The organism is Variovorax paradoxus, assembly GCA_016806145.1.
GTDB lineage: Bacteria > Pseudomonadota > Gammaproteobacteria > Burkholderiales > Burkholderiaceae_C > Variovorax.
Genome location: CP063166.1, coordinates 2,886,995 through 2,942,399 on the forward strand (window position 1 = coordinate 2,886,995; position 55,405 = coordinate 2,942,399).

At 68.7% G+C, this 55,405-nt stretch carries 54 protein-coding genes and 2 pseudogenes (2 of these 56 cut by a window edge); 31 read left to right on the plus strand and 25 right to left on the minus strand.

Features of this window, described 5'->3' with window-relative positions; all coding sequences use genetic code 11:
- From INQ48_13340 to INQ48_13375, 8 genes and pseudogenes are all read left to right on the plus strand, one after another.
- On the plus strand, window positions 1–89 hold the 3' end of the coding sequence (locus INQ48_13340; GenBank protein QRF60131.1) for a phospholipase D family protein. It extends 1,498 nt beyond the left edge of the window; only the last 89 of its 1,587 coding nucleotides appear in the window; its start codon lies beyond the left edge, outside the window; it ends in the stop codon at window positions 87–89.
- A 10-nt stretch (window positions 90–99) separates the two neighbouring features.
- Window positions 100–894, plus strand: a complete 795-nt coding sequence (locus tag INQ48_13345) for a sterol desaturase family protein (protein ID QRF60132.1) — start codon at window positions 100–102, stop codon at window positions 892–894.
- Window positions 878–1,801 (plus strand): annotated as a pseudogene (locus INQ48_13350) (fatty acid desaturase). Before INQ48_13345 ends, INQ48_13350 begins: the two are co-directional and overlap by 17 nt.
- Before the next feature lie 3 nt (window positions 1,802–1,804).
- Window positions 1,805–3,721, plus strand: a complete 1,917-nt coding sequence (locus INQ48_13355; GenBank protein ID QRF60133.1) for an iron-containing redox enzyme family protein — start codon at window positions 1,805–1,807, stop codon at window positions 3,719–3,721.
- The gene (locus INQ48_13360; protein ID QRF60134.1) at window positions 3,708–4,643 is read left to right on the plus strand and encodes a hypothetical protein; all 936 of its coding nucleotides are present in this window, start codon (window positions 3,708–3,710) and stop codon (window positions 4,641–4,643) included. Before INQ48_13355 ends, INQ48_13360 begins: the two co-directional genes overlap by 14 nt.
- 17 nt (window positions 4,644–4,660) lie before the next feature.
- Window positions 4,661–5,032 carry a hypothetical protein gene (locus INQ48_13365; GenBank protein QRF60135.1) on the plus strand — a complete coding sequence of 124 codons (372 nt, stop codon included), beginning with the start codon at window positions 4,661–4,663 and terminating at the stop codon, window positions 5,030–5,032.
- On the plus strand, window positions 5,019–5,279 hold the full coding sequence (locus INQ48_13370; GenBank protein ID QRF60136.1) for a hypothetical protein: 261 nt from the start codon (window positions 5,019–5,021) through the stop codon (window positions 5,277–5,279). Before INQ48_13365 ends, INQ48_13370 begins: the two co-directional genes overlap by 14 nt.
- 256 nt (window positions 5,280–5,535) lie before the next feature.
- The gene (locus INQ48_13375) at window positions 5,536–6,123 is read left to right on the plus strand and encodes a hypothetical protein (protein QRF60137.1); all 588 of its coding nucleotides are present in this window, start codon (window positions 5,536–5,538) and stop codon (window positions 6,121–6,123) included.
- 10 nt (window positions 6,124–6,133) lie between these two features.
- Here INQ48_13375 and INQ48_13380 read toward each other — a convergent pair whose 3' ends face one another.
- On the minus strand, window positions 6,134–6,988 hold the full coding sequence (locus INQ48_13380) for a metal-dependent hydrolase (protein ID QRF60138.1): 855 nt from the start codon (window positions 6,986–6,988) through the stop codon (window positions 6,134–6,136).
- Window positions 6,989–7,118: 130 nt separating this feature from the next.
- Between INQ48_13380 and INQ48_13385 the strand changes: the two genes are divergently transcribed.
- Window positions 7,119–7,745, plus strand: a complete 627-nt coding sequence (locus INQ48_13385; GenBank protein QRF60139.1) for a TetR/AcrR family transcriptional regulator — start codon at window positions 7,119–7,121, stop codon at window positions 7,743–7,745.
- Here INQ48_13385 and INQ48_13390 read toward each other — a convergent pair.
- From INQ48_13390 to INQ48_13410, 5 genes are all read right to left on the minus strand, one after another.
- A complete protein-coding gene (locus INQ48_13390) occupies window positions 7,742–8,890 on the minus strand; it encodes an ABC transporter permease (protein ID QRF60140.1) in 1,149 nt (382 codons plus the stop codon). The two genes, INQ48_13385 and INQ48_13390, sit on opposite strands and share 4 nt — an antisense overlap.
- The gene (locus tag INQ48_13395) at window positions 8,890–10,074 is read right to left on the minus strand and encodes an ABC transporter permease (protein QRF60141.1); all 1,185 of its coding nucleotides are present in this window, start codon (window positions 10,072–10,074) and stop codon (window positions 8,890–8,892) included. Before INQ48_13395 ends, INQ48_13390 begins: the two co-directional genes overlap by 1 nt.
- A 3-nt stretch (window positions 10,075–10,077) precedes the next feature.
- Complete coding sequence (locus tag INQ48_13400) at window positions 10,078–11,064, minus strand: efflux RND transporter periplasmic adaptor subunit (protein QRF60142.1); 987 nt, start codon at window positions 11,062–11,064, stop codon at window positions 10,078–10,080.
- The gene (locus INQ48_13405; GenBank protein ID QRF60143.1) at window positions 11,065–12,504 is read right to left on the minus strand and encodes a TolC family protein; all 1,440 of its coding nucleotides are present in this window, start codon (window positions 12,502–12,504) and stop codon (window positions 11,065–11,067) included.
- A 172-nt stretch (window positions 12,505–12,676) separates the two neighbouring features.
- Window positions 12,677–15,181, minus strand: a complete 2,505-nt coding sequence (locus INQ48_13410) for a sodium-translocating pyrophosphatase (GenBank protein QRF60144.1) — start codon at window positions 15,179–15,181, stop codon at window positions 12,677–12,679.
- Between the two features lie 264 nt (window positions 15,182–15,445).
- Between INQ48_13410 and ppa the strand changes: the two genes are divergently transcribed.
- Entirely contained in the window at window positions 15,446–15,973 is a 528-nt protein-coding gene (gene ppa, locus INQ48_13415; GenBank protein QRF60145.1) for an inorganic diphosphatase, read from the plus strand.
- Window positions 15,974–16,003: 30 nt separating this feature from the next.
- Here the strand turns inward: ppa and INQ48_13420 are convergent, their stop codons facing one another.
- The 3 genes from INQ48_13420 to INQ48_13430 all read right to left on the minus strand — a co-directional run bounded on the left by INQ48_13420 (window position 16,004) and on the right by INQ48_13430 (window position 18,796).
- On the minus strand, window positions 16,004–16,672 hold the full coding sequence (locus tag INQ48_13420; protein ID QRF60146.1) for a DUF1311 domain-containing protein: 669 nt from the start codon (window positions 16,670–16,672) through the stop codon (window positions 16,004–16,006).
- 121 nt (window positions 16,673–16,793) lie between these two features.
- A complete protein-coding gene (locus INQ48_13425; GenBank protein ID QRF60147.1) occupies window positions 16,794–17,546 on the minus strand; it encodes a hypothetical protein in 753 nt (250 codons plus the stop codon).
- Window positions 17,547–17,629: 83 nt separating this feature from the next.
- Complete coding sequence (locus INQ48_13430) at window positions 17,630–18,796, minus strand: N-acetyltransferase (GenBank protein ID QRF60148.1); 1,167 nt, start codon at window positions 18,794–18,796, stop codon at window positions 17,630–17,632.
- Window positions 18,797–18,815: 19 nt separating this feature from the next.
- Here INQ48_13430 and INQ48_13435 point away from each other — a divergent pair, with 19 nt between their 5' ends.
- Both INQ48_13435 and INQ48_13440 read left to right on the plus strand, forming a co-directional pair.
- On the plus strand, window positions 18,816–20,507 hold the full coding sequence (locus tag INQ48_13435) for an NAD+ synthase (GenBank protein QRF60149.1): 1,692 nt from the start codon (window positions 18,816–18,818) through the stop codon (window positions 20,505–20,507).
- A complete protein-coding gene (locus tag INQ48_13440; protein QRF60150.1) occupies window positions 20,504–20,842 on the plus strand; it encodes a P-II family nitrogen regulator in 339 nt (112 codons plus the stop codon). Before INQ48_13435 ends, INQ48_13440 begins: the two co-directional genes overlap by 4 nt.
- A 47-nt stretch (window positions 20,843–20,889) precedes the next feature.
- Here the strand turns inward: INQ48_13440 and INQ48_13445 are convergent, their stop codons facing one another.
- The 6 genes from INQ48_13445 to INQ48_13470 form a co-directional block, all read right to left on the minus strand.
- Window positions 20,890–21,480: a TIGR00730 family Rossman fold protein gene (locus tag INQ48_13445; protein ID QRF60151.1), complete on the minus strand. Its 591-nt coding sequence runs from the start codon at window positions 21,478–21,480 to the stop codon at window positions 20,890–20,892.
- 31 nt (window positions 21,481–21,511) lie between these two features.
- On the minus strand, window positions 21,512–21,919 hold the full coding sequence (locus tag INQ48_13450; GenBank protein ID QRF60152.1) for a diacylglycerol kinase: 408 nt from the start codon (window positions 21,917–21,919) through the stop codon (window positions 21,512–21,514).
- Complete coding sequence (locus INQ48_13455; protein ID QRF60153.1) at window positions 21,916–22,485, minus strand: RDD family protein; 570 nt, start codon at window positions 22,483–22,485, stop codon at window positions 21,916–21,918. The genes INQ48_13450 and INQ48_13455 overlap by 4 nt, the downstream gene beginning before the upstream one ends.
- A 12-nt stretch (window positions 22,486–22,497) precedes the next feature.
- Complete coding sequence (locus tag INQ48_13460) at window positions 22,498–23,439, minus strand: DUF3106 domain-containing protein (protein QRF60154.1); 942 nt, start codon at window positions 23,437–23,439, stop codon at window positions 22,498–22,500.
- A gap of 103 nt (window positions 23,440–23,542) precedes the next feature.
- Window positions 23,543–23,968 carry a DUF3619 family protein gene (locus tag INQ48_13465; protein ID QRF60155.1) on the minus strand — a complete coding sequence of 142 codons (426 nt, stop codon included), beginning with the start codon at window positions 23,966–23,968 and terminating at the stop codon, window positions 23,543–23,545.
- Window positions 23,965–24,531, minus strand: coding sequence for an RNA polymerase sigma factor (locus INQ48_13470; protein QRF60156.1), 567 nt, complete (start codon window positions 24,529–24,531; stop codon window positions 23,965–23,967). Before INQ48_13470 ends, INQ48_13465 begins: the two co-directional genes overlap by 4 nt.
- Window positions 24,532–24,827: 296 nt before the next feature.
- Between INQ48_13470 and INQ48_13475 the strand changes: the two genes are divergently transcribed.
- The 7 genes from INQ48_13475 to INQ48_13505 all read left to right on the plus strand — a co-directional run bounded on the left by INQ48_13475 (window position 24,828) and on the right by INQ48_13505 (window position 34,226).
- On the plus strand, window positions 24,828–26,612 hold the full coding sequence (locus INQ48_13475) for an acetolactate synthase 3 catalytic subunit (protein QRF60157.1): 1,785 nt from the start codon (window positions 24,828–24,830) through the stop codon (window positions 26,610–26,612).
- 141 nt (window positions 26,613–26,753) lie between these two features.
- Window positions 26,754–27,245, plus strand: coding sequence for an acetolactate synthase small subunit (ilvN, locus tag INQ48_13480; protein ID QRF60158.1), 492 nt, complete (start codon window positions 26,754–26,756; stop codon window positions 27,243–27,245).
- A 146-nt stretch (window positions 27,246–27,391) separates the two neighbouring features.
- On the plus strand, window positions 27,392–28,408 hold the full coding sequence (ilvC, locus tag INQ48_13485) for a ketol-acid reductoisomerase (GenBank protein QRF60159.1): 1,017 nt from the start codon (window positions 27,392–27,394) through the stop codon (window positions 28,406–28,408).
- 181 nt (window positions 28,409–28,589) lie between these two features.
- The gene (gene pssA / locus INQ48_13490; protein ID QRF60160.1) at window positions 28,590–29,414 is read left to right on the plus strand and encodes a CDP-diacylglycerol--serine O-phosphatidyltransferase; all 825 of its coding nucleotides are present in this window, start codon (window positions 28,590–28,592) and stop codon (window positions 29,412–29,414) included.
- Window positions 29,415–29,638: 224 nt separating this feature from the next.
- Window positions 29,639–31,345, plus strand: a complete 1,707-nt coding sequence (leuA, locus tag INQ48_13495; GenBank protein ID QRF60161.1) for a 2-isopropylmalate synthase — start codon at window positions 29,639–29,641, stop codon at window positions 31,343–31,345.
- 49 nt (window positions 31,346–31,394) lie between these two features.
- Window positions 31,395–32,933, plus strand: coding sequence for a 2-isopropylmalate synthase (locus INQ48_13500; GenBank protein ID QRF60162.1), 1,539 nt, complete (start codon window positions 31,395–31,397; stop codon window positions 32,931–32,933).
- 117 nt (window positions 32,934–33,050) lie between these two features.
- Window positions 33,051–34,226, plus strand: a complete 1,176-nt coding sequence (locus INQ48_13505; protein ID QRF60163.1) for a serine hydrolase — start codon at window positions 33,051–33,053, stop codon at window positions 34,224–34,226.
- A 173-nt stretch (window positions 34,227–34,399) separates the two neighbouring features.
- On the opposite strand, the pseudogene INQ48_13510 reads toward INQ48_13505, so the two are convergent.
- The 3 genes and pseudogenes from INQ48_13510 to INQ48_13520 form a co-directional block, all read right to left on the minus strand.
- A pseudogene (locus INQ48_13510) lies at window positions 34,400–35,170 on the minus strand (IclR family transcriptional regulator).
- A gap of 30 nt (window positions 35,171–35,200) precedes the next feature.
- Window positions 35,201–35,950, minus strand: a complete 750-nt coding sequence (locus tag INQ48_13515; protein ID QRF60164.1) for an arginyltransferase — start codon at window positions 35,948–35,950, stop codon at window positions 35,201–35,203.
- Window positions 35,947–36,702 (minus strand): leucyl/phenylalanyl-tRNA--protein transferase, encoded by a 756-nt coding sequence (locus tag INQ48_13520; GenBank protein ID QRF60165.1) that lies wholly within the window; start codon window positions 36,700–36,702, stop codon window positions 35,947–35,949. The genes INQ48_13515 and INQ48_13520 overlap by 4 nt, the downstream gene beginning before the upstream one ends.
- Before the next feature lie 236 nt (window positions 36,703–36,938).
- On the opposite strand from INQ48_13520, the gene INQ48_13525 reads away from it, so the two are divergent.
- The 3 genes from INQ48_13525 to INQ48_13535 are packed head-to-tail and all read left to right on the plus strand — an operon-like array spanning window position 36,939 to window position 40,696.
- Window positions 36,939–39,269 carry a xanthine dehydrogenase family protein molybdopterin-binding subunit gene (locus INQ48_13525; protein QRF60166.1) on the plus strand — a complete coding sequence of 777 codons (2,331 nt, stop codon included), beginning with the start codon at window positions 36,939–36,941 and terminating at the stop codon, window positions 39,267–39,269.
- Window positions 39,270–39,306: 37 nt separating this feature from the next.
- On the plus strand, window positions 39,307–40,218 hold the full coding sequence (locus INQ48_13530) for a helix-turn-helix transcriptional regulator (GenBank protein QRF60167.1): 912 nt from the start codon (window positions 39,307–39,309) through the stop codon (window positions 40,216–40,218).
- Between the two features lie 49 nt (window positions 40,219–40,267).
- Window positions 40,268–40,696 carry an SRPBCC family protein gene (locus INQ48_13535; GenBank protein ID QRF60168.1) on the plus strand — a complete coding sequence of 143 codons (429 nt, stop codon included), beginning with the start codon at window positions 40,268–40,270 and terminating at the stop codon, window positions 40,694–40,696.
- Here the strand turns inward: INQ48_13535 and pobA are convergent.
- Entirely contained in the window at window positions 40,666–41,847 is a 1,182-nt protein-coding gene (gene pobA, locus INQ48_13540) for a 4-hydroxybenzoate 3-monooxygenase (protein ID QRF60169.1), read from the minus strand. The two genes, INQ48_13535 and pobA, sit on opposite strands and share 31 nt — an antisense overlap.
- Window positions 41,848–41,977: 130 nt before the next feature.
- Between pobA and INQ48_13545 the strand changes: the two genes are divergently transcribed.
- The 5 genes from INQ48_13545 (at window position 41,978) to INQ48_13565 (ending at window position 46,910) form a co-directional block, all read left to right on the plus strand.
- A complete protein-coding gene (locus INQ48_13545; GenBank protein ID QRF60170.1) occupies window positions 41,978–42,748 on the plus strand; it encodes a helix-turn-helix domain-containing protein in 771 nt (256 codons plus the stop codon).
- A 55-nt stretch (window positions 42,749–42,803) separates the two neighbouring features.
- A complete protein-coding gene (locus INQ48_13550) occupies window positions 42,804–43,463 on the plus strand; it encodes a response regulator (protein QRF60171.1) in 660 nt (219 codons plus the stop codon).
- A gap of 23 nt (window positions 43,464–43,486) precedes the next feature.
- Window positions 43,487–44,830, plus strand: a complete 1,344-nt coding sequence (locus tag INQ48_13555; protein QRF60722.1) for a HAMP domain-containing protein — start codon at window positions 43,487–43,489, stop codon at window positions 44,828–44,830.
- A gap of 210 nt (window positions 44,831–45,040) precedes the next feature.
- A complete protein-coding gene (locus INQ48_13560; GenBank protein QRF60172.1) occupies window positions 45,041–46,519 on the plus strand; it encodes a DegQ family serine endoprotease in 1,479 nt (492 codons plus the stop codon).
- Window positions 46,520–46,661: 142 nt separating this feature from the next.
- The gene (locus INQ48_13565; protein ID QRF60723.1) at window positions 46,662–46,910 is read left to right on the plus strand and encodes a hypothetical protein; all 249 of its coding nucleotides are present in this window, start codon (window positions 46,662–46,664) and stop codon (window positions 46,908–46,910) included.
- Window positions 46,911–46,925: 15 nt separating this feature from the next.
- Here INQ48_13565 and INQ48_13570 read toward each other — a convergent pair whose 3' ends face one another.
- The 3 genes from INQ48_13570 to INQ48_13580 all read right to left on the minus strand — a co-directional run bounded on the left by INQ48_13570 (window position 46,926) and on the right by INQ48_13580 (window position 50,636).
- Window positions 46,926–48,881, minus strand: coding sequence for a histidine kinase (locus INQ48_13570; GenBank protein ID QRF60173.1), 1,956 nt, complete (start codon window positions 48,879–48,881; stop codon window positions 46,926–46,928).
- Window positions 48,823–49,575 (minus strand): response regulator transcription factor, encoded by a 753-nt coding sequence (locus INQ48_13575; GenBank protein QRF60174.1) that lies wholly within the window; start codon window positions 49,573–49,575, stop codon window positions 48,823–48,825. Before INQ48_13575 ends, INQ48_13570 begins: the two co-directional genes overlap by 59 nt.
- 98 nt (window positions 49,576–49,673) lie before the next feature.
- Window positions 49,674–50,636 carry a YafY family transcriptional regulator gene (locus INQ48_13580; GenBank protein ID QRF60175.1) on the minus strand — a complete coding sequence of 321 codons (963 nt, stop codon included), beginning with the start codon at window positions 50,634–50,636 and terminating at the stop codon, window positions 49,674–49,676.
- 95 nt (window positions 50,637–50,731) lie between these two features.
- Between INQ48_13580 and INQ48_13585 the strand changes: the two genes are divergently transcribed.
- Window positions 50,732–51,136: a GFA family protein gene (locus INQ48_13585; GenBank protein ID QRF60176.1), complete on the plus strand. Its 405-nt coding sequence runs from the start codon at window positions 50,732–50,734 to the stop codon at window positions 51,134–51,136.
- A gap of 74 nt (window positions 51,137–51,210) precedes the next feature.
- Here INQ48_13585 and INQ48_13590 read toward each other — a convergent pair whose 3' ends face one another.
- Window positions 51,211–52,101, minus strand: coding sequence for a peptidoglycan-binding protein (locus INQ48_13590; protein ID QRF60177.1), 891 nt, complete (start codon window positions 52,099–52,101; stop codon window positions 51,211–51,213).
- Between the two features lie 562 nt (window positions 52,102–52,663).
- On the opposite strand from INQ48_13590, the gene INQ48_13595 reads away from it, so the two are divergent.
- On the plus strand, window positions 52,664–52,900 hold the full coding sequence (locus INQ48_13595) for a hypothetical protein (GenBank protein ID QRF60178.1): 237 nt from the start codon (window positions 52,664–52,666) through the stop codon (window positions 52,898–52,900).
- A gap of 137 nt (window positions 52,901–53,037) precedes the next feature.
- Here the strand turns inward: INQ48_13595 and INQ48_13600 are convergent, their stop codons facing one another.
- Both INQ48_13600 and INQ48_13605 read right to left on the minus strand, forming a co-directional pair.
- Window positions 53,038–53,262 (minus strand): hypothetical protein, encoded by a 225-nt coding sequence (locus tag INQ48_13600; GenBank protein QRF60179.1) that lies wholly within the window; start codon window positions 53,260–53,262, stop codon window positions 53,038–53,040.
- 57 nt (window positions 53,263–53,319) lie between these two features.
- Entirely contained in the window at window positions 53,320–53,589 is a 270-nt protein-coding gene (locus tag INQ48_13605; protein ID QRF60180.1) for a hypothetical protein, read from the minus strand.
- Window positions 53,590–53,961: 372 nt separating this feature from the next.
- On the opposite strand from INQ48_13605, the gene INQ48_13610 reads away from it, so the two are divergent.
- Both INQ48_13610 and INQ48_13615 read left to right on the plus strand, forming a co-directional pair.
- Window positions 53,962–54,963: a hypothetical protein gene (locus INQ48_13610; GenBank protein QRF60181.1), complete on the plus strand. Its 1,002-nt coding sequence runs from the start codon at window positions 53,962–53,964 to the stop codon at window positions 54,961–54,963.
- A gap of 361 nt (window positions 54,964–55,324) precedes the next feature.
- Window positions 55,325–55,405, plus strand: the start of a protein-coding gene (locus tag INQ48_13615; GenBank protein QRF60182.1) for a hypothetical protein. It continues 168 nt past the right edge of the window; only the first 81 of its 249 coding nucleotides appear in the window; its start codon is at window positions 55,325–55,327; its stop codon lies off the right edge, out of view.

A 55,405-nucleotide genomic window follows, 5' to 3' on the forward strand; every position in this document is an offset into this window, starting at 1 on the left:
TGATCCTGACCGCCGAGCCCGAGTCGGATTTCTTCCAGCGCTTCTACAACATGCTGATCGCCCCGATCGTGCCCGAGATGCTGCTGTAGCCTCGGGGGGATGGCGCAGACCTTCACGTCCCTTTCCGCCCCGCAGGTGATGCTGTGGGGGCTGCTGTTCTTCGGCGGCATCTACCTCGGCTTCGGCGCGCTCAACACCCTGCTGACGAAGCGCGTGCTGCCGGCGCTGGGCATTGGGCGGGTGCTCGATCCGCGGCCGCTGCAGCCCGGGCAATTGCGGCGCGAGCTCACGCAGTCGGGCATCTCGGTGCTGATCTTCGGGCTCGGCATGGTGTTTCCCTGGGCGCTGCTGCAGCTGGGCTGGGCGCGGCTCGATCCCGATGCTGGCTGGCGCCAGGTCGTGGCCGAGATCGTGGTGCTCGCGCTGTGGAACGAAGTGCATTTCTGGCTCAACCACCGGCTGCTGCACACGCGCTGGCTGCGGCGCTTCCACGGGCCGCATCACCGCTCCTTCGTGACCACGCCCTGGGCCACCTACAGCTTCCATCCGCTGGAGGCCGCGATGCTCGGCAACGTGATCCTGCTGCCGATGGTGCTGCACGACTTCAGCTTCTGGTCGCTGGCCTCGGTGCCGGTGTTCAGCCTGTTCTTCAACAGCGTCGGGCATTCGAACTACGACTTCTTCCCGCGCGTGTCGTACAGCCACTGGTTCGCGGCCAGCCGCCGCCATCACCTGCACCACGCCTGCCACAACGGCAACTACGGCTTCCAGTTCACCTTCATGGACCGGCTCTTCGGCACCCGCATCGCGGCCGACGCGGCCGAGCCGCTGTTCCGGGGCTTTCGCGACAGGCAGCGCGGCCGTGCGGCCACGCACGATGGCAGGCCGGCCTGAGATGCCGCGGCTGCGTCACTGGCGCGACTGGCAGAGCCTGCTCTACCTGGCGGCCTTGCCGGCACTGGCCGCATGGCAATGGGTGCACGGCTTCAGCCCCTGGCTCTATGCGCCGATGCTGTTCCTCACGCTCGGCGTCGGCGTGATCCACCACAACCACGTGCACCTGCGCATGTGGCGCGGCCGGCGCATGAACCGGCTGACCGACTCCTGGATCACGCTGCTGCAGGGCCATCCGACCTTCGTGTTCTGGCCGGCGCACGTGGCGAACCACCACCGCCATCGCCATGGGCCGAAGGACGTGGCGCGCACCTACCGCTTCGGCGGCGACAGCAACCACCTGCGCGGCTACCTGCTGCATCCGTTCCAGGCGGTGTGGGTGCTGTTCCCGCTGTTCATCGCGTGGCTGGGTCGGCTGCATCGCCATCGGCGCGGGGCCTGGCGCTACTGCATGGCGCAGTAGGCGCTGTGGCTCGCGAGCTGGGCCGCGCTGCTCGCGCTCGACTGGCGCAAGGCGCTGGTGTTCGTGATCCTGCCGCAGCTGCACGGCCTGCACTGGCTGCTGGCCACCAACTACCTGCAGCATGCGCATGCCGACGGCCGCCGGCCCGAACGAGGGGCGCGCGGCGATACCCCGGGTACCCCGCTGAACTACGCGCGCAATTTCGAGGGCTGGGTCAATCCGCTGCTGTTCAACATCGGGCTCCACACGGCGCACCACGAGAACCCGCATGCCCATTGGTCCGAGCTCACGCATCTGCATCGCACGCACTACCGTGCGCGGGTCGATCCGTCGCTCAACGAGGGCGGGCTGGTGCCGTACATGGCGCGCGTGTTCGTGCTCGGCGCGCTCTGGCCGCGATGGCGCAGCCGACTGCTGATGCCGGGCGATTCCTTCACTTCCTGACACATGCCAGTTCCCTTCCAACGCGTCTACCTCGAAAGCGCCGGCTATTTCATGCCGGGCGACCCCGTGCCCAACGAGCGCATGGACGACTTCATCGCGCCGCTCAACCGGATGTCCGAGCGCATCAAGCGCCGCATCCTGGCCGAGAACGGCATCCAGACACGGCACTACGCGATCGATGCCGAAGGCGCGACGCGCCACACCAATGCGCAGATGGCGGCCGGCGCGATCCGCGACTGCCTGCAACGCGGCGGCGCCGAGCTGTCGCGCGTGTCGCTGCTGGCCAGCGGCTCCTCGGGCGGCGACACGCTGATGCCCGGCTTCGCCAACATGATCCAGGGCGAGCTCGCGGCAGCGCCGATGGAAACGCTCGCGGTGCACGGCATCTGCGCGGCCGGCGTGTCGGCGATCCAGGCCGCGGCGCAGGGCATCGAGCTGGGCGCGCACCGCTCGGCGCTCGCGGTGGCCAGCGAGATGCCCTCGCGGCTGTTCAAGCGCTCGCGCTTCGCCGCGCGCGGCTATGAGACCGACTTCGACTCGCACTTCCTGCGCTGGATGCTGTCGGACGGCGCCGGGGCGCTGCTGCTGTCCGACGGTGCGCCCGCGCTGGCCGGTTCGCCGGGCCTGCGGCTGCGCCTGAAATGGGTGCACCAGCGCTCGTTCTCGGGTGACTACCCGGTCTGCATGCAGCTGGGCCTGACCGAGGACCGCGCGCGCGGCCACCTCGACTTCGCTTCCTGGTCCGAGGCCGAGGCGGCCGGCGCGCTGTCGCTGCGCCAGGACATCCGGCTGCTGCCGCACCTGTTCGACATCGGCATCCACGAGTACGCGGGGCTGGTGCGCGACGGCTGGGTCGATCCGAAGCGCGTCGACCATTTCCTCTGCCACTACTCGTCGGAGAAGTTCATCCCGGTGGTCGAGGACCTGATGGCCAAGGCCGAGCTGTCGATCCCGCGCGAGCGCTGGTGGAGCAATCTCGCGTGGCGCGGCAACACCGGGGCGGCTTCCATCCTGGTGATGCTGGCCGAGTTCCTCCATACCCGCGCGCTGAAGCCCGGCGAGCAGGTCTTCTGCTACGTGCCGGAGTCGGGGCGCTTCATGGCGGCCTACATGCTGTTCGAGGTCGAGGCGGTGGAGGCGCCGCCCGTGATGGCCGCACCGCGCGCCACCGTGGCCACCGCCGACGACGAGCTCGTGATCGCGCCGCCGCACGATCCGGCCGCCGCGCCCGAGGGCCTGGGCGCGCTGCTGACCGAGCTGGCCGCCATCTGGCACGACTACCGCTCGCGCGTCTGGCGCACGCCGCTCGTGCGGCAGATCCGCGAGCGCCGCTTCGCCGTGGCCGATTACCTGAACTGGATGGAGCAGTGGGTGCCGCAGGTGCGCGAAGGCAGCCTCTGGATGCGCGAGGGCGCTGCCTCGCTGAGCGAGCCGTACCAGGCGCTGTCCTCGCTGATCGGCGTGCACGCGGGCGAGGAGCAGAACGACTTCCAGATCCTGTTCGGCGACTACCGCAAGGCCGGCGGCACGGTCGAGCGCATCGAGGACCTGCGCCGCAACCCCGGCGGCGAGGCGCTCAACGCCTACCTGCATGCGCTGGCCGCCACGCGCGACCCGATCGGCCTGCTGGGCGCGATCTACATCATCGAGGGCACGGGCCAGCGCATCGTGCCGGCGCTGCTGCCGCTGCTCAAGGCCAGCCTGCGGCTGCCGCCCGATGCCTTCCGCTTCCTCGAGTACCACGGCCACAACGACGAGAACCACCTGAACCGCTGGCTGCTCGCGGTCGAGATGGTGATGGCCGTCGAGGGCCAGGCCCGCGCCGCGCGCCAGATCGCCGACACGGCGCGCCACACGGCCGCCCTCTACCTGATGCAGTTCCAGCACATCACCGAGCGGATTTCCCATGCGAACGCCTGAATTCCTGGCCCGCGGGCACGACGAGCGCGACCCCAGCCCCTGGCTGGCGCTCTACCTCGACCAGAGCACGCCGCTGCCCGACGAGGTCAAGGCGGCCTGGCTCGCCGATTCGAGCTCGGGCTCGCGGCAGTACCTGCTGCCGTTCCTGCGGCCGATCGCGCGCGCCACCATCATCCTGATCCAGGTGGTGAAGGTGTTCGTGCCACGCAACTGGTCGCACTCGCGGCTGCTGCACCGGATCCTGGCCTGGGGGCTGCAGCATTTCGTCTCGCCCGAGGCCAACTGGCTGATCCTGCGGCACTTCCACCTGGGCTCGCAGGTGCTGGCCTTCATCGGGCGCAATTCGCCGGCGCCGGTGGCCACCTCGCCGCTGGAGCCGCCGGACATCGAGGCGCTGAAGGACGACATGTTCCTCAAGCACGACCTGAACCTGTTCAATTTCGTGATCCGGCTGAACCAGGCGCTGCGCGACCGCGGGCTGGCGCTGGGCAAGGCGGACGCGCCCGATTTCTCGATGATCCGGGAGCCCGCGCTGCGCCTGGAGGACATGCCGCATGGGCGGCTCAACTTCCTCGATCTGCAGAGCGCCATCGAGCTGTTCACGCCGCTCTACCAGCTGATGCTGACCGACAACGACTTCTGGCGCGCCGCCAACTCGCTGCAACTGGATGAAACCATCGGCATCTATGCCGCCACCATCCTGGCGGCGCCCGAGCACCTGATCCTGGTCAACAACAAGCATCCGCTGGTGCCGCTGTCGACCCTGCGGGCCGGGCACCGGCTGGTGATCCATGGCCTCTCGACCGAAATGCTGCACAGCCTGCTGCAGCGCATGAAGGCCGCGAGGAGCGGCGAGGGCGGCGAATCCGGCTTCGTCCCGGCCGGGGAAGGGGCTTCGGCCGACACCCCGCCACTTGCATAGGGGTATGCTGTCCCCAGATGCAGACCATGAACACGACCCACACTCTGTCCCCCAAGACCGATCTGTCGGTGACCCATGTGCTGGCACAGTTGCTCGAGCGGCTGGAATACAGCAAGGTGCCCGTCGGTGCCGAGCAGTACCGCTCGGTGGTCGCGCACCTGGTGCACGAGTTCGAAGACGTCGAATCGGGCGCCGACCTCAGCCGCCTGCTCGACGCCTATCCGGCCGCCGCCGAGGTGTACGAGAACCTCAACTACCAGCACGCCGGCCTGTGCCGCTCCGCGCTCGACGCCTCGCTGGCGGCCGAGACCCGCGCCAGGGAAGCAATCGCGCGCGCCATGCGCCGCCCCGAACCGAACAAGAAGGAAGAAACCGATGGCCAAGGCTGAGGTGAAGACTGCCGTCCTGGAAGACGGCCTGCGCTACAAGTCGAAGACGCCGGGGTCCCCGTTCCGCGCCTCCGCGTCGTTCAGCGGCGCCACCATGTCGTGCTTCATGTGCGGCAAGCACCGCGTGCGCTCGCAGCTGCGCACCCGCCAGGTACTCGGCAAGTCGCAGACCGTCTGCGCGCCGTCCTGCAAGGCGCTCGACGAGGCGCTGGAAGCCGCCGCGGCTGCGCCGTCTTCGCCCGAATGACCCAGCGCCCGCGAGGGCGTTTGTCGATCCGTCTCGCCTAGCACGGCGGGGCGACGCGTTGGCGACATGCCCGTGCGGGCATGCCGTCGTCCGGCTTCCAAGTTGACTGCAATAGTTATACAGTTAGAAACAATTGATGCATGTAATTGCATTGGTCAAAAAGTTCTAATTTCAGGCCGACATCAGATGATTTGCAGCAAGGCAATGAATGCTTTTGGCGTAGTGCGACAGTTCGCGCGCGCGAAAGGAAGCTGCCGTGGCTAAACCGCGTCACGTGGTCATGCAGGTGGTCAAGCGGTCTTCGGGCAGCGCGTCGCATCATGTGGAATTCCTGATGGACGACAACTTCGCCGAGCGCCTGCGGCAGTTGCGTTCGCTGGTGCCGCCGCTGGGCAGCCTCAACAAGCAGCGCGACCTGGTCATCGACAAGGTGCGGGTGCGGCTGCCCAACGCCATCTGGCGCTCGGGCCATGGCACCGACAGCAGCGTGGACGGCTCGTGCATCGTGATCGCGTCCGAGGGCTCGTTCAACTGCGGCGGCAAGGACCGCCTGACGCGCGAGAAGCTGGTGACCTACAACTTCTCGATCGCCCGCCTGGTCGAGCTGCACGGCGAGCGCCCCGAGGGCGAGACCTTCTACATCCGCGACGGCACCTTCGCCAACGACGAGCCGGCCGAGTCGCCGGCCGGCCGCTGGGTGGCCTCGATGCACGAACTCGAGGCCGTGATGCGCGTGCCCGACGCGCCCTCGGACTTCGACACCCTGCACGAGGTGCCGTTGCGCGTCGACCCGCAGCAGCAGGCGAGCGGCACGGTGCCGCAGCACCGCACCAGCTTCTTCTGAAGAACCGCGCTCAGGCCGCGGCCGCTTCCGGCTGCGCCGCAGTCGTGCCGCCAACCGGCACATAGGCCGCGCGGTTGTCCACCAGCCAGCGTTCCGACAGGCTGCTGTCCTGCTGCGCCGGATGGAAATCGGCGCGCAGGTAGCGGCGCCACATCGCGTAGTTGCCGCGCAGCAGCCCGTCGCGCGCGAGCAGGATGCGCGCGGCGCTCTTCCAGGTCGACCATTTCCACAGCTGCTTCTCGTGCCGCAGGTTGGCCAGCGTCTGGTGCATCAGGTCGCCGAGGAACATCAGCGTGACGCGGCGGAACCAGCGCGTGCGCCATTCGTCGGAACCTCCGGCGGCCCGGTAGACGTCGAAGGCCACGCTCTTGTGCTCGAGCTCCTCGGCGCTGTGCCACAGCCACATGGTGCGCAGCCGGGGCTCGGCGCCGTCGAGGATCTGCGGATGCGCCAGCAGCCATTCGGCGAACATGGCCGTGAAGTGCTCGGTGGCGGCCGTCACCGCGAGCGCGTGGCGCGGATCGGCGCCTTCCATCAGCGACAGCCGCTTGCTCGCGCGCTCGGTCCAGCGGTCGACCAGGCCCTGCTTCTCGAGGTGGGCGTTGAACAGCGAATGGATGCGCCGGTGCGTCGCCTCCTGGCCGATGAAGCCGCGTACGTCGGCGCGGTATTGGTCCTGCGTCTCGGGCGGCAGGGTGGCGACGGCGTCGCGCACGGCGTCGATGAAGAACTGCTCGCCGAACGGAAAACTCATCGACAGGGCGTTGAAGAAGGCGGTGGAGAATGCATCGCCGCCGCACCAGTCGCGGGCAAACGGGGCCTGGAGGTCGATCAGAAGGCGGCGGACGACGAGTTCGGTGCTCATGAAGACAATCCTCGTGAATCGGAATGGTGGTGGCAAGGGGGCGTGGTACAGATGCGTACCGCGATGCCTGCATGGTGCCTTCGGGTGCTTGGTACTGTCAAGTACCAGTGCGTACGAAAATGTTCCGTTCATGAGTGCCGTCACCGACAACACCCCCCAAACCCCGGCCGAATCGCGCAACGAGCACTACCGCCGGCTGCTCGAGGGCATGGCCCGCGCGGTGGCCGCCAAGGGCTATGCCGACACCACCATCGCCGACATCGTGCGCGAGGCCGCGGTGTCGCGCCGCACCTTCTACGAGCACTTCGCGACCAAGACCGAATGCCTGATCGCGCTCTACGAGGCGGCCAGCCACTTGGCGCTGCAGGCGGTCAGCGAGGCCTTCGACCCGGTGCAGCCCTGGCATGCGCAGGTGGAGCGCGCGATCACGGCCTATCTCGACTACCTCGCGCAGGACCCGGTGCTGTTGCGCACGCTGTTCGTCGAGATCCTGGGCCTGGGCATGCCGGGGCTGGTGGCGCGGCGCCGGGTCAACGACGAGATCGCGAACTTCATCCAGGCCGCGATCAACAGCAGTGGCACGACCGGCCCGGGCCCGCAAGCGCACCTGACGAGCGAGATGGCGATGACGGTGGTCGGCGGCATCAACGAGCTGGTGCTGCAAGCCATCGAGCAGGATCGCGCGGGCGACCTGCGCGAACTGGTCGCGCCGGCCACGCGGCTGGTGCGCGCGGTGGCGGCGGAGAGCCAGCGCTAGGTCGAGGCCCTGCGCCGCGGCGTTGCCGCGAGCCAAAGCGTCAGCAGGCCGGCGAGCAGCAGGCCCAGCAGCACGCCCAGGTGCGGCAGCACGTCGTGCAGCGGCGCGCCCATCTGGTTGAGCCGCAGCGAGGCCTGGATGCCGGCCGTGCTCGGGAACAGCCAGCGCAGGGCCTGCAGCGGCGCGGGCAGGGCCTCGACCGGCCACGAGAAACCCGACAGAAAAGCCATCGGCAGGGCCGTGAACAGCAGCACCTGCAGCGCCCGTTCGCGGTCGCGGAACCAGCAGCCCAGCAGCAGGCCCAGCGTGCAGATCGCGGGCACGTAGAACGCCAGCAGCACCACCGCGCCGAAGGGATTGCCGCCACGCGGATAGTCCTGCAGGAAGAACACCCAGCCGAAATAGAAGATGCCGCTGAGCACGCCGAAGCCCGACAGCGCCGCCAGCCGGCCCAGCCAGGCGCTCATCGAGGCGCGCAGCCGCCGCGCCTCGGCCCAGGTGCCGGCCAGCATCGCGGTGCCCATCAACAGCGTCTGCTGCAGGATCAGCAGCGCCACCGCCGGCACCACGTAGCTGCCGTAGCCCTCGGTGGGATTGAACAGCGCCACCAGTTGCGTGACCAGCGGGCTGCGGCTGCGCGCGGCCTGCACTGCGCTCTGGCCGCCGGCTTGCAGCTTGCGGATCTCGACGCCGGCCGAGACCGTGCCCACCGCTTCCGAGAAGCCGTAGAGCACCGCCTTGTTGAGCAGCGCATAGGCGCCGTTGCCCTCGATGCTCACCACCGCCGGCAGGCCGCGCAGCACGCTGCGCTTGAGGTCGGCCGGCAGCAGCGCATAGCCCTCGATCTCGCCGCGCCACAGGGCCTGCTGCGCCTCGTGCACGTCGGCCGTGACCAGGCGCACGTCCAGTCGCGGATTGGCCATCGCGAAGCGCGCGATCTGGCGCGACAGCCCGGTGTGGTCCTGGTCGACCACCGCCACCGGCACGCGGGTCACGGCCTGCGATCCGTAGGGCCAGGGGTAGAAGAAGCCGTAGATGATCGGCGCCAGCAGCATGATGAGCAGCACGCCCTTGTCGCGCAGCACGGCCAGCGCGGTGTCGCTCCAGGCGGCGCTGAAGCGGGCGAGGGCGCGGCGGCGGTCCATCAGCGGCCGCCCCACGAATCGGGCGCGCGCGCCGCGCGGCCCAGCGCGGTGGCCGTCGCGGCCAGCAGCACGGCGCTGCCCAGCACCATCCACAGCGGCGTCGCGGCCGAATAGGCCAGCGGCGCGCCCATCTGCAGCTGCTCCATCTGCACGCGGATGTAGTGGGTGTAGGGCAGCAGCGCGGCCCACAGCTGCGCCAGCGCGGGCATGGCCACCAGCGGGAAGCCCACGCCGCCGAACGCGAAGGCCGGCGCGGTGATGAAGCCGGTGGCCGACAGCGCGGTGCGCAGCGAGCGCGTGAGTGCCGCCACGAAGCCGCCGAGCGCGATCGACAGCGCGAGGAACACCACCAGCGCGAACAGCGTCCAGCCGAGCGAGCCCACCGGATGCCAGCCGCGCCCGGCCGTGATCCACAGCATGGCGGCGATGCCGACCAGCGACAGGCTCGCGAACGGCAGCGCCAGCTTGCCCGCGAGCGCGGCCAGCGCCTCGTGCCAGCGCGGCGCGGCGCCCAGCCAGCCGCCGATGCTGCGGTCGCGCAGCTCGCGGCCCACGGCCCAGGCGCCGGCGGTCATCGCGAGGATGTGCAGCAGCGCCGGGATCAGCGCGGCGCCGAGGAACTGCTCGTAGTCGCCCGAGGTGTTGAACAGCGCGACGGTGCCGGCCTTCAGGGGCTCCATGGTCGCGCGCGCGGCGATCATCGATTCGCCGCGCTTGTTGCGCACCGCGAGTTCGACCCCGCCCGAGACCGTGGCGACCACGGTGCGCACGTCGCGCTGGATCAGGCTCGAATGGGTGCCGAGCTGGGCGTTGTGCAGCAGCACGACCTGGCCCGTGCGGCCCTGCTTGACCTCGCGCTCGAGATCGCGCGGCAGTTGCACCGCGGCATCGACCGCGCCGCTGGTGAGCGCGCGCGCCATCGCGCCTTCGTCGTCGAAGCGCTGCACCACGCGCAGCCCCGGCGTGGCGTCGAGGAAGCGCACGATCTGGCGCGACAGCGCCGAGCGGTCCTGGTCGAGCACGCCGATCGGCAGCCGCTCGGGCAGGCCGGCCGAGAAGATCCACCAGATCAGCAGCACCGCGAGCAGCGGTACCCAGGAGATCATCGCGAGGTCCCAGGGCCGCGTGCGCAGCAGCGCGAACTCGCGCCGTGCGCTGGCGGTGGAGAAGCCGCGAAGGCTCATGTGCTAGTCGACCAGCACGCTCATGCCGGGCCGCGCGCCCTCGATCGGCTGCAGCGGCCGCGCGCGGACCTCGAAGGTGCGCACGTCGAAGCCGGCCCCGCCGCGGGTGGCGCGCCAGGTCGCGAAGTCGGGCAGCACGCCGCTGTAGTAGACCTTGAAGCGCGCCGTGCGCCGGTCCTCGGCCAGCGCGGGCAGGCGGGCCTCGAACTCGCTGCCCATCGCGAAGCGCGGCAGCCGGTCCTCGCGCACGTTGAGCACCACCCACTGGTCGGCCAGGTCGACCACCGTGACCACCGCCACGCCCTGCGGCGAGAGCTCGCCGACCTTGGCCAGCACCTTGGCCACCTCGCCGGCCACCGGGCTGCGCAGCTCGGTCTCGGCCCTGGCGGCTTCGGCTTCCGCGACCACGCCGGCCACCTGGCGCGCCTGCGCGCTGGCCGCGGCCTGGTCCTCGGGACGCGCGCCGGCGCGTGCCATGTCGTACTGCGCCCTGGCGGCGATCGCCGCGTCGCGCGAGGCCTTCCAGTTGGCCTCGGCCTCGTCGCGCTTCTGGTCGGCCACCAGGCCTTCGCGCGCGAGGCCGTCGACGCGACGGAACGAGGTCTGCGCGAGCTGGGCCGCGGTCTCGGCGCGCTGCCACTGCATGCGCGCCATCTCGATCTCCTGCGGCCGCGCGCCGTTCTGCGCCTTCTGGGCCACGGCCTGCGCGGCCTGCTCGGCGGCGGTGGCCTGCGCGAGCTTGGCGCGCACCTCGGGGCTGTCCATGCGCACCAGCACCGCGCCGGCCTGGATGCGGTCGCCTTCCTTCACCAGCACCTCGGCCACGCGCGCCGTCACCTTGCCGGCCACGTCGGTCTCGCGCGCCTCCATCTGGCCCTGGAACACCTCGGGCGCGGGCCGGGAGGCGCGCCAGAAGCCCCAGGCCAGCAGCGCCAGCACGAGCAGCGCGGCCAGGATCGCGATCAGTTGGCGGGTCTTGGCACTCATCATTCAGTTCACCTTCACGTCGGCACGCGCGATGTAGTCGGAAAAGCGGTCGGACAGGCCCGCGCTCTCGAGCAGCTGGGCCAGCGCCTGCACGTACTCGTTGGCGGCCTGCGCGCGCTCGGTCAGCACCTTGGCCTGGTTGGTCTCGGCATCGATCAGGTCGAGCGTGGTGCTGGTGCCTTCGCGCAGGCCCGAGGTGCGCAGCTTCAGCACCTCGCGCGCCAGCTCCACCGAGGCCTGCATCTCGAGGTACTGGCGGCGCGCGTTGTCGAGCGCGCGCCAGTTGCGTTCCACCAGCAGCGAGATGTCGCTGCGCGCCTGCGCGCCGGTGCGTTCGGCCTGCTCGACCTGCTTTTGCGACGCGGCCGAGAGCGCATCGCGGTCGACCGAGTCGTACAAGGTCCAGCGCACGCCCAGGCCGGCCACCCAGTCGGCATTGCCGCTCTTGAGCTGGCGCGTGCCGAAGGCGATTACCTGCGGGCGCCGCAGCGCTTCCTCGCCCTCGTGCAACTGCTCGGCCTGCGACTTCTTGGCCGCGACCTTCTCGAGGCCGGGATGCCGGTTGAGCGCCGAATCGATGAACCAGCCCAGCGGCTCGACCGGCGCGCTGATCACGAACAGCGGCGTCTGCGGCGCCACGCGGCCATCGGCGCGCACCGTGCGCGCCAGCGCCACGGCCGCGAGCGCGGCGTCGTTCTCGGCCTTGCGCGCGTTGCGGCGCGCCTCCTCATAGGCCGCGCTGGCCTGCAGCCGTTCGACGCGCGAGATCACGCCGGCCGCGAGCATCTTCTGCGCCGCCGCGTCGTGCTGCGCGATGGTGCGCTCGGCCTGCGCGCGCAACTGCGCCGCGCGCTGCGCGAGCTGGGCGCCGAAGTAGCGCTGCACCAGCAGCGTGTCGAGCTCGTGGCTCGCCTGTTCGGCGTCGGCCTCGGCCTCGCGCGTCTGCGCCGACACGAAGCCGCGCACCGCGTCGGTGGCGCCGCCCAGGTAGATCGGCCAGACCGCCGACACCGAGGCGTTGGAACCGGTGTCGTGCCGGTTCAGGGTGTAGCTGTTGGGCAACTGCGGGATCGGCACGCGCGCGATGAAGTTCTGGATCGACGGCGGCAGCGCCTGTCCGATCTGGCCGAGCTTCTGGTTGAGCGGATCGAGGTCGAGGTTCAGGTTGGCGTTGTACGCATAGGCCAAGCCCGACACGCTGACCACCGGGCCGCCCAGCCGCTTGAGCCCATCGCTTTGCAACTGCTTGGCCTCGACCGCGGCGCGCGCGGCCGCGAGCTTGTCGGAGCGGTCGAGCATGCGGGCGCGCGCGGCGTCGAAGCTCATCGCGGTGGCTTCGTCGGCTGACGAAGAAGCCTGCGCGAAAACCGCGCCGCCGGTGGCCGCGAGCAGCAGCGGCGCCAGGGCCTGGAGGAGGGCGTTGCGAAAGTGAAGGTGTGTCATCGGATTCGAAAGGCCTGGCGCGCAAGCGTAGCGGGCCGGCGCGGCCCGGTCACGCGAAACGTGGCGCGTGCACCTCGCTTCGATGACGTGCGCTGTCGAGTGCGCAAGAAAAAGGGGCGACGCCGATGCGGCGTCGCCCCTTCCGGAATGGCGTTTCAGCCGGGCGCGAGCCTCAGGACTTCACTTTCACCTCGACGCGCCGCGCCTCGCCCGCGGGGCCGTCGGCCTGGGTCTGCTCGGGCTTCGCGAGTTCGATCTTGTCCTCGGGCGCGCCGGCGGCCTTGAGCACATCGCCGACCGCCACCGCGCGCTGCTTGGCGAGCTCGGCGTTCTTCGCGGCGTCGCCGGTGGCGTCGTGGTAGCCGCTCACCAGCACCGTGTTGCCGCTCTGCACCGCCTTGATCACGTCGGCCAGCGCCTCCCTGGCATTGGGCGCGACCTCGGCGCTGCCGGTGGCGAAGTAGAACTTGACCACGCCGTTCTCGACCTTGATCGCGGCGGCTTCGGCCGCGGTCACCGCGCCCGAAACCACGGCGCCCGCCGGCGTGCTGACCGCGGCCGGCGCGGTGGCGGCCACGGGTGCCGGGGGAGGCACCGCCGCCGTCGCATCGCCGGCATGGAACTTCACCACCAGCGGCACGATGAGCAGCGCCACGATGTTGATGATCTTGATCAGCGGGTTCACGGCCGGGCCGGCCGTGTCCTTGTAGGGATCGCCCACGGTGTCGCCGGTGACGGCGGCCTTGTGCGTCTCGCTGCCCTTGCCGCCGAAGTGGCCGTCCTCGATGTACTTCTTGGCGTTGTCCCAGGCACCGCCGCCGGTGCACATGGAGATGGCGACGAACAGGCCCGTGACGATGGTGCCCATCAGCAGGCCGCCCAGGGCCTTCGGTCCGAGCAGCAGGCCGACCACGATCGGCACCAGCACCGGCAGCAGCGAGGGGATCATCATCTCCTTGATGGCCGCGCCAGTGAGCATGCTCACGGCCTTGCCGTATTCGGGCTTGGCGGTGCCTTCCATGATGCCGGGGATGTCGCGGAACTGCCGGCGCACTTCCTCGACCACCGAGCCCGCGGCGCGGCCCACGGCCTCCATCGCCATCGCGCCGAACAGGTAGGGGATCAGACCGCCGATGAACAGGCCGACGATCACCATCGGATCGCTGAGATTGAAGGTGATGTTCAGGCCGAAGCTCTCGAGCTTGTGCGTGTAGTCGGCGAACAGCACCAGCGCCGCGAGGCCGGCCGAGCCGATCGCGTAGCCCTTGGTCACGGCCTTGGTGGTGTTGCCCACCGCGTCCAGCGGGTCGGTGATGTCGCGCACGCTCGCGGGCAGCTCGCTCATCTCGGCGATGCCGCCGGCGTTGTCGGTGATGGGGCCGTAGGCGTCCAGTGCCACCACGATGCCGGCCATGCTGAGCATGGAGGTCGCGGCCACCGCGATGCCGAACAGGCCGGCCAGCGCGTACGAGGCCAGGATGGCGATGCACACGAAGATCACCGGCCAGGCCGTCGAACGCATCGACACGCCCAGGCCCGCGATGATGTTGGTGCCGTGGCCCGTGGTCGAGGCCTGCGCGATGTGCTGCACCGGCTTGTACTGCGTGCCCGTGTAGTACTCGGTGATCCACACCAGCGCCGCCGTCAGCGCCAGGCCCACGAAGCAGGCGCCGAACAGCTTGAGCTGGCTGCCGCTGGCCGCGATCGCGTTGTCGGGGATGAGCCAGCTGGTGACGAACCAGAACGCGATCAGCGACAGGATGCCCGCCACCGCCAGGCCCTTGTAGAGCGCCGGCATCACGTTGGTCATGCCCGGCGAGGCCTTGACGAAGAAGCAGCCGATGATCGAGGCGATGATCGACACGCCGCCCAGCGCCAGCGGGTAGAGCACCGCGTTGACCGGCGCCGCCGTGACCATCAGCGCGCCGAGCACCATGGTGGCGATCAGCGTCACCGCGTAGGTCTCGAACAGGTCGGCCGCCATGCCGGCGCAGTCGCCGACGTTGTCGCCCACGTTGTCGGCGATCACGGCGGGGTTGCGCGGATCGTCCTCGGGGATGCCGGCCTCGACCTTGCCCACCAGGTCGGCGCCGACGTCGGCGCCCTTGGTGAAGATGCCGCCGCCCAGCCGCGCGAAGATCGAGATCAGCGAGGAGCCGAAGGCGAAGCCGATCAGCGGATTGAGCAGCGCCGCCAGCGCATGGTTACCGCTAGGCAGGCCCCTGGAGGCCAGGAACCAGTAGAAGATCGAGACCCCCAGCAGGCCCAGCCCGACCACCAGCATGCCGGTGATGGCGCCGCCGCGGAAGGCCACGTCGAGCGCCGGCCCGATGCCTTGGGTGGCGGCCTGCGCGGTGCGCACGTTGGCGCGCACCGAGACGTTCATGCCGATGAAGCCGCAGGCGCCCGAGAGCACCGCGCCGACCACGAAGCCGACCGCGGTCGTGAGGTCGAGGAAGAGGGCGATCAGGATCGCGAGCACCACGCCCACGATGGCGATGGTGCGGTACTGCTTGGCCAGGTAGGCCGCCGCGCCCTGCTGGATCGCCGCGGCGATCTCCTGCATGCGCGCGTTGCCCGCGTCCTTGGCGAGGATCCAACTTCGGGCCCAGATGCCGTAGGCCACGGCCACGAGGCCGCAGACGATGGCGAGGATGAGGGGGGTGTTGCCATTCATGCGTTGCATCTCCATTCGTTCGTTGTGACGTGGAGACGGAAAGCGCGAGGATCCGTTGCGTGCAACGCGCGGGAGTCGAGATTTCCGCCGCGTTGCTTCCTCGAAGCTCGCTGCATCCCGGGGAGCCGGGGTGCGGAGCCGATTGGCCAACGGCTGCAATTTACAGGCAAAAACGAAATCGCGTGCGACGGGTCCGTGACTCGGAAAGTAAACTTCGGGTTTGTCCGCATCACCCTCATACTTTTCAACTACTCGAAAAACGTCATGTCCTTCGACAAAGTCTCCCCCGGCAAGAACGTCCCCGATGCCTTCAACGTCGTGATCGAAATCCCGATGAACGCCGACCCGATCAAGTACGAGGTCGACAAGGAATCGGGCGCGATCTTCGTCGACCGCTTCATGACCACGGCCATGTACTACCCGGCCAACTACGGCTACGTGCCGCAGACGCTGTCGGGCGACGGCGACCCGGTCGACGTGCTGGTGATCGCGCCGTACCCGCTGCTGCCGGGCGTGGTCGTGCCCTGCCGCCCGCTGGGCATCCTGATGATGGAAGACGAAGCCGGCGTGGACGGCAAGGTGCTGGCCGTGCCGACCGACAAGGTGCTGCCGATCTACAGCCACTGGAAATCGGTGGACGACGTGAACCCGATGCGCCTGAAGGCCATCAGCCACTTCTTCGAGCACTACAAGGACCTCGAGGCCGGCAAGTGGGTCAAGGTGCTGGGCTGGGAAGGCATCGACGCCGCCCGCAAGGAAATCCTCGACGGTATCGCCGCCTACAAGAAGTGATCGGGCGGGGCGCGCGGGTCGCGCGGGCGGTCACTCCTGCTCGAACGGCGACCGGCGCGCATCGCGCACGAAGGTGCCGGCCATCGACGGGCTCGCGCATTCCGCGGCACCCGCGGGCGTGTCGGCCACCACGATGCGGTCGGCGCTGAATTGCAGGGTGCGGGTGCAACGCCCGCCGAACGGCACCACCAGCCGCTGCCGCTCGTCGAGCCGGCCACCGCCCTGCAGCAGCATGTTGCCGCGCGCATCGGGGCAGATGTAGAGCTCGATGTCGAGCCCGCCTTCGTCCGATGGCGTCACGTCCAGGAAACGCCCGTCCTTCGGGCAACGACCCTCCACGTAGCGGCCGGTCCAGTGCAGCAGCGGCTGCGCCAAGTAGCGGATGCGCCGCTCGTAGTCCTCCCGCAGGCATTTCACGTCGGCCTTGCAGTGCCGGGTGCGCACCGCGAGCCAGTCGCGCTGGTCGCGCTTCAGGTAGGTGGCCCACTGGCCGGCATCTGCTGTCGCAAGCCGCTTGCGATAGAGCTCGGCCATGCTCTCGTCCTGCAGCGAGAGCGCGGGCGTGGCGCAGATGGTCTTCTCGGTGGGGTTCGAGGCCTTGGCGCAGTCGAAGCTGGCGGCGTGGGCCGGCACGCAGGCGAGGGCCGCGAGGCCCAGGGCCAGCGCCCGGGAGATAAGGTTGCGGATCGATGCGGGCATGCGGTGCGCTCCTGCGTGACGGGCCTGCGCGATGCCCACATGCTCGTTCCCGCGCCCGCCGATGTTGATCTGCCGAACGGCAGGGCCGGCTATGCCCTTGGTCGCAGCCTCGGGCTGAGCTTCAGCCGCGGGCCGCGTCGCCGGCCAGCCGCATCCATTCGCGGTTGACCGAGCGGGCGTGCGAATTCCAGTGGCGCGCGGCCTGCTGGAGCTCGTCCCACTGGCGCTGCGCGGCGGCGCCGTCGCCCTGCTGCGCGAGCCAGGCCACGTAGCGCGCCCGCGCCTCGACGGTGTTGTAGAGGCTCAGGGTCGATTCGAAGGCCTGGCGCGCTTCGTCGTTGCGGCCCTCGGCGGCCAGGGCGCGGGCCACCAGCAGCGCGACCTCGTCCTTGCGGTAGTCGTCGCGGGTCGAGCGCAGGCTTTGCAGCGCCTGCATGGCCTCGCTGCCCGCGCCGGGACCTCCCGCGGCCAGCAGCGCGCTCGCGAGGCCGAACTGCAGCTCGGGATCGGAGGCCAGCGGGCCCTTGAGCGCATCGCGGTAGTGCCCGACGGCCTCGCCGGCCTGGCCGCGGTCGAGCGCGGCCTTGGCGAGGCGCAGCTTGTTCTGCGCCGTGGGCGCGAGGTCGTAGGCCTGCTCGGCCGCGCGGTATTCGCGCTCGGGATCGATGAAGCCGATGGCCGCGCTCGCGACCTTGCCCGCGGTGCGCTGCATGCGCGAGGCGGGCAGGTACTCGACCACGAAGTAGACGATGCTGCCCAGCAGCGGAAAGCTGAACAGGATCAGGAGCCAGTACATCTGCTTGCCGTGGCGCATCGCGTGCACCGCGAAGAACAGCGCGATCAGGATGTGCAGACCCAGGCCGACGAATGGCATGACTTTTCCCCTTGTTGTTGGCGATCTGCCGGGGTTATAGCAGCCGAGTTTGGCCGTGGCCTGACGCGAACCCGCCGTCGCGCTCAGGCGGCCTTGAACGGGCTGCGCTCGCCCAGGTGGTCCATGTAGTTCTCGATGCCTTCGCCCTCGCGCTCGAGGAAGCGCTCGATCGCGTCGGCGAAGGCCGGATGCGCGAGCCAGTGGGCGCTGGTGGTCTTCACGGGCATCAGGGCGCGCGCCATCTTGTGCTCGCCCTGCGCGCCGCCCTCGAAGCGATGCACGCCGTGCGCGATGCACCAGGCCAGCGGCTGGTAGTAGCAGGCCTCGAAGTGCAGGCAGTCGACGCGTTCGACCGCGCCCCAGTAGCGGCCGTAGGCCACGAGCGGGTTGCCGGTGGCGTCGTCGGTGGCCAGCGCGATCAGGCTGGCGGCGATCGGCTTGCCCTCGCGCTCGGCGATGAACAGCAGCCAGGCTTCGGGCAGCGTGTCGGCCATGCGATGGAAGAAGTCGCGCGTGAGGTAGGGCGGGTTGCCGTGCTCGCGGTAGGTGCGCGCGTAGCAGCGGTAGAAGAAGTCCCAGTCGGCGCGCGAGATGTCGGTCCCGCGCGACCAGCGGAAGCGCACGCCGGCATCGGCGACCTTGCGGCGCTCCTGGCGGATCTTCTTGCGCTTGTCGTGCGAGAGGCTCGCGAGGAAGGCCTCGAAGTCCGCGTAGCCGGGCGCCGGGTTCTGCCAATGGAACTGCACCGTGTGCCGCAGCATCAGCCCGGCCTCGGTGCAGGCCTCGATGTCGGCCGCGGCTCCGAACAGCAGGTGCAGCGACGAGAGCTCGCTCTCCTTGCACCAGGCCACCAGCGCCTGGGCCAGCAGCGCGCGGCCGGCCGCATCGCGCGCGAGCAGGCGCGCGCCGGGCACGGGCGTGAACGGCACCGCGATCGTCGCCTTCGGGTAGTAGGCCAGGCCGTGCTGCTGGTAGGCGTTGGCCCAGGCCCAGTCGAACACGTACTCGCCATAGGAGTGGTCCTTGACGTAGACCGGGCAGGCGGCCTCGAGGGTGTCGCCGCGCCAGAGGGTGAAGAACTGGGCCGTCCAGCCGCTCTCGGGCGTGGCGCTGCCGCTCTCGTGCAGCGCGACCAGGTACTCGTGGCGCATGAAGGGCGAGGGTTCGGCCTGCGCGGCGAGCAGCGCGTTCCAGGCCTGCGGGCTCAGGTCCGACGGCGACGCGACAACCCGAATGACATAATCGTTCAAGCCTGTTTCTTCCTTCCGTATGACGCTCAAGCTCGCCATCGCGCAACTCAATTTCGTGGTGGGCGATCTCCCCGGCAATGCCCGAAAAATCGTGGCGGCCGCGCGCGAGGCCCATGCCCGGGGCGCTCGCCTTCTGCTGACGCCCGAACTCTCGATCGCCGGCTACGCGGCCGAGGACCTGTTCCTGCGGCCCGCCTTCACCGAAGCTTGCGATGATGCCGTGAAAGGCATCGCCGCCGCTCTGGCCGACCTCAAAGACATGGTCGTGGTGGTGGGGCATCCGAGCGGCGGCAGCCTGCGCGGGCGCTCCGTGTCGGTGCAGCTGCGCCACAACGCGGCCAGCGTGCTCAAGGAAGGCCGCATCCTCCAGACCTACGCCAAGCGCGAGCTGCCGAACTACCAGGTGTTCGACGAACGCCGCTACTTCGCGCCGGGACAGGGCACCTGCGTGTTCGAGGCCGGCGGCGTGTCGGTCGGGCTGCTGATCTGCGAGGACGCCTGGTTCGACGCGCCGGCCGAGCTGGCGCGCGCCGCCGGCGCCGAGGTGCTGGCCGTCATCAATGCTTCGCCCTACCACGTGGGCAAGGAGGGCGAGCGCGTGGCGCGCATGGCCGAACGCGCGCGCGCCGTGGGGCTGCCGCTGGTCTATGCCCACCTCGTGGGCGGGCAGGACGAGGTGGTGTTCGACGGCGCATCGTTCGCGCTGCAGGCCGATGGCGCGCTCGCCGTGCAGGCGCCGGGCTTCGAGGAGAAGCTGGTGCTGGCCGAGCTCGAGCGTGCACCGTCGCAGGGCGTGCGCTTCCTGCCCGAGCCCATCGCCGCGCCGCGCGACGCCGAGGCCCAGCTCTGGGATGCGCTGGTGCTCGGCGTGCGCGACTACGTCGGCAAGAACGGTTTTCCGGGTGCGATCCTCGGGCTGTCGGGCGGCATCGATTCGGCGCTGGTGCTCGCGATCGCGGTCGACGCGCTCGGCAAGGACAAGGTGCGCGCGGTGATGATGCCCTCGCCCTACACGGCCGACATCAGCTGGATCGACGCGCGCGACATGGCGGGTCGCCTGGGCGTGCGCTACGACGAGATCTCGATCCGGCACACCTTCGAGTCGTTCAAGGCGGCGCTGGCCACCGAGTTCGCGGGCCGGCCCGAGGACACGGCCGAGGAGAACATCCAGGCCCGCATCCGCGGCACGCTGCTGATGGGGTTGTCGAACAAGTTCGGCTCGATCGTTCTCACCACGGGCAACAAGAGCGAGATGGCCACCGGCTACTGCACGCTCTACGGCGACATGGCGGGCGGCTTCGCGGTCATCAAGGACCTGCTGAAGACAACCGTGTTCGCGCTCGCGCGCTGGCGCAATGCCCACGATCCCTACGGCACCGGCGCCGAGCCGATCCCCGAGCGCATCATCACGCGGCCTCCGAGCGCCGAGCTGCGGCCCGACCAGACCGACCAGGACAGCCTGCCGCCCTACGACATCCTCGACGCGATCCTGGCACGCTACATGCAGGACGACGAGGGCATCGACGAGATCATCGCCGCGGGCTACGACCGCGCGGTGGTCGAGCGGGTGGCACGGCTCATCAAGATCAACGAATACAAGCGGCGCCAGGCGCCGGTAGGCATCCGGGTGACGCACCGCAGTTTTGGCAAGGATTGGCGTTACCCTATCACCAGCAAATTCAACGAAACCGCCGGAGCACGCAAACCATGAAGCAGATCACCGCCATCGTCAAACCCTTCAAGCTCGAGGACGTACGCGAGGCCCTGGCCGAAGTGGGCGTCACCGGACTCACCGTGACCGAGGTCAAGGGCTTCGGCCGCCAGAAGGGCCACACCGAGCTCTACCGCGGCGCCGAGTACGTGGTCGACTTCCTGCCGAAGATGAAGGTCGAAGTGGTCGTCAACGAGGGCGACGTCGAGCGCTGCATCGAGGCCATCGTCAATTCGGCGCGCACCGGCAAGATCGGCGACGGCAAGATCTTCGTGACGGCCGTCGAGCGCATCGTGCGCATCCGCACCGGCGAAGAGAACGAGAACGCGGTCTGAGCTGAACCGCGGGGGCCGGCGCTCGCCGGCCGTCTTTCACCGCGGGCTCAGAGGTTCTCGGCCAGCCGGTCGTCGCGCGGATGGCGCGGCACCTCGGCCCGCAGCGCCGCGAGCAGCGGTTCGGCCTCGGTGCCGGTGCGCACCAGGCTCATCTGCCAGTCGCCCATCAGGCCGTCGCGCACGCTCTGCGCGAGGAATTCCAGCAGCTTGTCGTAATAGCCCGCGCTGTTGAGGATGCCGACCGGCTTGTCGTGGTAGCCGAGCTGGCGCCAGGTCCAGATCTCGAACAACTCCTCGAAGGTGCCGATGCCGCCGGCCATGGCCAGGAAGGCGTCGGCGCGCTCGCCCATCATCGCCTTGCGTTCGTGCATGGTGTCGACCACGTGCAGCTCGTCGCACAGCGGGTTGGCCAGTTCCTTGTCGACCAGCGCCTTGGGGATGATGCCGACCACGCGGCCGCCCGCGGCGCGCGTGGCCTCGGCCACCGTGCCCATCAGGCCGGTGCGGCCACCGCCGTAGACCAGCTGGCCACGCTGCTGGCCGATCCAGCGGCCTACCGCCGTGGCGGCTTCGGTGAACTCGGGACGCTCGCCGGGGCGCGAGCCGCAATACACGCAGATCGAAAATTCAGGGGTCATCCCCCGATCATGCCTCGGGCGGCGGGCCCGCTCATGACACGAAGCGCGTCCACAGGGCTGCCGCCCAGATGCAGGTGCACAGCGACAGCGACAGCAGCACCGCGGCGCTGCCCATGTCCTTGGCGCGCTTGGAGAGGTCGTGCCATTCGGGGCCGATGCGGTCGATGGCCGCTTCGACCGCGGTGTTGAGCAGCTCGACGATCATCACCAGCACCGCGCTGCCCGCGAGCAGAGCGACCTCGACCCAACTGCGGCCGAGCCAGAAGGCGGCGGGGATCATCACCATCGACAGGATGGCTTCCTGCCGAAAGGCGGGCTCGCTCCAGCCGGCGCGCAAGCCGTGCAGCGAGATCAGCGTGGCGTGCCAGACGCGCTCGAAACCCTTGCGGGCCTTTTGCGGGTTGACGGCGGGGTCGGGAAGTTCGGGCAGGGCGCTCATCGGCGGCTCATGGGCTTGGAGGTGACGAGCCGGGTGCCGGCCCAGGCGTCATGCCAGAACTGGCGTTGCGGATGGAAGCGTGCCAGCAGGGCCCAGATGGCCACCCAGCCGAAGACGAGCACCGTGACTTCCGGGCCCGACAGCTTGAAGGGCGCGACGGCGGCGAGCGGCGGCAGGAACCAGATCCAGCTCAGCAGGTAGCGCGCGAGCGCGCGGCGCTGGCTGACCGGGTGGCCGTTCACGTCGACGATGCGGATGTTCCAGGTCTTCATCGCCAGCGTCTGGCCCTTGGCCCAGAACCAGACGAAGTAGACGCCGAACACCACGAAGAGGAAGGCCTGGAACAGGTGGCGCCGCTCATCCATGGCATCGCGCATCTGGCCCAGCGTGCTGAAGAGCCAGCCCGAGACGAACACCACCGCGAACAGCAGCATGCCTTCGTAGAGCCAGCAGGCCATGCGGCGCCAGAGTCCCGGGACCGGGCCCTCTGCAATCGAAAGGGAAGCGTCAGACGCGGGTGGAACAGGCGAATCCGACTCCGAAATTTCGGAAGGGCTGGAAACCATCGAGACCTTGGGTCAGGGGGCGGCCGAGGGTGGCTCGAGCGTGCGCCCCGCAGAAGTGGAAGACGGTGTGGAGGATACCGAAGTCGATGGACCGGGCGATGAAGAGTACGGAGACGGCACCTGGGCTTCGGCCGGCACCGGCTGGGGCGTGTAGCCGGCGGGGGCCGCGGTCGACGACGCGGCCGGTGCGGTGGTGGCCGTTGCGGTGCCGGTGGCTGCCGTCGGAGGGTTCGCGGCGAGGGCGGCCGCCGGGACGATGGCCGGCGCCGCGGGTGCCATCGGCGGCGCGAGCTGGATGCGGGGCGTGTGCAGCCCCGGCGACGTGACCGCCGGGACGGCCACCAGTTTCTGGGACGACACGGGGCGCACCGGGATCGCGGCGCCCTTGGGCTTGGCCGGCGCGCGCTCGGCGAGCTTGCGCTTTTCCTCTTCGCTCAGGGCCTGGTATTGCTCCCACTTGGCCTTGCGCTCGTCGGCCGGCACGCGCTTGACCTCGGCGAAGTTCAGGCGTGCCTGGACGCGCTGCTGGTTGCTGAGCGCGGCCCATTCGATCATGCGGCTGCGCAGCGTGATCTGGTCCTCGGCCGGCAGCGAAGCGTAGTTGCGCGACAGCGCGAGCCACTTGCGCTTCTGGCCGACGTTGAGCGCGTTCCAGTGCGGTGCCAGCGGCTGCAGGGCCTGCTGCTGCTCGGCGGTGAGCTCGGCCCACAGCGGCTTGGTGAGCACGGGCGGCTTGGCGGCGGCGGACGCTGCCATGGTGCCGGTCGGCGCGGCCTTGGGCGTGTCCGCGCGAACGGTTTCCGAGCGCACGGGCGTGGTCTGCGCGGCCGCGATCGTCAGTCCCAGTGCCGCCATGGCCACGATGCCGACCCCGCCGAGGCGAACCACCGCGCCTTGCGACCACGAGCGCGAGGAGCGGGGCGAAATCGCGGGGAGCAGGGTGCGGCGTGGCATTCGGATGATCGGTCGGAGAGAGGCTTCGGACGGGCGGGAAAATCTGGCGGCGGACGGGGCGGCGAAGCCGGGCGCGGAACTGGGAGGGCGGCCAAGGCCCTCGTCAGTCGGAAGCGCCGTCGGACTTGAGGAACTGCGCGAAGCCCGGGTCGGTGTAGGCGGCCGGCGGCAGGTCGCCGGTGAGCAGCGCGGAATCGACCTCGGCCAGCTCGCTGGCGCGGTCCTCGTCCTGCATCACGCTGATGGTGACCAGGCCGGCCACCAGGGCCACGAGCGGCACCACGGTGCCGATGCGCGTCCACCAGCCCCAGCCGCCACCCAGTGCGGCGGTGTTGCCCGACTGCACCACGGCGGGCGCGACGCGCAGCTGCGGTGCCTGTTTGCGCTGGGCCACGGCTTGGGCGCGCGCCACGCGCAGGCGTTCGCCGATGTCGTGCGGCAACGCCTGGTTGCCGGCGGACAGGCGCGCGGCCACGCGTTGGCCGAACTCGTCTTCGGCGACGGAGGAGAGAGGAACCTTAGTATTCATAGCGAAATTCCCTTGGCTTTGAGCGCCTTGCTCAGAGCGTGGACGGCGCGCGAACAATGGGTTTTGACGCTGCCCTCGGAGCAGCCCATGGCGGCGGCCGTCTCTGCGACGTCCATTTCTTCCCAGTAACGCATCAGGAAAGCCTCGCGTTGACGGCCCGGCAATGCCGCGATCTGTTCTTCGATCTCATGCAGGACCTGTGCCCGGCGCGTGGTGTCCTCGGCGCTCTCGGTTTCTCTGGAGTCGGTCGGCGAGGCGAAGTTCTCGAGCAGGTCGAAATCGCCGTCGTCGTCGGTGGACTCGAAATCGCTGAGGTTCGAGAACAGGGCACGGCGGGTCTTCTGGCGGCGGAACCAGTCGAGCGTGCAGTTCGAGAGGATGCGCTGGAACAGCATCGGCAGCTCGGCGGCGGGCTTGTCGCCGTAGTGCTGGGCCAGCTTCATCATGCTGTCCTGCACGATGTCGAGCGCCGCTTCCTCGTCTCGCACGTGATAGACCGACCGCTTGAAAGCGCGGCGTTCGACGCTTTTCAGGAAATCGGAGAGTTCTTGTTCGGTGGCCAAGCGTGAGAGGGGCGCCGGGCGCCGCGTGGGAATGGATGTCGGGCGGGAATGCCTCGTTGTTGGCCGCGAATTATGCCCGCCGCTCTCGACGAATCGTGTTGCGGGGCGATACGGGCTCGGCGGAAGGCCGCGTCGGTGTCATAATCGCGGTCGCAAGTCAAAAGGCAAACGGGTCACGGTCCGGCGGAACAATCAGTCCGCCCATGGCTTTGGCCTCAAGTCCTGGCGCGGCCCCACAAGGGTTGGCAAGGGGCACCCAAGGTTTTTCGTTCCCGAAAAAACTCCAAAGGTTGATCATGGAAATCTCGAAGGCGGAACTCGCTTCCGCAGCAGCCGCGTCCTCCGGCGCCGGCAATCACACGCAAGAACTCATGGGCGCCGAAGTGCTGGTCAAGGCACTGCAGGCCGAAGGCGTCCAGTACGTGTGGGGCTACCCCGGCGGCGCGGTTCTCTACATCTACGACGCGTTCTACAAGCAGGACACCATCCAGCACGTGCTGGTGCGCCACGAGCAGGCAGCGGTCCACGCCGCCGACGGCTATGCGCGCGCCACCGGCGAGGTGGGCGTGGCGCTGGTCACCTCGGGCCCGGGCCTGACGAACGCGGTCACGGGCATCGCCACGGCCTACATGGACTCGATCCCGATGGTGATCATCTCGGGCCAGGTCCCCACGGCGGCGATCGGCCTGGATGCCTTCCAGGAATGCGACACGGTCGGCATCACGCGCCCGATCGTCAAGCACAACTTCCTCGTCAAGGATCCGAAGGATCTCGCGATGACGATGAAGAAGGCCTTCCACATCGCACGCAGCGGCCGTCCGGGCCCCGTGGTGGTGGACGTGCCCAAGGACGTCTCGTTCAAGAAGGTGGCCTACGCCGGCTATCCCGAGAAGGTCGAGATGCGCTCGTACAACCCGGTGCGCAAGGGCCACGGCGGCCAGATCCGCAAGGCGCTGCAGCTGCTGCTCAACGCCAAGCGCCCCTACATCTACACCGGTGGCGGCGTGCTGCTGGGCAATGCCACCAACGAACTGCGCACGCTGGTCGACATGCTCGGCTACCCGGTCACCAACACGCTCATGGGCCTGGGCGCCTATCCGGCGAGCGACCGCAAGTTCCTCGGCATGCTGGGCATGCACGGCACCATCGAGGCCAACAACGCGATGCAGAACTGCGACGTGCTGCTGGCCGTGGGTGCGCGCTTCGACGACCGCGTGATCGGCAACCCGAAGCACTTCGCGCAGAACGAACGCAAGATCATCCACGTCGACATCGATCCGTCGAGCATCTCCAAGCGCGTGAAGGTCGACATCCCGATCGTGGGCGACGTCAAGGACGTGCTCACCGAGCTGATCTCGATGATCCGCGAGAGCACGACGAAGCCCGACGCCGGCGCGCTCGCCAACTGGTGGAAGACCATCGAGGGCTGGCGCGACCGCGACTGCCTCAAGTACGACCGGGGCAACAAGGACGTGATCAAGCCGCAGTTCGTCGTCGAGACGCTGTGGAACATGACCAAGGACGCGGACACCTACATCACGTCCGACGTCGGCCAGCACCAGATGTGGGCCGCGCAGTACTACCGCTTCGACGAGCCGCGCCGCTGGATCAACTCCGGCGGCCTGGGCACCATGGGCGTGGGCATTCCCTACGCCATGGGGATCAAGCTCGCGAAGCCGGACTCGGAAGTCTTCACCATCACGGGCGAAGGCTCGGTGCAGATGTGCATCCAGGAACTGTCGACCTGCCTGCAGTACAACACGCCGATCAAGATCTGCTCGCTGAACAACCGCTACCTCGGCATGGTGCGCCAGTGGCAGGAGATCGAGTACTCCGGCCGCTACAGCCACAGCTACATGGATGCGCTGCCCAACTTCGTGAAGCTCGCCGAGGCCTATGGCCACGTCGGCATGCTGATCGAGCGTCCCCAGGACGTGGAGCCTGCGCTGCGCGAGGCCCGCAAGCTCAAGGACCGCACCGTGTTCATGGATTTCCGCACCGACCCCACCGAGAACGTGTTCCCGATGGTCAAGGCCGGAATGGGCATCACCGAGATGCTGCTGGGCTCCGAGGATCTCTGATCCGCGGCCCGTTTTCGACCGTTCGTTTCTCAACCTTTCACTGACGAATCTATTGCCCGCCGAGCCCGCGCATTACCGTGCGCGGGGGAGGGCGGCGAAAGCGAAAGCTTCCGCGCTGGCGAAAAGAGGAGTCACGCACACATGAAACACATCATTGCCGTTCTGCTGGAAAACGAGCCTGGCGCTCTTTCCCGCGTGGTGGGCCTGTTCTCGGCCCGTGGCTACAACATCGAATCGCTGACCGTCGCGCCCACCGAGGATGCGAGCCTGTCGCGCATGACCATCGTCACCGCCGGTTCGGACGACGTGATCGAGCAGATCACCAAGCACTTGAACCGCTTGATCGAGGTGGTCAAGGTGGTCGACCTGACCGAAGGTGCCTACACCGAGCGCGAGCTCATGATGGTGAAGGTGCGCGCGGTGGGCAAGGAGCGCGAGGAGATGATGCGCATGGCCGAGATCTTCCGCGGCCGCATCATCGACGTCACCGACAAGAGCTACACGATCGAGCTCACCGGCGACCATGGCAAGAACGACGCCTTCCTCGAGGCGATCGATCGCAGCGCCATCCTCGAGACCGTGCGCACCGGCGCCAGCGGCATCGGCCGCGGCGAACGCATCCTGCGGGTCTGACCCGATGAAAACGGAGCTCGGTCGCCGTCCGTTCGGGCCGAGCTTGTCGAAGCCTCCGCGCGAGCGGGGACTGCATTGAGCCCTTCGACAGGCTCAGGACGAACGGCACAACACACTGCAACTCGCATATCTATCTGGAGAACATCATGAAGGTTTATTACGACAAGGACGCGGACCTGAGCCTGATCAAGGGCAAGACGGTGGCCATCATCGGCTACGGCTCGCAAGGCCACGCGCACGCGCAGAACCTGAACGACAGCGGCGTGAAGGTCGTGGTCGGCCTGCGCAAGGGCGGTGCCTCGTGGGACAAGGTCGGCAAGGCCGGCCTGCAGGTCGCCGAAGTGGCCGATGCCGTGAAGTCCGCCGATGTCGTCATGATCCTGCTGCCCGACGAGCAGATCGCCAACGTCTACAAGAACGACGTCGCGCCCAACATCAAGGAAGGCGCTTCGCTGGTCTTCGCGCACGGCTTCAACGTGCACTACGGCTTCGTGCAGCCGCGCGCCGACCTCGACGTGTGGATGGTCGCTCCCAAGGCCCCGGGCCACACCGTGCGCAGCACCTACACCCAAGGCGGCGGCGTGCCCCACCTCGTGGCCGTGCACCAGGACAAGACCGGCAAGGCGCGTGACCTCGCGCTGAGCTACGCCACCGCCAACGGCGGCGGCAAGGCCGGCATCATCGAGACCAACTTCCGCGAAGAAACCGAGACCGACCTGTTCGGCGAACAAGCGGTTCTGTGCGGCGGCACGGTCGAGCTGATCAAGGCCGGTTTCGAAACGCTGGTGGAAGCCGGCTACGCGCCCGAAATGGCGTACTTCGAATGCCTGCACGAACTGAAGCTGATCGTCGACCTGATCTATGAAGGCGGCATCGCCAACATGAACTACTCGATCTCGAACAACGCCGAATACGGCGAGTACGTCACCGGCCCGCGCATCGTGACCGACGAGACCAAGAAGGTCATGAAGCAAGTGCTGCGCGACATCCAGACCGGCGAATACGCCAAGAGCTTCGTGCTCGAAGCCGCCGCCGGCCAGCCCGCGCTGATCAGCCGCCGTCGCCTCAATGCGGAGCATCAGATCGAAGTTGTCGGCGAAAAGCTGCGCGCGATGATGCCCTGGATCAAGAAGAACAAGCTGGTCGACCAGACCCGCAACTGATCTCCCGGCGAGCAGGGCGCTCCGGCGCCCGATCCCCAAGGGCCACCCTCGCGGTGGCCCTTTTGCTTGGAGGGCCGGGCGTGCCCCTGAACTACACTCCCTGGGATGCGATCCAGTGACCGAATTGCTATCGAAGAGATAGCTGAACCGACAATGCCCATGAGGGACGGAGACCAATCCAATGCATGACGACACCGTCCCCGACGAGGTCCAGCCGCGCAAGCGGCGAAAGGGCATCTACGTCCTGCCGAACCTGTTCACCCTGGCCGCGCTGTTCGGCGGCTTCTATTCGGTCGTGATGGCGATGAACGCGCGCTTCGACCTCGCCGCGCTGGGCGTCTTCGCGGCCATGGTGCTCGACAGCCTCGACGGCCGCGTGGCGCGCATGACCAATACGCAGAGCGCGTTCGGCGAGCAGATGGACTCGCTGTCCGACATGGTCTCGTTCGGCGCGGCGCCCGCGCTGATCGCCTACGAGTGGTCGCTCAAGGGCCTGGGCCGCTGGGGCTGGATCGCGGCCTTCGTCTACTGCGCCTGCGCGGCGCTGCGGCTCGCGCGCTTCAACGTCAACACCGGCGTGGTCGACAAGCGCTGGTTCCAGGGCCTGCCGTCGCCCGCTGCTGCGGCGCTGGTGGCCGGCTTCATCTGGCTCATGACCGAATGGGGCAAGCGCGGTGGCGAGGTGCTGTACCTCTCGTGGACGCAGATCACCTGGATCACCTTCGCCTTCACGCTCTACGCAGGCCTCACGATGGTGACCAACGCGCCGTTCTACAGCTTCAAGGACGTGCAGATGAAGAAGAGCGTGCCCTTCGCCGTGATCGTGCTGATCGCGCTCGGCATCGCGGTCATCAACATCCATCCGCCGACGGTGCTGTTCGGCCTGTTCGTGGTCTACGGCCTGAGCGGCTACGTGGTCTATGCATGGCGCAAGGCCAAGGGGCAGCAGACCAGCGTGATCAGCACCTCGACCGAGGAACCCGACGAGCGCGGTTTGCACAACTGAGACAGGCATCGGGACACAGTCTTCACAAAGTCTCGACGCCTGTGCTAAATTCGCAACCCTCATGACGAAGATGATTTCGCTGCTGTCCCTACTAGCTCTCCCTCACGGGCGGAGACGGTAGCGCACGCGCAAATCCATCACCACGGCCCGTTCGCACCAGCAACGGGCCGTTTTGTTTTTGGGGTTGCTGGTTGATCACCAACCATCACAGCAGAGAAATCGACATGTTGAAGCAACCTCAAGCCAAATACCGTGCGTTCGCGCCCATCGGTCTCAAGGACCGCACCTGGCCCGATGCCGTGCTGACCAAGGCGCCGATCTGGCTGTCGACCGATCTGCGTGACGGCAACCAGGCCCTGGTCGAGCCGATGGACATCACGCGCAAGATGCGCATGTTCGAGACCCTCGTGGCCATCGGCTTCAAGGAGATCGAGGTCGGCTTCCCCTCCGCGTCGCAGGTCGAGTTCGACTTCGTGCGCAAGCTCATCGAGGAAGACCGCATTCCCGACGACGTGACGATCCAGGTGCTGACCCAGGCGCGCGACCACCTGATCGCCCGCACCTTCGAAGCCTTGCAAGGCGCTCCGCGCGCCATCGTCCATCTGTACAACGCCGTGGCGCCCGTGATGCGCCGCGTGGTGCTCGGCATGGACGAGGATGGCATCGTCGAGCTCGCCGCCACGCATGCGCGCATGTTCAACGAGATGGCCGCGAAGCAGCCGAACACGCGCTGGACCTTCCAGTACTCGCCCGAGATGTTCTCGGGCACCGACCTCGCGTTCTCCAAGCGCGTGGTCGACGCGGTCACCGCGGTCTGGGCGCCGACGCCCGAGCGCAAGTGCATCGTCAACCTGCCGTCGACGGTCGAGCACTCCACGCCGAACATCTTTGCCGACATGATCGAGTGGATGCACCGCAACCTCGATCGTCGCGACGCGATCGTGCTGTCGGTGCACCCGCACAACGACCGCGGCACCGGCACCGCCGCCGGCGAGTTCGCGTTGATGGCCGGCGCCGACCGCATCGAAGGCTGCCTGTTCGGCAACGGCGAGCGCACCGGCAACCTCGACCTCGTCAACGTGGCGCTCAACCTCTACACGCAGGGCGTCTCGCCCGAACTGGACTTCTCGAACATCGACGAGATCCGAGCCACGGTCGAGCACTGCAACCAGATTCCCGTGCACCCGCGCCACCCCTACGTGGGCGACCTGGTCTACACCTCGTTCTCGGGCTCGCACCAGGACGCGATCAAGAAGGCCTTCTCGGCGCGCAAGGACGGCGACATCTGGGACATGCCCTACCTCCCGATCGACCCGAAGGACGTCGGCCGCAGCTACGAGGCCGTGATCCGCGTCAACAGCCAGTCGGGCAAGGGCGGCATCGCCTACCTGCTCGAGAGCGAGTACGGCATCGAGATGCCGCGCCGCCTGCAGATGGAATTCAGCCAGACGGTGCAGCGCGTGATGGACGTCGCGGGCAAGGAACTCACGGCCGCGGACCTCTGGCAGCTCTTCGTGCGCGAGTACGGCATCGAGTCGGTGCAGGCGCTCCAGCACCGCGTGCTGCAGGAGGAGGGCAAGGACGGCGCCAACGCCTCGGTGCTTCTGCGCGGCGACCTGGCCTGGAACGGCGAGACCGTGGCCATCGAGGGCCGCGGCAACGGTCCCATCGATGCCTTCACGCACGCGCTGAGCGCCGCGACGGGCCATGCGGTGCGCGTCATCGACTACCACCAGCATGCGATCGGCGCCGGTGCCGATGCCAAGGCCGTGGCCTACCTGGAGCTGCGCGTCGACGAGTCGCGCACCCTGTTCGGCGTGGGCATCGACGAAGACACCATCGCCGCCTCGCTGAAGGCGATCGTCTCGGGCGTGGAGCGCGCCAGGGGCAATGGCGCGCACAGCGCACAATCGGAGACCGCGACCGTCTGAACCCCATCCCGCCCGATGCGCCAGGTGGCCAGAAACGAAGGAGAACACGATGACCGACCAACTCATAATTTTCGACACCACCTTGCGCGACGGCGAACAGTCGCCCGGCGCCTCGATGACGCGCGACGAGAAGTTGCGCATCGCCAAGCAGCTCGAGCGGCTGCGGGTCGACGTCATCGAGGCCGGCTTCCCGGCCAGCTCGAACGGCGACTTCGAGGCGGTCAAGGCGATCGCCAACGCGATCAAGGATTCGACGGTGTGCGGACTCTCGCGCGCCAACGACCGCGACATCGCGCGCGCCGCCGAGGCGCTCAAGGGCGCGGCGCGTGGCCGCATCCACACCTTCATCGCGACCTCGCCGCTGCACATGGAGAAGAAGCTGCGCATGTCGCCCGACGAGGTGCATGAACAGGCCCGGCTCGCGGTGCGCTTCGCGCGCAACCAGGTGGCCGACGTGGAGTTCAGCCCCGAGGACGGCTACCGCAGCGATCCCGACTTCCTGTGCCGCGTGCTCGAGACCGTGATCGCCGAGGGCGCGACCACGATCAACGTGCCCGACACCGTGGGCTACGCGATCCCCGAGCTCTACGGCAACTTCATCAAGACGCTGCGCGAGCGCATTCCCAACAGCGACAAGGCGATCTGGTCGGTGCATTGCCACAACGACCTCGGCATGGCGGTGGCGAACTCGCTGGCGGGCGTGAAGATCGGCGGCGCGCGCCAGGTCGAGTGCACCATCAACGGCCTCGGCGAACGCGCGGGCAACTGCTCGCTCGAAGAGGTGGTGATGGCCGTGAAGACCCGCAAGGATTACTTCGGGCTCTCGCTGAACATCGACACCCAGCACATCGTGGCCGCGAGCCGCATGGTCAGCCAGACCACCGGCTTCGTGGTGCAGCCCAACAAGGCGGTGGTGGGCGCCAATGCCTTCGCCCACGCCTCGGGCATCCACCAGGACGGCGTGCTGAAGGCGCGCGACACCTACGAGATCATGCGTGCCGAGGACGTGGGCTGGAGCGCCAACAAGATCGTGCTGGGCAAGCTCAGCGGGCGCAACGCCTTCAAGCAGCGGCTGCAGGAACTCGGCGTGACCATGGAGAGCGAGGGCGAGATCAACGCCGCCTTCCTGCGCTTCAAGGAGCTGGCCGACCGCAAGTCCGAAATTTTCGACGAGGACATCCTCGCGCTTGTCAGCGCGGAGGAGGGTGCGAACGTTGGCGAACAGTTTGCTTTCGTTTCTCTCGCTCAGCACAGCGAAACTGGCGAACGCCCCCAGGCGAAGGTCGTCTTCACCGTCCATGGCAAGGAAGTCACGGGCGAGTCGGACGGCAATGGCCCGGTCGATGCTTCCCTCAAGGCCATCGAGTCGCACGTCAAGAGCGGCGCCGAGATGGTGCTTTACTCGGTCAATGCCATCAGTGGCTCGACGGAAAGCCAGGGAGAAGTTACAGTCCGGTTACAAAACGCGGGACGGGTGGTCAACGGCGTCGGGGCGGACCCCGACATCGTTGTGGCGTCGGCAAAGGCTTATTTGAGTGCGCTCAACAAGTTACAGAGCCAAGCTGAGAGAGTGGCGGCACAAGGTTAGGTTTTCGGGCGATCCTTGGTATTCGAATGAAGAAAAGGATGCAAGTAGCTGATATTGCGTGCCTTTTTTGATTTCGATACACTGCGGTTCTTATTCCTGCCGCTGGAGATTTTGTACATGCCCGAAGCCCGTCTCCACCGCGTTTCAAGCCTTCGCACTCTCGCCGTCGCGTTCTGCGCGACGGCTTTTTTGTTGTCCGGCGCCCAGGCCGCCAAAAAAGAGAAGGCCGCCCCCGCCAAGACGGCGGCCGTCTCGAAGAAAGCCCGCGGCGCCGCGCCGGTCGAGGTGAAGCGCAATGCCGCGTCGTCCAAGGTCGTCAAGCGTGGCGGCCGCGAAGACAAGGCCGACAAGGTGGTCCGTGGTGGCCGCAACGTGGTGGCCACCCTGCAGAAGAAAAACGGCAAGACCGTGGTGGCCGTGCAGCGCCGCTCGGTGGTCCGTGTCGAGGCGCCGCCGCGCCAGTCCTTCGGCCAGATGGCCGGCCTGCACACCACCGACGACGCGCTCGAACTCAAGTCGAGCGTCGCGCTGGTGGTCGACCAGGACACGCACGAGGTGCTGTTCAGCAAGAACGACCACGCCGTGCTGCCGATCGCATCGCTCACCAAGCTCATGACCGGCCTGCTGATCAGCGAGGCCAAGCTGCCGAACGAAGAGCTCATCACCATCACCCAGGACGACGTCGACACCGAGAAGCGCAGCAGTTCGCGCCTGACGGTCGGCACCACGCTCACGCGCGGTGAACTGCTGCACCTGGCACTGATGTCGAGCGAGAACCGCGCCGCCCACGCGCTGGGTCGCACCTATCCCGGTGGCCTCAGCACCTTCGTGAGCATCATGAACGCCAAGGCGCGCATGCTCGGCATGAAGGACACGCGCTACGTCGAGCCCACCGGCCTGTCGAGCCGCAACCAGTCGAGCGCGCAGGACCTGGCGCTGCTGGTGAATGCCGCCTACGCCGACGCCACCGTGCGTTCGCTGTCCACCTCGCCCGAGTACCAGGTCGAGGTCGGCCGCCGCACCTTGCAGTTCAACACCACCAACCGCCTCGTGAGGAGCCCGGACTGGGACATCGGCGTGCAGAAGACCGGCTACATCTCCGAAGCCGGCCAGTGCCTGGTGATGCAGGCCCGGGTCGCGGGCCGCAAGCTGATCATGGTGTTCCTCGATTCGGCCGGCAAGTTCAGCCGCATTGCCGACGCCGAGCGCGTGCGCCGCTGGGTCGAGGCCACGCACGCCGTGCCGGGTTCACCGGCCGCTTCGCGCAACGTGGCGTACCAGGTCGCGGGCTGATCGGGCCCGCCCCAAAGACGAAAGCCGGCGGTTGCCGGCTTTTTTCATGGTGCGGAGGGCTTCTCCAAGCCCTGGAAGGCGCCCAGGCGCCCTCAGGGTGCGGGGGTGGAGGCTCCGCCTGCCGGCGACACCGGCGCGGCCGCCACGGCCCCGGCAGCCGGCGCCACGCCCTGCTTGAAGCCCAGCGCCTCCGAGATCTCGTTCGCGGTCGCCTGCAGCTTGGGCAGCCAGCCTTCGTCGAGCCGGTCGGCCGGCGCCGAGATCGACAGCCCCGCGACCAGCTTGCCCTGGTCGTCGTAGATGCCGGCGGCCATGCAGCGCACGCCCAGCTCCAACTCCTCGTTGTCGCGCGCGATGCCGTACTGGCGCGCTTTCGACAGCTCGCGCTCGAGCGCCGGCAGCTGCGTGATGCTGTTGCGCGTGTGGCCGGCCAGCCCGGTGCGCGTGGCGTAGCTGCGCACGCGCTGCGGATCGTCCGCGGCCAGGAACAGCTTGCCGGTGGAAGTGAGGTGCAGCGCGGCGCGGCCGCCGATGGCGCGCACCACCTGCATGCCCGAGCGCTCGCTGTAGGAGCGCTCGATGTACACGATCTCGTCGCCCTGGCGCATGCTGAGGTTGACCGGCTGCTGCGTGAGCTTGTGCAGCTCGCGCATCGGGCCCAGCGCGGCGTCGCGCACGTTGAGCCGGCCCTTGACCAGGTTGCCGAGCTCCAGCAGGCGCATGCCGAGCCGGTAGCTGCCGGCCTCGGGGCGGTCGACGAAGCGGCCGACCGCGAGGTCGTTGAGGATGCGGTGGGTGGTGGAGGGATGAAGCCCCGTCTTTTCGCTGATTTCCTTCAGGGAAATCGCTTCTTCGCGCGAGGCCAGCACGTCGATCAGCGCGAACATGCGTTCGATGACCTGGATGACGGGGGTGGCCGGAATGTCGGAATGGTTTTTTCTCATGGCGCTGTGCGGTGAAGACCGGGCGCCATTTTATCTTGTGAAATCGCTGGCGCGCTGCCAGCGGCCATCGATCAGCAATTCGTGGGGTGCGAAGCGCGCCTTGTAGTTCATCTTCGGGCTGTGCTCGATCCAGTAGCCCAGGTAGACGTGGGGCAGGCCCAGCTTGCGCGCCTGCTCGATCTGCCAGAGCACGCTGTAGGTGCCGTAGGCCATGCCGTCCTCGGGCTCGTAGAAGGTGTAGACGGCCGAGATGCCGTCGTTGAGCACGTCGAGGATCGACACCATCTTGAGCGCGCCCGCGCTGCCGTCGGGCAGGGTCTCGCGGAACTCGACCAGCCGCGAGTTCACACGGCTTTGCAGCAGGAACTGGGTGTACTGGTCGATGCTGTCGTGGTCCATGCCGCCGCCGGCGTGGCGACCGTTCTGGTAGCGCAGGTAGAGCTGGTAGTGCTCGGGCACGAAGCACAGCTTGAGCACGCGCGCCTGCAGGTCGGCGTGCTGCTTGACCGCGCGGCGCTGGCTGCGCGAGGCTTTGAAGGCATTGGCCAGCACCCGCAGCGGCACGCAGGCGCGGCAGCCGTCGCAGTACGGGCGGTAGGTGAACATGCCGCTGCGCCGGAAGCCGCTGAGCACCAGGTCCGAGTACGCGTCGTTGTGGATCAGGTGGCTGGGGGTGGCCACCTGCGAGCGGGCCTGGCGGTCCGGCAGGTAGCTGCAGGGATAGGGCGCGGTCGCGTAGAACTGCAGCGTGTGGAGCGGGAGATCCTTGAGGTGCGTCACGTCGGGTGAGAAGGTCGCGCAGGCAGGAGTTCGGACCAGTATACGGGCTCGAAACGCCACGTGGGCCCCGGCGCTTCCCGGGCCCGGGCCACGTGTTCGACGAAGCGTTCGCGCGGCATTTCCTGCGCGCCCAGGCTCGCGAGGTGGGCCGTGTTCTGCTGGCAGTCGATCATCCGCACGCCGAAGCGCCGGCACAGGCACACCAGCGCGGCCAGCGCGGTCTTCGAGGCGTCGGGGCGGCGCGTGAACATCGACTCGCCGAACACGGCGCCGCCGATCGCCACGCAGTAGAGGCCGCCGGCCAGCTCGCCGTCGATCCAGGTCTCGACGCTGTGGGCATGGCCGGCCCGGTGCAATTCGGTATAGGCGGCGACCATGTCGGGCACGATCCAGGTGCCCGACTGGCCCGGTCGGGCCGAGCCGGAGCAGGCCCGGATCACGGCGGCGAAGTCGTGATCGATGCGGATCTCGCAGCCCGGCGCCTGCGCGAAGCGCGCCAGCGTCTTGCGCAGCGAGCGATGGAGCCGGAAATCTTCCACCTGCAGCACCATGCGCGGATCGGGGCTCCACCACAGGATCGGCTGGTCCTCGCTGAACCACGGAAAGACGCAGCGGCCATAGGCGCGCAAGAGAGTATCGACGTCGAGCGAGCCGCCGGCGGCCAGCAGCCCGGGCACGGGGTCGGCGATCCCCCACGCCGTCGAGGGGTCGGGCAGGGCATCGCCGGGTTCGAGCCAGGGCAGTTGTCGCATGGCCGTAGGTATACACGGCTTGCGGGGCGCATCTTCGTATCGGGGGCGAAAACCCGACGCCGGTCGCGCCACGGGCCGCTCGGGCACGCCCTTTTCTGGTGCCCTCCCAATGCACTCGTCCAAAGGCGCACACGTTTGCTCCAGCTCACATATAGTGCGGAGCTCACTTCGAAGAAGCACCCCATGACGGCCCCGCGCGCCAGCGTTGTGCGCGGGCCCGGTACAAGAGGACCACGTTGACCACAGACCCCAACCCCATGCGTTTCGGCAGCGGCCAGGCCGTGCGCCGGCTCGAAGACCAGAGTCTTCTCTCAGGTGCCGGCCGCTACACGGACGATGTGTCCCTGCCGAGCCAGTCCCATCTGGTCTTCCTGCGCTCCCCGTACCCCCACGCGCGCATCGCCGCCATCGACACCTCGGCGGCGCTCGCGCTGCCCGGCGTGCTCGCCGTGATCACCGGTGCCGACCTGGCCGCGGCCGGCGTCAAGCCGATGCCCGGCGCCGCCGGCTTCAAGCGCGCCGACGGCAGCGACAGCGCCAGCCCCGCGCGCCGTGCGATCGCGCACGAACGCGTGCGCTTCGTCGGCGAGGCCGTCGCCGTGGTGGTGGCCGACACCGTGCAGCAGGCGCGCGACGCGGCCGAAGCCGTGATGGTGGAGTACGAGGAGCTGCCGATGGTGGTCGACCTCGCGGCCGCCACCGCCGAAGGCGCGCCGCAGCTGTGCGACGAGGCCGGCGGCAACATCGCGGCCGAGATGCGCCACGGCAGCAGCGAGGCCGCCACGGCCGCCTTCGCCAAGGCCGCCCACGTGGTGGCGCTCGACGTGGTCAACCAGCGCGTGGTGGCGCTGACCATCGAGCCGCGCTCGGTGATCGCCGCGCCCGACGCCGACACCGGCCGCCTCACGATCCGCATGAGCACCCAGATGCCCTCGGGTGTGCGCGACTCGATCTGCGCCGCCATCGGCCTGGCCAAGGACAAGGTCCGCGTGGTGGTCGGCGACGTCGGCGGCGGCTTCGGCATGAAGACCGGCGCCTATCCCGAGGACATCGCGGTGGCCTTCGCGGCGCTGCAGGTGAAGCGCCCCGTGAAGTGGGTGGCCGACCGCAGCGAGGAATTCCTCTCGAGCGCCCACGGCCGCGACATCGAGGCCAAGGCCGAGCTCGCGCTCGACGCCGACGGCCGCATTCTCGCGCTGCGCATCAAGACGCTGGCAAACGTCGGCGCGTACGCCACCGGCACCGGCGTCGCGATCCAGCTGCTGATCGGCCCCTGGGTGCAGACGAGCGTCTACGACATCCAGACCATCGACTTCCATTTCAAGGCGGTGCTCACCAACACCGCGCCCACCGGCGCCTACCGCGGCGCCGGCCGGCCCGAGGCGATCTTCACCATCGAGCGGCTGATGGACGAGGCCGCGCGCCAGACCGGCATCGACCGCATCCAGCTGCGCCGGCGCAACTTCATCCGCCCCGAGCAGATGCCGTACAAGAACCCGATGGCGCAGACCTACGACACCGGCAAGTTCGAGTCGGTGATGGACCAGGCGCTGGGCCTGGCCGACTGGAACGGCTTCGAGGGCCGCGCCGCCGAATCGGCGCGCAACGGCCGCCACCGCGGCCTGGGCATCGCCACTTTTCTCGAATGGACCGGCGGCAACGTGTTCGAGGAGCGCGTCACCGTCTCGGTACAGGCCGACGGCGTGATCGAGGTGTTCTCGGCCGTCAACGCCATGGGGCAGGGCATCGCCACCTCGCTGGCGCAGCTCGCGGTCGATGCCTTCGGCGTGCCGATCGAGAAGGTCCGCGTGGTGCTCGGCGACACCGACCGCGGCGACGGCTTCGGCAGCGCGGGTTCGCGTTCGCTGTTCACCGGCGGCTCGGCGGTGCGCATCGGCGCCGAGCGCACCATCGACAAGGCGCGCGAACTCGCGGCCCAGGAATTCGAGGTGGCGATCGACGACGTGACCTACAGCCGCGGCGCCTTCGCCGTGATCGGCACCGACCTCGAGCTCGACCTGTTCACGCTCGCGGGCAAGCAGCCCGAGCGCGAGATCTTCGTCGACTCCACCAGCACCGTGGCCGGCCCGACCTGGCCCAACGGCTGCCACATCTGCGAGATCGAGATCGATCCGCCCACCGGCGAGATCAGCGTGGTGGCCTACAGCTCGGTCAACGACGTGGGCCGCGTGGTCAACCCGATGATCGTGCGCGGCCAGCTCGAGGGCGGCGCGGTGCAGGGCATCGGCCAGGCGCTCTACGAGCAGGTGGTGTACGACCACGAGACCGGCCAGCCCGTCACCGGCAGCCTGATGGACTACGCGGCGCCGCGCGCCGACATCGTCAGCACCATGTTCCACATGGAGATGGACGAGTCGACGCCCTGCAAGAACAACCCGCTGGGCGTCAAGGGCGTGGGTGAGCTGGGCACCATCGGCGCCACGCCGGCCATCGTCAACGCCGTGGCCGACGCCTTCGCGCGCAACGGCCATGCCGCCCGCGCGCCGCGCCTGCACATGCCGCTGAGCCCCTCGCGCGTGTGGCAGGCGATGCAGACGATCGACTGAGGACCCGCCGCGCGGCCGGTACTGCGGGAGAACCACCATGCTCGTGGTCACCGAACTGCAGACCGAGCCGATCCGGGTCTCGAGCTACCGCTGCGATGCCGGCCCCGATGCCCCGCCTTTCGCCGAGATGCACGAGGGCCACTCGGTCTCGTACGTGCGCAAGGGCAGCTTCGGCTGTCGCACGCGTGGCCATGCCTACGAACTCGTGGCCGGCTCGGTGCTCGTCGGCGCGCCGGGCGACGAATACGTCTGCACCCACGACCACCACCTCTGCGGCGACGAGTGCCTGGCCTTCCATCTCTCGCCGGGCTTCGTCGAGCTGATCGGCGGCGGGCGCGGTACCTGGCAGGCCGGCGGCCTGCCGCCGCTGCCCGGGCTGATGGTGCTCGGCGAGCTCGCGCAGGCCGCGGTCGAGGGCCGCAGCGACCTCGGCGTCGACGAGGTCGGCATGTGCTTCGCCCATCGCTTCGTCGATCTGGTAGAGGGGCGCGAGGCGCCGCGGCCTGGCGCCGCCCCCGCGCGCGACCGGCGCCGCGCCGTCGACGCCGCGATGTGGATCGCCGAGGGTTCGCACGAGGACATCGGCCTCGAACGGGCCGCGGCCGAGGCCGGGCTCAGCGCCTTCCATTTCCTGCGGCTGTTCTCCCAGGTGCTGGGCGTGACGCCGCATCAGTACCTCGTGCGCTCGCGCCTGCGCCATGCGGCGCGCCTGCTCGCCGACGGCGACCGGCCCGTGACCGAGATCGCGCTCGACGTGGGCTTTGCCGACCTCAGCAATTTCGTGCGCACCTTCCGGCGCGCCGCCGGCGTCTCGCCGGGCGACTTCCGCCGTGCCGCGCGCGGCGACCGCAAGATTCTCCAAGACCGCCTCGCGGCCTTGCTCGACGATGAGCGCCTGATCCATTCATCGACCAGGAAGCCATCGTCATGCACCACGCCATCGAACTGACAGCCCCGGCCCGCGCAGGTCGCCATCCCTGAGCGCGAAGGAGCCCGCCATGGCCACCATCCACCGGGAATTCGAACTCGCCGCGAGCGCGGCGCAGGTCTGGGACGCGCTGCGCGATTTCCGCGCCGTGCACCAGCGGCTCGCGCCGGGCTTCCTCACGGGCTGTCGCATCGACGAGGAGGGCGCGCGCATCCTCGACTTCTCCAACGGCAGCGTGGCGCGCGAGCTGCCGGTGTCGATCGACGAATCGCTGCGCCGCATCGCCTACACCGTCACCGGCAGCCGCATGCGGCATCACCATGCGTCGGCGCAGGTGTTCGACGCGGGCGAAGGGCGCTCGCGTTTCGTCTGGATCACCGACGTGCTGCCCGACGAGCTCGCGCCCGACATCGCCGGCATGATGGACGAGGGCGCGGCCGCGATGAAGAAGAAGCTCGAGGCCGAGGCTCAGAAGTCCTCGAGCGGCAGACCGACGTAGTTCTCGGCCAGCGAGGTCGAGGCCGCGTGCGAATGCACGAGGTAGTCGAGCTCGGCCTCCTGGATCTTCTGGCCGAAGGCGCCGGTCTCGGGGAAGCGGTGCATCAGCGAGGTGAACCACCACGAGAAGCGCTCGGCCTTCCAGACCCGGCGCAGGCACAGGTCGGAATAGCGGTCGAGCGCCGAGGCCGAGCGCTCGCGGTAGAAGATCTCGAAGGCGCGCGACAGGTAGCCCACGTCGGCCGTTGCGAGGTTCAGCCCCTTGGCACCGGTCGGCGGCACGATGTGCGCCGCGTCGCCGGCCAGGAACAGCGAACCGAAGCGCATCGGCTCGGCCACGAAGCTGCGCAGCGGCGCGATGCTCTTCTCGAGCGAAGGCCCGGTCACCAGCCGCTCGCGCGCTTCCGGATCGAGCCGCGCGCGCAGCTCGTTCCAGAAGGCCTCGTCGCTCCAGTTCTCCACCCGTTCCTCGGTCGGCACCTGCACGTAGTAGCGGCTGCGCGTGGCGCTGCGCATGCTGCACAGCGCGAAGCCGCGCTCGGTGTTGGCGTAGATCAGCTCGTGCGACACCGGCGGCACGTCGGCCAGCACGCCGAGCCAGCCGAAGGGGTAGACCTTTTCGTAGGTCTGGATCGCATCGGCCGGCACGCTCGCGCGGCTCACGCCGTGGTAGCCGTCGCAGCCGGCGATGAAGTCGCATTCGATCTCGTGCGTCTGGCCGTCCTTCTCGTAGCGCACGCGCGGCGAGCGCGAGTCGAAGTCGTGCAGGCTCACGTTGGCGGCGCTGTAAATGGTGGTCAGGCCCTCGGCCGCGCGCGCTTCCATCAGGTCGCGTGTCACCTCGGTCTGGCCGTACACCGTGACCTGCTTGCCGCCCGTGAGCCCGTGCATGTCGATGCGGTGGCGCGCGCCCTTGAACAGCAGTTCGATGCCCCCGTGCGGCAGGCCCTCGGCCTTGGCGCGGGCGTCGACGCCGGCACGTTCCAGCAGGTCCATCGTGACCTGCTCGAGCACGCCCGCGCGGATGCGCCCGAGCACGTAGTCGCCGCTCTGGCGTTCGACGATGACGTTGTCGATGCCGGCCTTGAACAGAAGCTGGCCGAGCAGAAGGCCGGCCGGGCCGGCGCCGATGATCGCTACCTGGGTGCGCATGTCGATGTCTCCGAGAAGTTGCGCGAAGCGTAGGCCGCGCGCGCCGCCCTGGCACGCCGGCCGATGCGGCTGTGTGCGATCATGCGAATGGCTGCGCGATGATCGCGCAACTTCCCGCTTCGCCCCACTCATGACCATCGCCAGAGCCGACTTCATCGAGGGCATCGCCAAGGGAATGGCGGTGCTCGAAAGCTTCGACACCGAGCGCCAGCGCCTCAACGCCACCCTGGCGGCCGAGCGCGCCGGCCTCACGCGCGCCGCGGCGCGCCGGCATCTGCTGACCCTTGCGCACCTGGGCTACCTCGAGACCGACGGCAGCTATTTCTGGATGGCACCGAAGGTGCTGCGCTTCTCGGGCAGCTACCTGGCCTCGTCGCGCCTGCCGCGCGCGTTGCAGCCCACCCTGAACCGGCTCGCGGCGCAGACCGGCGAATCCTTCTCGGCCGTGGTGCTCGACGGCGAGGAGGTGGTGATCGTGGCGCGCAGCGGCAGCTACGGCACGCCCACGCGCGTGCTGGCCTACGGCCTGCACCTGGGCGCGCGGCTGCCGGCCCATGCCACCTCCACGGGCCGCGTGCTGCTGGCCGCGCTGCCGCCGGTCGAGTTCACGCGCTGGCTCACGGGCCGCCATCTCGCGCGCCTCACGCCGCAGACCACCACCCAGGCGCGCGCGCTGCGCCAGCTGGTGACGCGCGCGCGAAAAGAAGACCACTGCTTCGCGAGCGAGGAGCACGAGCTCGGCGTGCAGGCGCTGGCCGTGCCGCTGCGCGACATGCAGGGCCACACGGTGGCCGCGCTCAACGTGGTGCTGTCGGGCGCGCGCTACCAGGAGGAGGCGGTGCGGCGCGACATGCTGCCGCTGCTGTTCGAGGCCGCGCGCGAGGTGCGCGCGCTGCTTTGAACTTCGCCCGATTCGGCCGCCTCGAACCTCGAAACCAGAACTCCAGGAACCCGCCATGCGACTGCTGCTCCTCGAAGACGACGTGATGATCGGCGAAGCCGTGCTCGACCTGCTGCGGGCCGAGCAGTACGCGGTCGACTGGGTCAAGGACGGCGACAGTGCCGAGTCGGCACTGCGCACCCAGGACTACGACCTGGTCCTGCTCGACCTCGGCGTGCCGCGCCGCGACGGCCTCGAAGTGCTGCGCAACCTGCGCGCGCGCAAGCAGCGCATGCCGGTGTTGATCGCCACCGCGCGCGATTCGATCCAGCAGCGCATCGAGGGCCTGGACGCCGGCGCCGACGACTACGTGCTCAAGCCCTACGACCTCGACGAGCTGCTGGCGCGCATTCGCGCGCTGCTGCGCCGCGCGGCCGGGCGCGCCGAGCCGGTCTACGAGCACATGGGCGTGAGCATCAATCCCGCCACCCGCGAGGTCAGCGTGGCCGGCCAGCCGGTGGTGCTGTCGGCGCGCGAATGGGCCGTGCTCGAGCCGCTGCTGGCGCGGCCCGGCATGGTGCTCTCGCGCGCGCAGCTCGAGGAGAAGCTCTACAGCTGGAAGGACGAGATCAGCAGCAACGCGGTCGAGGTCTACGTGCACGGCCTGCGCAAGAAGCTCGGCGCGGAGCTGATCCGCAACGTGCGCGGCGTCGGCTACATGGTGCCGAAGGCGTGAGCGGCGTGAGGGGTGTGATGGGCCTGGCCGCGCGCATGACCGGCTCGCTGCGCGCGCGCCTGCTGTGGTTCCTGCTCGCGGCCATCGTGCTGGCGGCCGGCGCGCAGGCGCTGGTGGCCTACCGCACGGTGCTCAAGGAGGCCGACGACATCTTCGACTACCACATGCAGCAGATGGCGCTGTCGCTGCGCGCGGGCCTGCCGCCGAGCGCGGCGGTGGGCGGCCTCGGCGGTGCCGAGCAGAACTTCGATTTCGTGGTGCAGGTCTGGACCGCCGACGGCGTGCGCATCTTCGAATCGGCCGACCAGGCCGCGCTGCCGCAGCTCGCGGTGCTGGGCTTCGCCGACGTGCGCGCGCGCGGCACCACCTACCGCGTGTTCTCGATGCAGACGCGCGCTCTGGTGATCCAGGTGGCGCAGGACATGGCGGCGCGCCAGCACATGGCCGGCACCCTGGCGCTGCGCACCGTCGCGCCGGTGGCGCTGATGGCGCCGCTCTTAATGCTGGTCGTGTGGTGGGTGGTGAGCCGCTCGCTCGCGCCGGTGGCGCGCGTGCGCACCCAGGTGGCTTCGCGCCAGGCCGACGATCTCTCGCCCGTGAGCGAGGAGAAGCTGCCCGACGAGGTGCGCCCGCTGGTGCAGGAGCTCAACCTGCTGTTCGATCGCGTGCGGCAGGCCTTCGAGGCACAGAAGCACTTCGTGGCAGACGCCGCGCACGAGCTGCGTTCGCCGCTGGCCGCGCTCAAGCTGCAGGTGCAGGGCCTGCAGCGCGCCACCGACGACGGCGCGCGCGAGCTCGCCATCGGCCGATTGGTGGCGGGCATCGACCGCGCGACGCGGCTGGTCGAGCAGATGCTCGCGCTCGCGCGCCACGAGGCCAGCATGGCCGCGGGCGCGCCGCCCGAGCCGGTGGCGCTCGCGGAGGTGGCGCGGCTTGCGGTGTCGGACGCGGTGGCCGCGGCGCAGGCGCGGCGCATCGACATCGGCATCGCGCGGGCCGACGAGGGCGCCGCGGTGAAGGGCCAGCCCGAGGCGCTGCGCATGCTGCTGCGCAACCTGCTCGAGAACGCCGTGAAGTACACGCCCGAGGATGGCCGCGTCGACATCGCGATCGTGCGGCAGGGCGAGGGCCAGGGCGAGGCGGTCGAGCTCAGCGTCGACGACAGCGGCCCGGGCCTGCCGCCCGCCGAGCGCGAGCGCGTGCTCGACCGCTTCTACCGCTCGGGCGAGCCGCAGGCGCCGGGCAGCGGGCTCGGCCTCTCGATCGTCAAGTCGATCGCCGAGCTGCATGGCGCGAGCGTGGCGCTCGCTGCCTCGCCGAGCCTGGGCGGGCTGCGGGTGGTGGTGCGCTTTCCGACGAAGACCTGAAGAGAACAGCCGGACGCAGAGGACGCGAAGGTTTCGCGAAGAGCGCGAACGGAACTCAAAAAAAGTTTGGCTGTTCTTTTGCGTCCTTCGCGCCATCTTCGCGTCCTCTGCGTCCGGCTCTTCGATCCCGCATTTAAGCGGCGCTTAAGCGAGCGCAACGACATTCCTTCCATCGCATCAGCGTCACGACGCAATGAAAGGAACCGATCCATGAACACCCGACTGACTTCGCCCCGTGCCTTGGTCCTGGCCCTGGCCACCGCGGGCGTGATCGGCGCCGTCGGCGCCGGCGCCTATACCAGCGCGCGCGCCGTGGGCACGCCCACCAATGCCACCGCGACCGCGCCGGCCGCGATGGTCACGCTGCCCGACTTCTCGACCATCACCGCGCGCGACGGCGCGGCCGTGGTCAACATCAGCGTGACCGGCACCATGAAGGCCTCGGACGACGAGGAGACCGCGCAGATCCAGGGCATCGATCCCGACGATCCGATGTTCCAGTTCTTCCGGCGCTTTCAGGGCCAGATCAACCCGCGCGGCCAGCAGCAGCAGCGCGACGTGCCGGTGCGCGCCCAGGGCTCGGGCTTCATCGTCGACGCCAACGGCATCATCCTGACCAACGCCCACGTGGTGAAGGACGCGAAGGAGGTCACCGTCAAGCTCACCGACCGCCGCGAGTACCGCGCCAAGGTGCTGGGCGCCGATGCCAAGACCGACATCGCGGTGCTCAAGATCGACGCCAAGAACCTGCCGGTGCTCGCGCTGGGCAACACCAAGGACCTGAAGGTCGGCGAATGGGTGCTGGCCATCGGCTCGCCCTTCGGCTTCGAGAACACCGTGACGGCCGGCGTGGTCAGCGCCAAGGGCCGCACGCTGCCCGACGACAGCTACGTGCCCTTCATCCAGACCGACGTGGCGGTGAACCCCGGCAACTCGGGCGGCCCGCTGCTCAACACGCGCGGCGAGGTGGTCGGCATCAACTCGCAGATCTACAGCCGCAGCGGCGGCTACCAGGGCGTGTCGTTCTCGATCCCGATCGACGTGGCGGTGCAGGTCAAGGACCAGATCGTCGCCACCGGCAAGGCGGTGCACGGCCGCCTCGGCGTGGCGGTGCAGGAAGTGAACCAGGCCTTCGCCGATTCCTTCAAGCTCGACAAGCCCGAGGGCGCGCTGGTCTCGAACATCGAGAAGGGCGGCCCCGGCGACAAGGCGGGCCTGAAGGCCGGCGACGTGATCCGCAAGGTCGGCGACCAGCCCATCGTGTCCTCGGGCGACCTGCCCGCGGTGATCGGCCAGCAGGCGCCCGGCACCAAGGTCACGCTCGAGGTGTGGCGCCAGGGCGAGCGCCAGGAGCTGACGGCGAAGCTCGGCGATGCCAGCGACAAGCCGGCCCAGGTCGCGAAGGCCGACAAGGCCACCGGCCAGGGCAAGCTGGGCCTGGCACTGCGTCCGCTGCAGCCCGACGAGAAGCGCGAGGCCGCGGTGGAGACCGGCCTCTTGATCGAGGACGCGGCCGGCCCGTCGGCGATGGCCGGCGTGCAGGCCGGCGACGTGCTGCTGGCGATCAACGGCACGCCCGCCAAGACGGTGGAGCAGGTGCGCGAGGTGGTCGCGAAGGCCGACAAGTCGGTGGCGCTGCTGATTCAGCGCGGCGACGACAAGATCTTCGTGCCGGTGCGCATCGGCTGACAGCCCCGGGCCGGACCCCGACGCGCGACGACCGATGAAGCCGCCGCACCGACGGTCTTCGGCCCCGCGGGCCGAACGCCTCGACCCTGCCGACAGCGCCGCCAACGGGCTGTCGGCCCACATCCTGCCGACCTCCGCCACCATGATCGGCGTGTGCATGACCGTGATGTCCATCGGGCACCTCGGTCCACGCGACGATCTGCGGCTGGTGATCGATCGGCTGCTCGCGGTCGACGCGCTGGTCTTCCTGGCCAGCGCGTTGCTGTCGTTCATCTCGATGCGCATGCGGCGCTCGGGCGCGCGGCTCGAGGCCTGGGGCGAGGTGGTGTTCATCGCGGGCCTGGCGCTGCTGGCGCTCGGCGCCGTGGCGCTGACCTTCGCCTTGCGCTGAGCCCGGCGCCCGCGTTCAGTGCTGCGGGCAATCGATCGCGCCCGGCCACTCGAGCGTGATGCGCGTGCCGCCGGCGGCGTTCTCCTCCTGCTCGACCGCCGCGATCTCCAGCCGCGCGCCGATGCTCAGTGCGCGTGCCCGCATGTTCGCGATGCCATGTCCCGTCGTCTTCGGCGCGGTGCCCGCGGGCCGCAGACCGACGCCGTCGTCTGTCAGCACGATGTGCACGCGCGGCGGCTGCGCGTCGGCCTGCCAGCGCGCATGCAGCACGATGCGCGTGGCGCGCGCATGCTTGAGCACGTTGGTGAAGGCCTCGAGCAGGATGCGCTGCAGTTGCAGCGCGGCCTGGGCCGAGAACGGCGCCACCGGCGGGATCACGCCCACGTCCCACACCAGCGCGATGCCGGCCGCGTCCAGCCGCGGCTGCAGCCGGTAGCGCAGGGTGGCGAGCACGGTGGCGAGGTCGTCGTGCGTGGGCTGCAGCGAGTCGACCGCCATGCGCATCTCGTCGAGCGCGAGCTTCACGTGCTCCTCGACCACCGCGCGGTCGGGCGCGGGCTGGGTCACGACGTTGAGCAGGCCCACGAGCTGCGAGCCGACGCCGTCGTGGATCTCGCGCATGATGCGCTGCCGCTCGAGCAGCACGGCCTGTTCCTGCTGCTGCAGCCGCAGCGCGTCGAAGGCCACGCGCAGCTGTCCCTCGCGCTCGGCCACGCGTTCGGCCAGCGTGGCGTTGAGCGCGCCGTAATCGGCCACGGTGCGGCTGTAGCGGTCGACCACCAGGCCCGCGAGGATCAGCACGAAGAAGAACATGGCGCGCGGCGTCTGCGAGATGTCGGAGCCGCCGAACAAGCCCATGCGCACCAGCAGCAGGTCGTGCATGCCCGCGAGGATGGCGAGCACGCCCGCCAGCAGCAGCACCATGGCGATCGTGCGGCGCTCGACCCAGGCGCTGCGCGCCACCACCGGCAGGCAGGCCACGCCCGTGAGGTTCAGCAGCACCAGGCCGGCGGTCCACAGCGCCGGCCAGGCCAGCACGAAGGAGGCGATGGCGCTCGCGACGGCGATGCCCATCGCCGCATAGAGCGCGCGCACCAGCCCCGCCGAGCCGCGCTGCAGCACCAGCAGCACGAAGCGCGTGATGAGCCCGATGTGCAGCGCATAGCAGACCGCGATCACCACGCCCCAGAGCGGCCAGGGCAGGTTCATGTCGGGCCGCACCCGGTCGATGTTGTGCGGCAGGCCCGACAGCGCGGCGAGCGCGAAGCAGCCATAGAGCGCATGGCGCTGGCGCAGCCAGAGCGCGCCCGACAGGCAGCCCATCAGCGCGAGGATGGCCGCATTGACGATCACCGAGGTGTGGCGCCAGCGCTGGTAGGCGCGGTAGCGCGGCAGCAGCTCGCGCTCGGTGCCGTACTGCAGCGTGGCCAGCGCCGCGCCGCGCTGGCGTTGCATGGTGGTGCGGATCACCAGCTCCTGCGCGGCGCCGGTGCGCTGCAGCGACACGGCCACCGGCACGAACGGCGTGCCCTTGGTGTCGTAGGACGGATCGCCCAGCGTGCCGAAGCCCGCGAGCGGCGTGCCGTTGAACTCGATCGCGACCTGGTTGCCCACGCCCGCGAACAGCAGCGCGGCCGGCTCGCTCGCGGGCGCCGTCGCCGCGGGCAGGGCGATGCGGTAGGTGGCCTTGCCGCCACGACCCGGGAAGGCATGGTCCCAGCGGAACGGCAGCTCCACCCGGCGCTCCTCGGCGGGCAGGCCGTCGGGCTCGAGGCGGGCCTCGGCGCTGGTGACGGTGTAGGGGGAGGCGGTGCCGCTGGCGGCGGCCGGGCCGGCGATCAGCAGCAGCGCGGCGACCAGGGCGAACAGGAAGCGCAGATCGGAAGAAGAGGCAGTGGCGGCGGAAGCCCGCTCAGGGCAGCCAGCCCAGGTTGCGCGCCTCGAGCACGGCTTCGGACTTGTTATGGACATCCAGCTTGCCGTAGATATTGCGAATATGGGTTTGAACGGTCGAAGCCGAGACTCCCATCTGCGCGCCGACCTCGGCATAGGTGAAACCACGGGAAACGAGGTCCAGCACCTCCGATTCGCGCGGCGACAACCGCACGGGCGGCGTGCGCGGGAGCGCCGAGGATGCCATGGCCGAGCCGATCGTGCCCTGGGCCAGCCCGACCAGTGCGCTGGCGCCGGCAGGCAGGGGCGCATCGCTGCGCGCCTGCCAGCGTCGCAGCAGTTGCCGCGCGATCACCGGCGACATCGGCGAGCCGCCCGCGCGCAGGTGGCGGATGTGGGCCGCGAGCTCGCTCTCGGTGCCGTCCTTGAGCAGGTAGCCGCTGGCGCCGGCCTCGAAGGCGCGCAGCATGTTGGCCTCGTCGCCGAAGATCGACAGCACCATCACCGCGCAGGCCGGCTGCATGCTGCGGCAGCGGTCGATGACCTGCAGGCCCGGCAGGTCGGGCAGCCCCAGGTCGACCAGCAGCACGTCGACCGGGTTGTCCTCGAGCCAGGCGAGCAGCTCGGTCGCGGTCGAGGCGCAATGGGCCAGGGTCAGCGAGGGATCGGCATCGACCACGCGGGCCAGGCGTTCGCGCATGCCGGTGTCGTCCTCGACCAGCGCGACCTGCGTGGTCGAGAGAAGGGGGGCGGCTGCGGTGTCGATGGCCATGGCGCGGGGCTGCGGTCCTCGGGTGGGTGGAGTCCGCAGCGTAGGGGCCGGCACGCGCCGTGCCCATCCTATATACGTGGGAGGGGCGGACCGCGCGCTCAGTGGCCCGACATGCGCGCCAGCCGCGACGCCACGCGCTGCAGGTGGGCGCCGAGCTCGGGCGGCGACTCGACCTCGAAGTCGTGCCCCAGGCAGCCGAGCCAGACCGCCAGCGCATCGAGCGAATTGGCCGCGGTCTGGATGCGCGTGCGGTCGGGCGCGACCGCCTCGGGCACGCCGCCGACCCACGACAGTTGCCCGTCGAGCGCGGCCACGGGCGCATGCACCAGCACGCGCGCATGGTGCAGGTAGGGCGAGATCTGCAGCGCGTGCTGCATGTAGGCCGCGATGTCGCCGTGCGGCAGCCGCCGCGGCGTGAAGTGCGCGCCGGTGGGCTCGGGATCGACGATGCGGTCGAGCCGGAAGGTGCGCCAGTCCTCGCGGTCCGTGTCCCAGGCCAGCAGGTACCAGCGCTGGCCGGTCTGCACCACGCGGTGCGGCTCCACGCGGCGGCTGCTGACGACCTCGTGGTGGTCGCGGTAGCCGAAGCGCAGCAGCGCGCGGTCGGCGCAGGCCTCGGCGAACAGCGACACCGCCTTGAGCCGGATGTCCGAGCGTTTCTGCAGCACCGGCACCACCGTCGCGCGCAGCTTGTCGAGCCGGCGGCGCAGCCGCGGCGGCATCAGTTGCTCGAGCTTGGCCAGCGCGCGCATCGAGGCGTTCTCGATGTCGTTGCCGCCGTCGCTGGCGGCCGGGCCCACGCCCAGGCCGACCGCCACCGCGATCGCTTCCTCGTCCTCGAGCAGCAGCGGCGGCAGGCTGGTGCCCGCGCCGAGCCGGTAGCCGCCGGCCACGCCCGAGGTGGAGTCGACCGTGTAGCCGAGGCTGCGCAGCCGGTCGACGTCGCGGCGCAGGGTGCGTTCGGTGATCTCGAGGCGGCGCGCGAGCTCGGCGCCGGTCCAGGCGCGCTGGGCCTGGAACAGCGACAACAGGCGGATGAGGCGGGCGGAGGCGGACAGCATGGACGCGATGATGCCTGCGATCGAGGACAGGATCTGTCCGCAATGGACCTTAGTCTTCGGGCCTTCCAACACCCCAGACTCCAGGAGAAAACCCCATGCTCAAGACCTACAACGGCAGCTGCCACTGCGGCAAGGTTCGCTTCCAGGCCGACATCGATCTCGCGGCCGGCACCGGCCGCTGCAACTGCTCGATCTGCGCCAAGGCGCGCAACTGGGGGGCGATCGTGCGGCCCGAGGCCTTCCGCATGGTCAGTGGCGAGGACGAGCTGTCGACCTACCAGTTCGGCTCGTACAGCACGCACCACCTGTTCTGCCGCCATTGCGGCGTGCGGCCCTTCGGCCGCGGCGACGTGACCGAGGTCGGCGGCAAGTACGTCAGCATCAACGTCAGCTGCCTCGACGACGCCACGCCCGACGAGCTGGTGGCCGCGCCCGTGATGTACATGGACGGGCGCAACAACAACTGGTTCAACCCGCCGGCCGAGACGCGGCATCTCTGAAAAGACGGGCGATAAAAAGCCCCGCGGCCTGGCGGCGGCGGGGCTCGCGCGACGCGGTTCGTCGCTCGCCGCGCTTACTTGCGGCGGCGCGTCGGCTGCTCGGCCGGCACGTAGGTCTGCGACGGCGCGGCGCCGCCATCCACGCCGAGACGGCCGCCGCCGCCGAGGCCCTGGCCGCGCACCGTCTGCGCCTTGTAGTTGCGCAGCGAACGGACCATCTGGTTGAAGGCGTCCATGAAGGCCGCCGCGATCACCTTGCCCTGCGGCGTGCGCGTGTAGCCGCCGACGCCGCCGGCCGCGCGGCCGCCGGCGAGGTCGGCGAAGCCCGCGAAGTCGGTCTTCGAGGCGCTGCCTTCCGCGGCCGCGACCTGCACGCCCGAGCGGTTGTCGATCAGCGTCAGCAGCGCCGAGGCTTCCTTGGTCTGCAGGTTCGCGCCCAGGCTCGCGATGGCACGGCCGCGGCCACCGCCGACCAGCCCGCCGATGGCGCCGCCGAGGCCGCCCGCGTCGTTGTTGCTGAACACGATCTCGGGCGACAGGCCGTAGTCGGACGCGACCATCTGGCCGCGACCGAAGTTGCTGCCGCCGCGCATCTCGCCCGACTGCTGCAGCGCGCGCTCGCGCGTCATCGCGTTCATGCCGGCCGCGCCGCGCTCGACCACCACGAAGCAGTTCGATTGCTGCACCAGCAGGCGCAGCAGGTTGGCGGTGGGCGGCAGCTTGTATTCGCCGGTCAGCACGGTGTACCAGCCGGCATTGACGTTCTCGATCAGCGAGACGGTGCCCAGCGGCGAGTCGCAGCGCTCGAGCGCGCTGCTTTCGCCCGAGGTGGCGGCGCCGGCCGCGCTGCCCGTGGCCACGGTCTTGGCCGATTGGCTGCCCATCTGCATGTCCATGGTCTGGCAACCCGAGAGGGCCAGCAGGCCGGCCAGTGCGCTTGCGAGAGAAAGTTTGGAAAAAGCCATGTCCCGATCTATCAAGTGAAACAACACGGCGCCTGCGCGGCAGGCGCCCCTATCGAACAGCCGAAGGTGGGACCGCGTGGCCAATACGAGCTCCCGATTCGATACCGCGTCGCAAGCGACCGCGCGACGATACGGACCGGTCACCCGGCACGCCAGTGTCGAAAGTCATGTGCGCATGCGCGTCCTCCGCGGTGCGGATTCCGGCAGGGCCTGGGATGGAAAACGGCTCCTCGACCTCGGCTCGAACGGGGGCTCTTGGAAGGTGGCCCATCTTCGAAACGCGCCGCCTGCAGCGAGGCACGAACGGCAAGGCCCGAGGGCTTGCGCGATGCGCCGGCTGGCGGAGCGAGGCGCGATTATCCATCGCTAAATCTTTGGAAAAGATGAGCACGGCGATGGTGTTCTCGAGGCCTTCTTCGAGTGAAAACCTTCGTCGTATTTTTGACCTCCAGTTAACATTTCATCGTTGGCGGAGGGTTGTGGCGCGTGATGGAGTTCATGCGGCTCGCAGTCGGCTGGCGTTGTTTTGTTTTTCCTCACTTCCAGAATCAGGAGTTTTCAGATGGCAACCACCAAGAAGAACGTCGTTGGAGAAGCGGCAGCCGAACTCACGCGCCAGCAGGTGCAGCAGGCCCTGGCCATCGCGGGCGCTTCGGAATTCAGCGGCTCGACCGACCCGGCCTTCGTCGGCTCGGTGCTCGTGGCACTGGCCATCAACACCAGCTCGGTCAGCGCGACCATCGACAACGCGAAGACTCGCCGCGACGCGACCGGCGGTGGCGGCCTCACGGCGCATTGATCGGCGCCAGGAAATGAAAAGGCCGGCGAGCGCAATGCTTGCCGGCCGGAGTGGATCGAGTGTCGCGGGATCGGTGCGAGCCCGACGATGCCTGTGTTTGCAAGGCCGCGGCTCAGCGCGCGGCCTGCTTCATCGCATCATTCGCAGCGAAACAGCACGCCGCTCTCGGCCGGTGCCTTGCCGAGCCAGCGCGGGGTCTGGTTCTTGTTGTCGCAGTACAGCTGCGCCTGCGTGTAGGTGGTGGCGCGCAGCACGCCTTCGCGGAACTGCATCACTTCGTTCGGTGGCGTCGAGCAGCCGGCGATGGCCAGCGCGCAGGGGATCGACAGGAGGGCCAGGAGGGAAGGTGCATGCCAGTTCATCGCACGATTCTCCGACATTCCCGTGTCTGCAAGACATGCACCCTCGCGCCCGACGCTTCACCCCTGATTGGCAGCGGCCGCCGCACCCGGGTACAGGTATCTGAAGTAGGGCCCCGAGCTGCCGAACAGGCGCGCCGCGAGCTGCACCGGATCTTCGGCGCTGTGCTTCTCGTAGAGCACCGGTCCCCAGATGATGAAGCCGTCGATGCTGAGCGTGGCGGGCGCGGGCTCGATCGCCTTCCAGGCATGGGCGAATTTCGAGATCCACGAGAGGGCGTCGGTCAGCGCGTAGTTGGGCACGACCACCGGTTGTTCGATGCGGGGCATGGCAGTACTCCTGGGTAGAGAAGACTGTACAAATATACAGTAAACTCCATCCCATGGCAGGCGCGTCGTGCGCCACTTTCCATTCTCCTTGACGGGTTGCCCGTCCCTTTGATGCTTGACTGCAAGAAGGCTTGAGCCCGGTCCGATGCCGGGCTTTTTTTTGCCCGTTATTTGGTAATTTATTTCGATTGGCTTTATGGCTTATTGAAAATCAATGCCAAATAATTAGCAAATTAATAACAAGAAAAATGACTAAGATATTTGCGGCACTTCGAATCCCGAGTGGCTGCCGCTGGCCTGCTCAATGGCTTTCGGCTGCTTTTGCAGGATCCCTGAAGTTTCTTGCCAAGTCATTCAAAAGGGAGTCTTCCAATGAGATTGAAATCGATCGCCGTCACGGGTGTGGCTGCTGCGTGCCTGGCCCTGGCGGCCTGCGGCGGAGGAGGCGGTGGTGGTGGCGGCTTGCCGGTGTTTCCGCTGATGCAGCCGCCCCCGACGCCTCCCGCACCTCCTCCTCCTCCGCCGCCCGGGCCCGCGCCCGCGCCCGAGCCGGAATCCAGCGTGCGGGTGGTGATGTACGAAGCGCTGAAATTGCCAAATTCCGAAGAGAACATGAACGAAATGGTGCGCCAGTTCAATTCGCAGGGCGAGCGGGGCTATCGCTTTGTCGCCTTCGGCGAATACGGCGATGAGGGGAACGTTTCCCTCTATGTGAAGGATTCGAAGACGACCTACAGCTATGAGCAGGTGGTCGCCGCGGACAGCGTCGCGGCGCTGAGGGAGCAGCTGAGGACGCAGGGATTGCGCGGCTACAGGCCGTTGTTCGGCGACGTGGGCCTCTATTACAAGGACAACGCCGCCGCCACGACCTACAGCTACATCGTGACCGAGTGGAGCGCCACGCCCACCGCGGATGCGTTCCTCACCGAGCTCAACGCCAAGGGCGTGAACGGCTACTACCCGCATGCGCTGGAGGCGCGATGGGGCGGGACCAGGATCCGGATCTTCGAGAAGGACGACAGGAGCAACGCCGCCTACGCCTACGCCTTCCTCGACAAAGCCGCCGGTGAAGACAGCACAGCTGCCTTCCTGGCCCAGCTCAACGCGCAAGGTGCCAAGGGGTTCCGTTTGCTCGACAGCCCCACCTTCTCGGACGGAAGGAAGTTCATCTACGAAAAGGATGCGACGCAGTCCGCGAAGTTTTCGTTCTACGAAAAGGCCAGCGACGATTCCTTCGACTTCGCGAAGCTGGTGGTGCGTGCCAACGACGAAGGAAAGAAGGGTGCCAGCCTGGCGGAGGTCCACGGCGAGGGCGAACGTTACTTCACGACCTCGGACTGCAAGGGCCGACTCTGCGATACGCGTCAGTTCTGACGCGGCTTCGCGAGAAGCTCGAGCCCGGCCGGGTGCCGGGCTTTTTTTCGTTCGTCTTCGAAGAAGAACGACGTGCACAAAGGAAAATGCCCCGCTACCTTGTGAGTAGCGGGGCATCCAGTAGCCTTGCGGCTTGTTTTGGCTCCTCGACCTGGGCTCGAACCAGGGACCTACGGATTAACAGTCGGCGGCCCGGACGCGCTGCCGCACCGCGCCAACACTGGAAATTCGTCCAGCGGTTGCCAAATATCTTGAGCGGTCAGAACCCCTGAAATTGCCTACTTATTAAGCAGAATCGAGGGGCAAAACACTGGATATTTGGCATTCTCGACCTCTGCACTTTTCTAGAAATTTTTCCGCGATGGCCTCTAAGTACTTCGACGCACCCGACGCAATGCGGGCTCTGCTGCTGGCGACGGTGGCTAGGCACTATCCGACTTCG

Excerpts from the sequence above, each read along its gene's own strand:
- INQ48_13345 (QRF60132.1), top strand. The coding sequence starts at position 100 with ATGGCGCAGACCTTCACGTCCCTTTCCGCCCCGCAGGTGATGCTGTGG.
- INQ48_13355 (QRF60133.1), top strand. The coding sequence starts at position 1,805 with ATGCCAGTTCCCTTCCAACGCGTCTACCTCGAAAGCGCCGGCTATTTC.
- INQ48_13360 (QRF60134.1), top strand. The coding sequence starts at position 3,708 with ATGCGAACGCCTGAATTCCTGGCCCGCGGGCACGACGAGCGCGACCCC.
- INQ48_13365 (QRF60135.1), top strand. The coding sequence starts at position 4,661 with ATGCAGACCATGAACACGACCCACACTCTGTCCCCCAAGACCGATCTG.
- INQ48_13370 (QRF60136.1), top strand. The coding sequence starts at position 5,019 with ATGGCCAAGGCTGAGGTGAAGACTGCCGTCCTGGAAGACGGCCTGCGC.
- INQ48_13380 (QRF60138.1), bottom strand. The coding sequence starts at position 6,988 with ATGAGCACCGAACTCGTCGTCCGCCGCCTTCTGATCGACCTCCAGGCC.
- INQ48_13385 (QRF60139.1), top strand. The coding sequence starts at position 7,119 with ATGAGTGCCGTCACCGACAACACCCCCCAAACCCCGGCCGAATCGCGC.
- INQ48_13390 (QRF60140.1), bottom strand. The coding sequence starts at position 8,890 with ATGGACCGCCGCCGCGCCCTCGCCCGCTTCAGCGCCGCCTGGAGCGAC.
- INQ48_13395 (QRF60141.1), bottom strand. The coding sequence starts at position 10,074 with ATGAGCCTTCGCGGCTTCTCCACCGCCAGCGCACGGCGCGAGTTCGCG.
- INQ48_13400 (QRF60142.1), bottom strand. The coding sequence starts at position 11,064 with ATGATGAGTGCCAAGACCCGCCAACTGATCGCGATCCTGGCCGCGCTG.
- INQ48_13405 (QRF60143.1), bottom strand. The coding sequence starts at position 12,504 with ATGACACACCTTCACTTTCGCAACGCCCTCCTCCAGGCCCTGGCGCCG.
- INQ48_13410 (QRF60144.1), bottom strand. The coding sequence starts at position 15,181 with ATGAATGGCAACACCCCCCTCATCCTCGCCATCGTCTGCGGCCTCGTG.
- ppa (QRF60145.1), top strand. The coding sequence starts at position 15,446 with ATGTCCTTCGACAAAGTCTCCCCCGGCAAGAACGTCCCCGATGCCTTC.
- INQ48_13420 (QRF60146.1), bottom strand. The coding sequence starts at position 16,672 with ATGCCCGCATCGATCCGCAACCTTATCTCCCGGGCGCTGGCCCTGGGC.
- INQ48_13425 (QRF60147.1), bottom strand. The coding sequence starts at position 17,546 with ATGCCATTCGTCGGCCTGGGTCTGCACATCCTGATCGCGCTGTTCTTC.
- INQ48_13435 (QRF60149.1), top strand. The coding sequence starts at position 18,816 with ATGACGCTCAAGCTCGCCATCGCGCAACTCAATTTCGTGGTGGGCGAT.
- INQ48_13440 (QRF60150.1), top strand. The coding sequence starts at position 20,504 with ATGAAGCAGATCACCGCCATCGTCAAACCCTTCAAGCTCGAGGACGTA.
- INQ48_13445 (QRF60151.1), bottom strand. The coding sequence starts at position 21,480 with ATGACCCCTGAATTTTCGATCTGCGTGTATTGCGGCTCGCGCCCCGGC.
- INQ48_13450 (QRF60152.1), bottom strand. The coding sequence starts at position 21,919 with ATGAGCGCCCTGCCCGAACTTCCCGACCCCGCCGTCAACCCGCAAAAG.
- INQ48_13455 (QRF60153.1), bottom strand. The coding sequence starts at position 22,485 with ATGGTTTCCAGCCCTTCCGAAATTTCGGAGTCGGATTCGCCTGTTCCA.
- INQ48_13460 (QRF60154.1), bottom strand. The coding sequence starts at position 23,439 with ATGCCACGCCGCACCCTGCTCCCCGCGATTTCGCCCCGCTCCTCGCGC.
- INQ48_13465 (QRF60155.1), bottom strand. The coding sequence starts at position 23,968 with ATGAATACTAAGGTTCCTCTCTCCTCCGTCGCCGAAGACGAGTTCGGC.
- INQ48_13475 (QRF60157.1), top strand. The coding sequence starts at position 24,828 with ATGGAAATCTCGAAGGCGGAACTCGCTTCCGCAGCAGCCGCGTCCTCC.
- ilvN (QRF60158.1), top strand. The coding sequence starts at position 26,754 with ATGAAACACATCATTGCCGTTCTGCTGGAAAACGAGCCTGGCGCTCTT.
- ilvC (QRF60159.1), top strand. The coding sequence starts at position 27,392 with ATGAAGGTTTATTACGACAAGGACGCGGACCTGAGCCTGATCAAGGGC.
- pssA (QRF60160.1), top strand. The coding sequence starts at position 28,590 with ATGCATGACGACACCGTCCCCGACGAGGTCCAGCCGCGCAAGCGGCGA.
- leuA (QRF60161.1), top strand. The coding sequence starts at position 29,639 with ATGTTGAAGCAACCTCAAGCCAAATACCGTGCGTTCGCGCCCATCGGT.
- INQ48_13500 (QRF60162.1), top strand. The coding sequence starts at position 31,395 with ATGACCGACCAACTCATAATTTTCGACACCACCTTGCGCGACGGCGAA.
- INQ48_13505 (QRF60163.1), top strand. The coding sequence starts at position 33,051 with ATGCCCGAAGCCCGTCTCCACCGCGTTTCAAGCCTTCGCACTCTCGCC.
- INQ48_13520 (QRF60165.1), bottom strand. The coding sequence starts at position 36,702 with ATGCGACAACTGCCCTGGCTCGAACCCGGCGATGCCCTGCCCGACCCC.
- INQ48_13530 (QRF60167.1), top strand. The coding sequence starts at position 39,307 with ATGCTCGTGGTCACCGAACTGCAGACCGAGCCGATCCGGGTCTCGAGC.
- INQ48_13535 (QRF60168.1), top strand. The coding sequence starts at position 40,268 with ATGGCCACCATCCACCGGGAATTCGAACTCGCCGCGAGCGCGGCGCAG.
- pobA (QRF60169.1), bottom strand. The coding sequence starts at position 41,847 with ATGCGCACCCAGGTAGCGATCATCGGCGCCGGCCCGGCCGGCCTTCTG.
- INQ48_13545 (QRF60170.1), top strand. The coding sequence starts at position 41,978 with ATGACCATCGCCAGAGCCGACTTCATCGAGGGCATCGCCAAGGGAATG.
- INQ48_13550 (QRF60171.1), top strand. The coding sequence starts at position 42,804 with ATGCGACTGCTGCTCCTCGAAGACGACGTGATGATCGGCGAAGCCGTG.
- INQ48_13560 (QRF60172.1), top strand. The coding sequence starts at position 45,041 with ATGAACACCCGACTGACTTCGCCCCGTGCCTTGGTCCTGGCCCTGGCC.
- INQ48_13565 (QRF60723.1), top strand. The coding sequence starts at position 46,662 with ATGATCGGCGTGTGCATGACCGTGATGTCCATCGGGCACCTCGGTCCA.
- INQ48_13570 (QRF60173.1), bottom strand. The coding sequence starts at position 48,881 with ATGTCCATAACAAGTCCGAAGCCGTGCTCGAGGCGCGCAACCTGGGCT.
- INQ48_13575 (QRF60174.1), bottom strand. The coding sequence starts at position 49,575 with ATGGCCATCGACACCGCAGCCGCCCCCCTTCTCTCGACCACGCAGGTC.
- INQ48_13580 (QRF60175.1), bottom strand. The coding sequence starts at position 50,636 with ATGCTGTCCGCCTCCGCCCGCCTCATCCGCCTGTTGTCGCTGTTCCAG.
- INQ48_13585 (QRF60176.1), top strand. The coding sequence starts at position 50,732 with ATGCTCAAGACCTACAACGGCAGCTGCCACTGCGGCAAGGTTCGCTTC.
- INQ48_13590 (QRF60177.1), bottom strand. The coding sequence starts at position 52,101 with ATGGCTTTTTCCAAACTTTCTCTCGCAAGCGCACTGGCCGGCCTGCTG.
- INQ48_13595 (QRF60178.1), top strand. The coding sequence starts at position 52,664 with ATGGCAACCACCAAGAAGAACGTCGTTGGAGAAGCGGCAGCCGAACTC.
- INQ48_13600 (QRF60179.1), bottom strand. The coding sequence starts at position 53,262 with ATGAACTGGCATGCACCTTCCCTCCTGGCCCTCCTGTCGATCCCCTGC.
- INQ48_13605 (QRF60180.1), bottom strand. The coding sequence starts at position 53,589 with ATGCCCCGCATCGAACAACCGGTGGTCGTGCCCAACTACGCGCTGACC.
- INQ48_13610 (QRF60181.1), top strand. The coding sequence starts at position 53,962 with ATGAGATTGAAATCGATCGCCGTCACGGGTGTGGCTGCTGCGTGCCTG.